General features: G+C 72.2%; 52 protein-coding genes and 1 riboswitch (2 of these 53 cut by a window edge). Of the genes, 8 read left to right on the top strand and 44 right to left on the bottom strand.

All coding sequences use genetic code 11. From position 1 onward, the window contains the following. The 3 genes in view from ACIBF7_RS12725 to ACIBF7_RS12735 are tightly spaced (each overlapping or abutting the next) and all read right to left on the bottom strand, a layout consistent with a single transcriptional unit that may run on beyond the window. A protein-coding gene (locus tag ACIBF7_RS12725) for an RluA family pseudouridine synthase (protein ID WP_148032661.1) crosses the window boundary here: on the bottom strand, positions 1–565 show its 5' portion. Its footprint begins 365 nt before the window's first position; the window shows 565 of its 930 coding nt (coding positions 1–565); its start codon is at positions 563–565; its stop codon lies beyond the left edge, outside the window. Beyond that, entirely contained in the window at positions 549–1,142 is a 594-nt protein-coding gene (locus tag ACIBF7_RS12730; RefSeq protein ID WP_378525093.1) for a signal peptidase II, read from the bottom strand. The genes ACIBF7_RS12725 and ACIBF7_RS12730 overlap by 17 nt, the downstream gene beginning before the upstream one ends. Continuing rightward, a complete protein-coding gene (locus ACIBF7_RS12735) occupies positions 1,106–1,507 on the bottom strand; it encodes a TraR/DksA C4-type zinc finger protein (RefSeq protein ID WP_148032663.1) in 402 nt (133 codons plus the stop codon). Before ACIBF7_RS12735 ends, ACIBF7_RS12730 begins: the two co-directional genes overlap by 37 nt. A 466-nt stretch (positions 1,508–1,973) precedes the next feature. On the opposite strand from ACIBF7_RS12735, the gene ileS reads away from it, so the two are divergent. After that, the gene (gene ileS / locus ACIBF7_RS12740; protein ID WP_397197137.1) at positions 1,974–5,123 is read left to right on the top strand and encodes an isoleucine--tRNA ligase; all 3,150 of its coding nucleotides are present in this window, start codon (positions 1,974–1,976) and stop codon (positions 5,121–5,123) included. Between the two features lie 50 nt (positions 5,124–5,173). On the opposite strand, the gene ACIBF7_RS12745 is transcribed toward ileS, so the two are convergent. Further along, positions 5,174–5,797 carry an MBL fold metallo-hydrolase gene (locus tag ACIBF7_RS12745; RefSeq protein ID WP_397197138.1) on the bottom strand — a complete coding sequence of 208 codons (624 nt, stop codon included), beginning with the start codon at positions 5,795–5,797 and terminating at the stop codon, positions 5,174–5,176. A gap of 38 nt (positions 5,798–5,835) precedes the next feature. Further along, positions 5,836–6,732, bottom strand: a complete 897-nt coding sequence (locus ACIBF7_RS12750; RefSeq protein WP_397197139.1) for a LysR family transcriptional regulator — start codon at positions 6,730–6,732, stop codon at positions 5,836–5,838. A gap of 199 nt (positions 6,733–6,931) precedes the next feature. Here ACIBF7_RS12750 and ACIBF7_RS12755 point away from each other — a divergent pair, with 199 nt between their 5' ends. Then, positions 6,932–7,993, top strand: a complete 1,062-nt coding sequence (locus ACIBF7_RS12755; protein ID WP_148034741.1) for an SDR family oxidoreductase — start codon at positions 6,932–6,934, stop codon at positions 7,991–7,993. A gap of 351 nt (positions 7,994–8,344) precedes the next feature. Here ACIBF7_RS12755 and ACIBF7_RS12760 read toward each other — a convergent pair whose 3' ends face one another. From ACIBF7_RS12760 to mraZ, 18 genes are all read right to left on the bottom strand, one after another. Continuing rightward, the gene (locus tag ACIBF7_RS12760; RefSeq protein WP_397197140.1) at positions 8,345–10,333 is read right to left on the bottom strand and encodes a hypothetical protein; all 1,989 of its coding nucleotides are present in this window, start codon (positions 10,331–10,333) and stop codon (positions 8,345–8,347) included. Between the two features lie 82 nt (positions 10,334–10,415). Beyond that, entirely contained in the window at positions 10,416–11,291 is an 876-nt protein-coding gene (locus tag ACIBF7_RS12765) for a DivIVA domain-containing protein (RefSeq protein ID WP_148032668.1), read from the bottom strand. Between the two features lie 104 nt (positions 11,292–11,395). Next, positions 11,396–11,686, bottom strand: a complete 291-nt coding sequence (locus ACIBF7_RS12770; protein ID WP_148032669.1) for a YggT family protein — start codon at positions 11,684–11,686, stop codon at positions 11,396–11,398. 81 nt (positions 11,687–11,767) lie between these two features. Next, positions 11,768–12,268, bottom strand: coding sequence for a cell division protein SepF (locus ACIBF7_RS12775; protein WP_148032670.1), 501 nt, complete (start codon positions 12,266–12,268; stop codon positions 11,768–11,770). 138 nt (positions 12,269–12,406) lie between these two features. After that, positions 12,407–13,099, bottom strand: a complete 693-nt coding sequence (locus tag ACIBF7_RS12780) for a YggS family pyridoxal phosphate-dependent enzyme (RefSeq protein WP_397197141.1) — start codon at positions 13,097–13,099, stop codon at positions 12,407–12,409. Between the two features lie 186 nt (positions 13,100–13,285). Next, positions 13,286–14,791 carry a cell division protein FtsZ gene (gene ftsZ / locus ACIBF7_RS12785; RefSeq protein WP_397197142.1) on the bottom strand — a complete coding sequence of 502 codons (1,506 nt, stop codon included), beginning with the start codon at positions 14,789–14,791 and terminating at the stop codon, positions 13,286–13,288. Positions 14,792–15,158: 367 nt separating this feature from the next. Continuing rightward, positions 15,159–15,821 (bottom strand): cell division protein FtsQ/DivIB, encoded by a 663-nt coding sequence (locus ACIBF7_RS12790; protein WP_148032673.1) that lies wholly within the window; start codon positions 15,819–15,821, stop codon positions 15,159–15,161. A 12-nt stretch (positions 15,822–15,833) separates the two neighbouring features. Further along, on the bottom strand, positions 15,834–17,243 hold the full coding sequence (murC, locus tag ACIBF7_RS12795) for a UDP-N-acetylmuramate--L-alanine ligase (RefSeq protein WP_148032674.1): 1,410 nt from the start codon (positions 17,241–17,243) through the stop codon (positions 15,834–15,836). Continuing rightward, entirely contained in the window at positions 17,240–18,316 is a 1,077-nt protein-coding gene (gene murG / locus ACIBF7_RS12800) for an undecaprenyldiphospho-muramoylpentapeptide beta-N-acetylglucosaminyltransferase (protein WP_148032675.1), read from the bottom strand. Before murG ends, murC begins: the two co-directional genes overlap by 4 nt. 12 nt (positions 18,317–18,328) lie before the next feature. Next, the gene (ftsW, locus tag ACIBF7_RS12805; protein ID WP_397197143.1) at positions 18,329–19,621 is read right to left on the bottom strand and encodes a putative lipid II flippase FtsW; all 1,293 of its coding nucleotides are present in this window, start codon (positions 19,619–19,621) and stop codon (positions 18,329–18,331) included. Continuing rightward, on the bottom strand, positions 19,618–20,982 hold the full coding sequence (murD, locus tag ACIBF7_RS12810) for a UDP-N-acetylmuramoyl-L-alanine--D-glutamate ligase (RefSeq protein WP_397197144.1): 1,365 nt from the start codon (positions 20,980–20,982) through the stop codon (positions 19,618–19,620). Before murD ends, ftsW begins: the two co-directional genes overlap by 4 nt. Beyond that, entirely contained in the window at positions 20,982–22,037 is a 1,056-nt protein-coding gene (gene mraY, locus ACIBF7_RS12815) for a phospho-N-acetylmuramoyl-pentapeptide-transferase (RefSeq protein WP_148032678.1), read from the bottom strand. Before mraY ends, murD begins: the two co-directional genes overlap by 1 nt. Then, positions 22,034–23,452 (bottom strand): UDP-N-acetylmuramoyl-tripeptide--D-alanyl-D-alanine ligase, encoded by a 1,419-nt coding sequence (gene murF, locus ACIBF7_RS12820; RefSeq protein ID WP_397197145.1) that lies wholly within the window; start codon positions 23,450–23,452, stop codon positions 22,034–22,036. Before murF ends, mraY begins: the two co-directional genes overlap by 4 nt. Continuing rightward, on the bottom strand, positions 23,449–24,981 hold the full coding sequence (locus tag ACIBF7_RS12825; protein ID WP_397197258.1) for a UDP-N-acetylmuramoyl-L-alanyl-D-glutamate--2,6-diaminopimelate ligase: 1,533 nt from the start codon (positions 24,979–24,981) through the stop codon (positions 23,449–23,451). Before ACIBF7_RS12825 ends, murF begins: the two co-directional genes overlap by 4 nt. Positions 24,982–25,018: 37 nt before the next feature. After that, positions 25,019–27,655 carry a penicillin-binding transpeptidase domain-containing protein gene (locus tag ACIBF7_RS12830; RefSeq protein ID WP_397197146.1) on the bottom strand — a complete coding sequence of 879 codons (2,637 nt, stop codon included), beginning with the start codon at positions 27,653–27,655 and terminating at the stop codon, positions 25,019–25,021. After that, a complete protein-coding gene (locus ACIBF7_RS12835; protein ID WP_364227163.1) occupies positions 27,652–28,368 on the bottom strand; it encodes a hypothetical protein in 717 nt (238 codons plus the stop codon). The genes ACIBF7_RS12830 and ACIBF7_RS12835 overlap by 4 nt, the downstream gene beginning before the upstream one ends. Continuing rightward, entirely contained in the window at positions 28,352–29,335 is a 984-nt protein-coding gene (rsmH, locus tag ACIBF7_RS12840) for a 16S rRNA (cytosine(1402)-N(4))-methyltransferase RsmH (protein ID WP_397197147.1), read from the bottom strand. The genes ACIBF7_RS12835 and rsmH overlap by 17 nt, the downstream gene beginning before the upstream one ends. A 218-nt stretch (positions 29,336–29,553) precedes the next feature. After that, positions 29,554–29,985, bottom strand: a complete 432-nt coding sequence (gene mraZ, locus ACIBF7_RS12845; RefSeq protein WP_148032682.1) for a division/cell wall cluster transcriptional repressor MraZ — start codon at positions 29,983–29,985, stop codon at positions 29,554–29,556. A 425-nt stretch (positions 29,986–30,410) separates the two neighbouring features. On the opposite strand from mraZ, the gene ACIBF7_RS12850 reads away from it, so the two are divergent. From ACIBF7_RS12850 to ACIBF7_RS12860, 3 genes are read left to right on the top strand one after another with little or no spacing between them, the layout of a single operon-like run. Next, on the top strand, positions 30,411–31,436 hold the full coding sequence (locus tag ACIBF7_RS12850; RefSeq protein ID WP_372452399.1) for an AAA family ATPase: 1,026 nt from the start codon (positions 30,411–30,413) through the stop codon (positions 31,434–31,436). Further along, positions 31,433–32,686 carry a DUF58 domain-containing protein gene (locus tag ACIBF7_RS12855; RefSeq protein WP_148032684.1) on the top strand — a complete coding sequence of 418 codons (1,254 nt, stop codon included), beginning with the start codon at positions 31,433–31,435 and terminating at the stop codon, positions 32,684–32,686. Before ACIBF7_RS12850 ends, ACIBF7_RS12855 begins: the two co-directional genes overlap by 4 nt. Then, the gene (locus ACIBF7_RS12860; RefSeq protein WP_148032685.1) at positions 32,683–35,121 is read left to right on the top strand and encodes a DUF3488 and transglutaminase-like domain-containing protein; all 2,439 of its coding nucleotides are present in this window, start codon (positions 32,683–32,685) and stop codon (positions 35,119–35,121) included. Before ACIBF7_RS12855 ends, ACIBF7_RS12860 begins: the two co-directional genes overlap by 4 nt. An 83-nt stretch (positions 35,122–35,204) precedes the next feature. On the opposite strand, the gene ACIBF7_RS12865 is transcribed toward ACIBF7_RS12860, so the two are convergent. The 10 genes from ACIBF7_RS12865 to ACIBF7_RS12910 all read right to left on the bottom strand — a co-directional run bounded on the left by ACIBF7_RS12865 (position 35,205) and on the right by ACIBF7_RS12910 (position 44,385). Then, positions 35,205–35,600: a DUF3040 domain-containing protein gene (locus tag ACIBF7_RS12865; protein WP_148032686.1), complete on the bottom strand. Its 396-nt coding sequence runs from the start codon at positions 35,598–35,600 to the stop codon at positions 35,205–35,207. A gap of 202 nt (positions 35,601–35,802) precedes the next feature. Beyond that, a complete protein-coding gene (gene dinB, locus ACIBF7_RS12870) occupies positions 35,803–37,044 on the bottom strand; it encodes a DNA polymerase IV (RefSeq protein WP_364227156.1) in 1,242 nt (413 codons plus the stop codon). Positions 37,045–37,071: 27 nt separating this feature from the next. Then, a complete protein-coding gene (locus ACIBF7_RS12875) occupies positions 37,072–37,797 on the bottom strand; it encodes a methyltransferase domain-containing protein (RefSeq protein ID WP_364227153.1) in 726 nt (241 codons plus the stop codon). A gap of 130 nt (positions 37,798–37,927) precedes the next feature. Next, complete coding sequence (locus ACIBF7_RS12880; RefSeq protein WP_397197148.1) at positions 37,928–38,266, bottom strand: MmcQ/YjbR family DNA-binding protein; 339 nt, start codon at positions 38,264–38,266, stop codon at positions 37,928–37,930. 40 nt (positions 38,267–38,306) lie between these two features. After that, on the bottom strand, positions 38,307–39,515 hold the full coding sequence (locus tag ACIBF7_RS12885) for an MFS transporter (RefSeq protein WP_397197149.1): 1,209 nt from the start codon (positions 39,513–39,515) through the stop codon (positions 38,307–38,309). Positions 39,516–39,757: 242 nt separating this feature from the next. After that, the gene (gene nusB, locus ACIBF7_RS12890; protein ID WP_271279769.1) at positions 39,758–40,168 is read right to left on the bottom strand and encodes a transcription antitermination factor NusB; all 411 of its coding nucleotides are present in this window, start codon (positions 40,166–40,168) and stop codon (positions 39,758–39,760) included. 1 nt (position 40,169) lies between these two features. Further along, entirely contained in the window at positions 40,170–40,730 is a 561-nt protein-coding gene (gene efp, locus ACIBF7_RS12895; protein ID WP_148032692.1) for an elongation factor P, read from the bottom strand. A 25-nt stretch (positions 40,731–40,755) separates the two neighbouring features. Then, positions 40,756–41,793 carry a M24 family metallopeptidase gene (locus ACIBF7_RS12900; RefSeq protein WP_397197150.1) on the bottom strand — a complete coding sequence of 346 codons (1,038 nt, stop codon included), beginning with the start codon at positions 41,791–41,793 and terminating at the stop codon, positions 40,756–40,758. A gap of 40 nt (positions 41,794–41,833) precedes the next feature. After that, positions 41,834–43,225 carry a serine/threonine-protein kinase gene (locus ACIBF7_RS12905; RefSeq protein ID WP_397197151.1) on the bottom strand — a complete coding sequence of 464 codons (1,392 nt, stop codon included), beginning with the start codon at positions 43,223–43,225 and terminating at the stop codon, positions 41,834–41,836. A gap of 119 nt (positions 43,226–43,344) precedes the next feature. Next, the gene (locus ACIBF7_RS12910) at positions 43,345–44,385 is read right to left on the bottom strand and encodes an LLM class F420-dependent oxidoreductase (RefSeq protein WP_148032695.1); all 1,041 of its coding nucleotides are present in this window, start codon (positions 44,383–44,385) and stop codon (positions 43,345–43,347) included. Between the two features lie 90 nt (positions 44,386–44,475). On the opposite strand from ACIBF7_RS12910, the gene ACIBF7_RS12915 reads away from it, so the two are divergent. Next, positions 44,476–45,363 carry an endonuclease/exonuclease/phosphatase family protein gene (locus ACIBF7_RS12915; RefSeq protein ID WP_148032696.1) on the top strand — a complete coding sequence of 296 codons (888 nt, stop codon included), beginning with the start codon at positions 44,476–44,478 and terminating at the stop codon, positions 45,361–45,363. Between the two features lie 21 nt (positions 45,364–45,384). On the opposite strand, the gene ACIBF7_RS12920 is transcribed toward ACIBF7_RS12915, so the two are convergent. From ACIBF7_RS12920 to ACIBF7_RS12970, 11 genes are all read right to left on the bottom strand, one after another. Next, positions 45,385–45,960 (bottom strand): NTP transferase domain-containing protein, encoded by a 576-nt coding sequence (locus tag ACIBF7_RS12920; RefSeq protein ID WP_397197152.1) that lies wholly within the window; start codon positions 45,958–45,960, stop codon positions 45,385–45,387. Positions 45,961–45,969: 9 nt separating this feature from the next. Next, positions 45,970–47,058 (bottom strand): XdhC/CoxI family protein, encoded by a 1,089-nt coding sequence (locus ACIBF7_RS12925; RefSeq protein ID WP_271275315.1) that lies wholly within the window; start codon positions 47,056–47,058, stop codon positions 45,970–45,972. After that, positions 47,051–48,121, bottom strand: a complete 1,071-nt coding sequence (locus ACIBF7_RS12930; RefSeq protein WP_397197153.1) for a VWA domain-containing protein — start codon at positions 48,119–48,121, stop codon at positions 47,051–47,053. The genes ACIBF7_RS12925 and ACIBF7_RS12930 overlap by 8 nt, the downstream gene beginning before the upstream one ends. Then, positions 48,114–48,980: a MoxR family ATPase gene (locus ACIBF7_RS12935; RefSeq protein ID WP_219543399.1), complete on the bottom strand. Its 867-nt coding sequence runs from the start codon at positions 48,978–48,980 to the stop codon at positions 48,114–48,116. The genes ACIBF7_RS12930 and ACIBF7_RS12935 overlap by 8 nt, the downstream gene beginning before the upstream one ends. Positions 48,981–49,075: 95 nt before the next feature. Next, positions 49,076–49,528: a PH domain-containing protein gene (locus tag ACIBF7_RS12940; RefSeq protein ID WP_148032700.1), complete on the bottom strand. Its 453-nt coding sequence runs from the start codon at positions 49,526–49,528 to the stop codon at positions 49,076–49,078. A gap of 20 nt (positions 49,529–49,548) precedes the next feature. Then, positions 49,549–50,019 carry a 6,7-dimethyl-8-ribityllumazine synthase gene (gene ribH / locus ACIBF7_RS12945; protein WP_219543398.1) on the bottom strand — a complete coding sequence of 157 codons (471 nt, stop codon included), beginning with the start codon at positions 50,017–50,019 and terminating at the stop codon, positions 49,549–49,551. Next, a complete protein-coding gene (locus ACIBF7_RS12950; RefSeq protein WP_364227133.1) occupies positions 50,016–51,257 on the bottom strand; it encodes a bifunctional 3,4-dihydroxy-2-butanone-4-phosphate synthase/GTP cyclohydrolase II in 1,242 nt (413 codons plus the stop codon). Before ACIBF7_RS12950 ends, ribH begins: the two co-directional genes overlap by 4 nt. Further along, complete coding sequence (gene pnuC, locus ACIBF7_RS12955; protein WP_148032703.1) at positions 51,254–51,898, bottom strand: nicotinamide riboside transporter PnuC; 645 nt, start codon at positions 51,896–51,898, stop codon at positions 51,254–51,256. Before pnuC ends, ACIBF7_RS12950 begins: the two co-directional genes overlap by 4 nt. Continuing rightward, complete coding sequence (locus ACIBF7_RS12960; protein ID WP_397197154.1) at positions 51,895–52,485, bottom strand: riboflavin synthase; 591 nt, start codon at positions 52,483–52,485, stop codon at positions 51,895–51,897. Before ACIBF7_RS12960 ends, pnuC begins: the two co-directional genes overlap by 4 nt. Further along, a complete protein-coding gene (ribD, locus tag ACIBF7_RS12965) occupies positions 52,486–53,580 on the bottom strand; it encodes a bifunctional diaminohydroxyphosphoribosylaminopyrimidine deaminase/5-amino-6-(5-phosphoribosylamino)uracil reductase RibD (RefSeq protein WP_261808672.1) in 1,095 nt (364 codons plus the stop codon). A 103-nt stretch (positions 53,581–53,683) separates the two neighbouring features. After that, positions 53,684–53,814, bottom strand: a riboswitch (FMN riboswitch). A gap of 66 nt (positions 53,815–53,880) precedes the next feature. Continuing rightward, positions 53,881–54,690, bottom strand: coding sequence for an oxygenase MpaB family protein (locus tag ACIBF7_RS12970; RefSeq protein ID WP_148032705.1), 810 nt, complete (start codon positions 54,688–54,690; stop codon positions 53,881–53,883). 270 nt (positions 54,691–54,960) lie between these two features. On the opposite strand from ACIBF7_RS12970, the gene ACIBF7_RS12975 reads away from it, so the two are divergent. Both ACIBF7_RS12975 and ACIBF7_RS12980 read left to right on the top strand, forming a co-directional pair. After that, positions 54,961–55,962, top strand: a complete 1,002-nt coding sequence (locus tag ACIBF7_RS12975) for an ABC transporter permease (RefSeq protein ID WP_148032706.1) — start codon at positions 54,961–54,963, stop codon at positions 55,960–55,962. A 9-nt stretch (positions 55,963–55,971) separates the two neighbouring features. Beyond that, positions 55,972–56,914: the 5' portion of an ABC transporter substrate-binding protein gene (locus ACIBF7_RS12980; protein ID WP_148032707.1), read on the top strand. It continues 839 nt past the right edge of the window; 943 of the gene's 1,782 nt are visible here — the first part of the coding sequence; the start codon lies at positions 55,972–55,974; its stop codon lies beyond the right edge, outside the window.

Consider the following 56,914-nt stretch of genomic DNA (forward strand, 5'->3'; position numbering starts at 1 on the left):
CGTCGACCGTGCCCCTGAACGGGTCGGGGTGGCCCTGAACCAGCGCGTGGTAGCGCTTGTCGACGGTGCGCTCCTTGAAGGCGCGCTTGAGGTGGGAGTAGGCGTGCTCGCTCTTGGCGACGGCCATCGCGCCCGTGGTGTTGGCGTCGAGCCGGTGCACGATGCCCTGCCGCTCGGCGGCGCCGCTGGTGGCGATCGTGTGGCCGGCGCCGAGCAGCCCGCCGATCACGGTGGGGCCGGTCCAGCCCACGGTCGGGTGGGCGGCCACCCCGATGGGCTTGTTGACCACGATGATGTCGTCGTCCTCGTAGACCACCCGCATGCCGGGCACCGGCTCGGCGACCGGCATCGGCGTGACGACCGGCGGCGGGAGCGTCACGTCCAGCCAGGATCCGCCGCGCACGCGGTCGGACTTGGCCGGTTGCCTGCCGTCGACCATCACCTCCCCGGCGGCGATCAGCTCGGCCGCGCGGGTGCGCGAGAATCCGAACAGCCGGGAGAGCGCGGCGTCGAGCCGCTCTCCCTCCAGCCCGTCGGGCACGGGCAGGCTACGCTGCTCGGCCACTCTTGCCCTCCCTCGTTCCGTCGATCTGGTAGCCGCGCCAGGCCAGGATCACCGCCAGGATGCCGCCGCACACGATGGCCGAGTCGGCCACGTTGAACACCGGGAAGTAGTCGATGACCGGGAAGTTGCCCGGCAGCACCTCGACGAAGTCGACCACGTGCCCCTGCAGCTGGGTCGGCCGGCCGAAGCCGGACGGGTAGCGCAGCAGCCGGTCGGTGAGGTTGCCGAGCGCCCCGCCGAGCAGCAGCCCCAGCGTGATCGCCCACGGCATGCTCACCAGCTTGCGCGCGGTGCGGATGATGGCGGCGACCACACCGGCGGCGATCAGGGTGAAGACGAACGTCATCCCGGTGCCGATGCTGAAGGCGGCTCCGGAATTGAAGATCACCCTGAACTGGAGGACGCCGGGGATCACCACCAGCGGCGGCTCCCCCTCCAGCGCCTCCAGCACCACGGTCTTGGTGACGAGGTCGGCCACGTAGATGACGGCCGCGAGTGAGGTGAGGACGGCGAGGACCCGGCCCCGCCGTCCGCCCGCCGCTACCGGCGTTCCTCCCTCTGCTTGCACGTCACGCACAGCGTCGCCCTCGGGAACGCCTGAAGGCGTTCCTTGCCGATCGGCTTGTGGCACGATTCGCACACTCCATAGGTCCCTGCGTCGATCCTGGCGATCGCACGTTCGTTCTGCGCGACCAGGTCGCGTGCATTCAGGGTAAGGGCGATCTCGCGTTCCCGCTCATACGTCTTGGCGCCGGCGTCCGCCGTATCGTCGCCGGCGCCCTGGGTGACGTCTCCGGACGCGATCTCGCTCTCGTGGCGCAGGATGTCCGCGTTCAGCTCGTCTATCTCGGTTCGCAGGCTGCCGCGTACCTCGGCCAGCTCCTCGTCCGACCACATCGACGGGGTCGCGGTCTGCGTGACTGCCGCCATGGTTGCCTCCATGCTGTTGGGCGATGCCGATCTCGGGCTGGTCAAGGCCGTGATTGGTGCGGGCAGCCTAGGTTCCTCATAACGGAACGGCAAACGACCCGCCGGACGGATTACCCCTCCCGTACTATCCCGCCTCGCCCTTCTAACTCCTGCCCAGGCGACTCCATTCCCACAAATTTGTCACTTCCAGGACTTCTCCCCCTTGCCTGGTGCGCAGCCTCGAAACCCGGAAGCTTCAGTCTCCGCTCTGCGTTATGGTGTGAACCTGCAAGGCGTTGATGGGGCCCTCTCGCGAGGGGCATCACCCCGGAGCCGCCGGAAGAACGGCTCGATCGAGCTCACTAGACCCGGCAGCAGCCAGAAAGAAGAGGGTCTCACCGAGCGTGAGGCCAAGAAGGGTGGTACCGCGGGGCCCGTCGGCCTCGTCCCTTCACGCAACCTGTCTGCAGATCAGAGACGCGTGGAGGTCCCGCCCGACATGTCTTCGCCACCGTTCCGCTCCCTTCCCGCGCAGGTCGACCTGCCCGCGCTTGAGCGTGAGGTCCTGGACCGCTGGCGCGATGGGAAGATCTTCGAGCGCTCCGTCCAGCAGAACGAGGGCAACCCCGCGTGGGTGTTCTACGAGGGCCCGCCCACCGCCAACGGCCTGCCCGGTGTCCACCACGTCGAGGCCCGCGTCTTCAAGGACATCTTCCCCCGCTACAAGTCGATGCGCGGCTTCAGCGTGCCGCGCAAGGCCGGCTGGGACTGCCACGGCCTGCCGGTCGAGGTCGGCGTGGAGAAGGAGCTCGGCCTCTCCGGCAAGCGTGACATCGAGTCCTACGGCATCGCCGAGTTCAACGCCCGCTGCCGCGAGTCCGTGCTGCGGCACGTCGACGCGTTCGAGCAGCTCACCGAGCGGATGGGCTACTGGATCGACCTGTCGACCGCCTACCGGACGATGGACCCCGCCTACGTCGAGGCCGTCTGGTGGTCGCTGAAGGTCATCTTCGACAAGGGGCTGCTGTTCCGCGACTTCCGGATCACGCCCTACTGCCCGCGCTGCGGCACCGGCCTGTCCGACCACGAGCTGGGCCAGCCGGGCGGCTACGAGACCGTGACCAGCCCGTCGGTGTTCGTGCGGATGCCGGTCACTTCCGGGCCGCTGGCCGAGCTGGGCGCCAAGCTGCTCATCTGGACGACCACGCCGTGGACGCTGGTGTCCAACACGGCGGTGGCGGTCCACCCCGACGTGACCTACGTCGCCGCCCGCACCGGCGACGGCGAGGTGCTGGTGGTGGCCGAGCCGCTGCTGGCCGCGGTGCTGGGCGACGACGTCACCGAGGTGGCCCGCTTCACCGGCCGCGAGCTGGAGCGCACCCCGTACGAGCGCCCGTTCGAGCTGGTCGACATCCCCGGCGCCCACTACGTGGTGCTCGGCGACTATGTGACCGTCGAGGACGGCACCGGCCTGGTCCACCAGGCGCCCGCGTTCGGCGCCGACGACCTGGCGGTGACCAAGAAGTACGCGATGCCGGTGGTCAACCCGATCGGCCCCGACGGTCGCTTCCTGGACGACGTGCCCATGGTGGGCGGGGTGTTCTTCAAGGACGCCGACGAGCGGCTCACCGACGACCTGCGCGAGCGCGGGCTGCTGTTCCGCGGCGGCCACTTCGACCACAGCTACCCCCACTGCTGGCGCTGCCACACGCCGCTGCTCTACTACGCGCTGCCGTCGTGGTACATCCGCACCACCGCGGTCAAGGACCAGATGCTGGAGGAGAACTCCAAGACCAACTGGTTCCCCGACACGATCAAGTGGGGCCGCTACGGCGAGTGGCTGCGCAACAACGTCGACTGGTCGCTGTCGCGCTCCCGTTACTGGGGCACGCCGCTGCCGCTCTGGGTCTGCTCGGCCGACGAGTCCCACGTGACCTGCGTCGGCTCGCTGGCGGAGCTGGGCGAGCTGGCGGGCCGGAACCTCTCGTCGCTCGACCCGCACCGGCCGTTCGTCGACGACGTGACCTTCCCCTGCCCGTCCTGCTCGGCCGAGGCGCGCCGGGTGCCCGACGTGATCGACGCCTGGTACGACTCGGGCTCGATGCCGTTCGCCCAGTGGGGCGAGGCGGGCAAGCCCGAGGGCGTCTACCCGGCGCAGTTCATCTGCGAGGCGACCGACCAGACGCGCGGGTGGTTCTACTCGCTGATGGCCGTGGGCACGCTCGTGTTCGGGCAGTCCTCGTACGAGAACGTGCTCTGCCTCGGGCTCATCCTGGCCGAGGACGGCCGCAAGATGAGCAAGCACCTGGGCAACGTGCTGGAGCCGATGCCGCTGATGGACCAGCACGGCGCCGACGCGCTGCGCTGGTTCATGGCCTGTGCGGGCTCGCCGTGGTCGGCCCGCCGGGTGGGGCACGGCGCGCTGGAGGAGATCGTCCGCAAGGTCCTGCTGACCTACTGGAACACCGCCTCCTTCTTCACGCTCTACGCCAACGCCGAGGAGTGGTCGCCGGCCGATCTGGCCTCGGCGCCGCCCGCGGCCGAGCGGCCGCTGCTCGACCGGTGGGCGCTGGCCGAGCTGCACCGCACGGTCGCCGAGGTGACGGCCGCACTCGACGTGTACGACACGCAGCGGGCCGGGCGCAGGCTGGCCGACTTCCTGGACGACCTGTCCAACTGGTACGTGCGCCGCTCGCGCCGCCGGTTCTGGCAGGGGTCGCGGGAGGCCTTCGCCACCCTGTACGAGTGCCTGGAGACGGTGACCCGGCTGATGTCGCCGCTCACGCCGTTCGTCACCGACTACCTGTGGGACGTCCTGCGCGCCGAGGACCAGCCGTCCTCGGTCCACCTGACCTCCTGGCCGGCGGTGCGCGAGGAGCTGCTGAACCCGGCGCTTTCGGAGCAGATGGCGCTGGTGCGGCGGCTGGTGGAGCTGGGCCGCTCGGCCCGCGCCTCCTCCGGCGTGAAGACCCGCCAGCCGCTGCGCCGCGCCCTGGTGGGGGCGCACGGCTGGCCGGCGCTGCCGGGTGAGCTGCGCGGCCTGGTCGCGGACGAGCTGAACGTCCAGGCGCTGGAGGACATGTCGGGCTTCAGCGCCGACCTGGTCTCCTACACGGTCAAGCCGAACTTCCGGGCGCTGGGCAAGCGGTTCGGGTCGCGGACCAAGCTGGTGGCCGCCGCGGTCGGCGCCGCCGACGCCGCGTCGGTGGCGCGCACGCTCCGCTCCGGCGCGACCGTGACGCTGGCGGCGGGCGAGCTGGGCGAGGTGACGCTCGGCCCGGACGAGGTGATCGTCACCGAGCAGCCGCGCTCCGGGTGGGCGGTGGAGACCGGCGCGTTCGACACCGGCACCGGCGAGACGGTGGCGCTCGACCTGGAGCTGACCGACGAGCTGCGCCGGGCCGGGCTGCTGCGCGAGGTGATCCGCCTGGTGCAGGAGGCCCGCAAGGCGACGGGCCTGTCGATCACCGACCGGATCTCCCTCTGGTGGCGCTCGTCCGACCCCGACCTGGCCGAGGCGCTGCGCGCGGGCGCCCAGGTCGTCGCCGACGAGGTGCTGGCCACGTCGGTGACGGAAGGCGACGAGCCGGGCCTTCCGGAACACACCGACGCCGATCTCGGCCTCACCTTCCGGCTCCGCCGCGCCTGACGGTGCAGGACCCAGTCCGGCGGGGAAGGTGTCCTTCCCCGCCGGGCGCGTCAAACCTCGGCGGAGCCGCCGACGGGCAGCCGCCGGAACTCGGCGGCGGCCCGCTCACCCTCGCCGGCGAGCACGCCGTCGAGGACCTTGAGCCCCCACTCGTTGAGCAGCCCGTCGTGGATCGCGTACGCGCGCCGCGGCCGTACCGCCCGCAGGTAGCGGATCAGGTCGGGCACCGTCATCCACGGCGCCTGGCCCGGCACCAGCAGCGTCGGCACCTCCACGACGGTCAGCGCGTCGCCCGGGTGCAACACCTCCCCGTCCACCAGGAACCCCACGTTGTCGACCGGCGGCATGTCGGGATGGCTGACGTGGTGCTTCTCCCCCAGGACCGCCACCCGGAACCCGGCCACGTCCAGCACGTCGCCGTCCTTGACCACCCGCACCCGGTCCCCGAGCTCCGTCAGGTGCCGCGCCACCCCGGGACAGGTGTACACGGGCAGGTCGGGACGCTCACGCAGCCGCTCGGGGGCGAAATGGTCGAAGTGCTCGTGCGTGATCAGCACCGCCTCGGCGCCCTCCAGCGCCTCGGGCTCGGGCGTCATCACCCCCGGGTCGATGACCAGGGCCCGGGAGCCCTTCTCCAGCCGTACGCAGGCGTGACCGTACTTGGTGATCCTCATCGACCCATCCTGCCGCCCTTTCACCCTGGTCGCGTCCGCTACCAGGGGCGGGCCAGCCGCTCGCGCGTGGTGTCGAGCAGCAGATCGAGAAAGGCGGCGCAGAGGGCGTCGGGAGCGGCGCGGGTGTAGGCGGTGAGCTCGCGGGTCACCCGGGGCACCGGCTTGAGCGTGTGGCCGTCGTAGCCGGCCGGCACCACATTGGCGGGGATCAGCGCGGGCCCGAGCCCCGCGGCGGCCAGGATCGGCGCGGACGCCGTCTGCTCGGCCCTGACGGCGATCTTCGGCTGGAAACCCGCCGCGGCGCAGGCGCGGTCGAGGATGTCGGCGAGGCCGTTGCCGGGCGCGTAGTGGACCCAGCGCCGCTCCCGCAACTCCTCCAGGCGGGCCTCGGCCGCCTGCCGGCCGGCCAGCGGGTCGTCCCGCGAGACGGCGATGACGAACTCCTCCTCGCCGAGGGTGTGCACCGGCCCGGCCCAGCCGTGCGGGCGGGGGCCGATGGCCAGGTCGGCCTGCCCGCCGGCCATCGCCTGGGCGAGCTCGTCGGAGTGCCGGTGCTCGAACAGCCGCACATCGACGCCCGGATGGCGGCGGCTCCAGACCCGCAGCGCGGCGGGCAGGACGCCCAGGCTGACCGAGTAGACGGCCGCCAGCCGCAGCTCACCCGCGCTGAGCCCGGCGGCCCGGCGCACCGCGGACACCGCACCGGCCGCGTCGGCCAGCGCGGCCCGCGCGTGGGGCAGCATGGCCCGCCCGGCCGGGGTGAGGGTGACGCCGCGCGGCGACCTTTCGAGCAGCGCGGCCCCGATCGCCCGCTCCAGCGCCTGCACCTGGTGGGACAGGGCGGGCTGCGTGACGTGCAGGAGCTCGGCGGCGCGCGTGAAGGACCCTTCGTCCACGACCGTGACCAGGTATTCGAGCTGCCGCAAGCTGATCATGCACAGAACTTATCAGGACGATAGAAACTATGAGTTGGCCCTATAGAGGACACTCGCCCCAGACTTGTACCGGACAGGCGGAATGGGCCCATGACGGCACCGACGCGGCGGCCGGCTCACACCCAGCGCGAGCACGGCCTGGGGCCGCTGCTCCGAAAGGCCGCCAAGGGCGGCGACACCATCATGAAGAGGAGAAAAGATGAACAGCGTCCAGCGGAAGGTCGCCCTCGTCGTCGGCGCCCAAGGGGTGATCGGCCGCAACCTGGTCGAGCATCTCGACGCCCTCGGCGACTGGGAGGTGATCGGGCTCTCGCGTCGCGGTGGCGAGACCACCGGCCGGGTCCGCCAGGTCTCCGTCGACCTGCTCGACCGGGACGACACCGCCAAGAAGCTCAGCGGGCTCACCGAGGTGACCCACGTCTTCTACGCCGCCTACCAGGACCGCCCGACGTGGGCCGAACTCGTGCCGCCCAACCTGGCGATGCTGGTCAACGTGGTCGACGCGATCGAGCCGGTGGCGCCCGGTCTGACCCATGTCAGCCTCATGCAGGGCTACAAGGTGTACGGGGCGCACCTGGGTCCCTTCAAGACCCCGGCCCGCGAGTCCGACCCGGGCCACATGCCGCCGGAGTTCAACGTCGACCAGCAGGCGTTCCTGGAGAGGCGGCAGCGAGGGGCGGGCTGGACGTGGAGCGCGCTCCGCCCGTCGGTCGTGTGCGGATTCGCCCTGGGCAACCCGATGAACCTGGCCATGGTGATCGCCGTCTACGCGGCCGTCTCCAAGGAACTCGGCCTGCCCCTGCGCTTCCCCGGTCGCCCGGGCGCCTACGACAAGCTGCTGGAGATGACCGACGCCGGCCTGCTGGCCAAGGCCACCGTCTGGGCGGCGACGGACCCGCGCTGCGCCAACCAGGCGTTCAACATCAACAACGGCGACCTCTTCCGCTGGAACGAGATGTGGCCGAAGATCGCCCGCTTCTTCGACCTTGAGGTGGCCGATCCGCTGCCCATGTCACTCCAGGTGGTCATGGCGGACAAGGAGCCGCTCTGGCGTGAGATGACCGGGAAGTACGGGCTCGAACCGCACTCCTACGAGGAGGTGTCGTCGTGGGCGTTCGGCGACGCCGTCTTCTCCTGGGACTACGACGTGATCGCCGACGGCTCCAAGGCCCGCCGCTTCGGCTTCCACGAGTTCGTCGACACGGAGAAGATGTTCCTCGACATCCTCACCGACCTCCGCACCCGCAAGATCATCCCCTGACCCGACAGGTCCCGCAAGATCACCCCCGAGCCAACCTGTCCCACAGGATCACCCCCCAGCCGAGGTCCCACAGGATCACCCCCCAGCCGACCAGTCCCACAGGATCACCCCTGAGCCAGTCGGTTCCAGATCACCCCCGACCGGTCCCGCAGGATCACCCCGGAGCCAACCTGTCCCGCAGATCACCCCCAGCCGACCGGTCCCGCAGGATCGGCTCTGCCAGTTCAAGGCCCGCACAGCGCCGCGCCGTCCGGACTCCCCCGACACGGGCACTGCGCGGACAACGCCCCGGCTCACTCCGGGGCACCCCGCCGGAGCGGTCCGGACCGTTGTCGCGGGGATGACCTACGGTCAGCTGACGGTCTCGTGAGCGTGCTGGCAGACGGAGCAGGGGGTCAGACCCGCGGCCTCCGCCTGGTTGCGGGTCATGGTCTCCACACCCGAGTCACCCGCCCCCTTGATCAGCGGGCAGGCGGTGCTGTGGTAGCGGCGGGTGCCGACGATGACCTTGACCATGCCGGACCCCTTGGCCCCACTGTCACCGTTCGCCGCCTCGGCAGGCTCTTGGTCGCGCGCATCGTCGGCGTCCGAACTGTCACCAGGCGCGGTCCTGCCGTTCTCCGCCTTGTCTTCGGACGGACGGGTGTCACGAGAAGCGGCGCCCTTGGGCAACGGTCCCTGAGCCTTGGCGGACTCGGCCGACGACGGCGGCCGCTGCGCCCCAGCCGGGGACGCGGGCTCGAACAGGGAACGCGTCCTGACAGTCTTCTCCGTCGCGGAAGCCGACTCCCCCTCGGAGGAACCCGCTACGGACGAGTCGCCTCCGCCCTTCTCACGTGACACGCCCTTCTCACCCTCATCGTCGCGAGACGCGCCCCGATCACCCTTGGCGGAACCACCCACAGCCGAGGCACCAGGCTTCTTCTCCCGAGACTCGGCCCGATCATCCCGGCCGGCACCTGTCACAGACGAGGCACCGCTCCCTGACTTAGGAGACGCAGCCCGATCACCCTTCACAGCGTTACCGCTCCCGGACTTCTCCTCACGGGACGTGGCCTGGTCCCCTCTCGCCGACGGGGTGCCGCCTGTGGCGGGATCCCCCGTACCGGAGGGCCTCCCCTGTGCGGGCCGGTCACCCGAGCCCTCACGGGAACCCGACGCGGGCGCGGGAGGCACCGGCGTGCCGGCGGCGGTCACGCGGGGTTGCGGGCGGGTGTCAGGCCCGGAGTCCGGCTCGTCCGCCCGTGCGGAAGCCGCGTACGGACGCTTGCCCTGCTCCTGAGACGGCTGGCCCGCGCCCTGGGCACCACGACCGGGCCCTTGCGGCGAGGAGCCGGATCCCGACGCCGGACGACCCGGCTCGTACGGGGACCGGGAACCGCGCCCGGGCTCCGGGTCGTCGCGCTCCGGACGGTCCTGCCTGGACGAGCGGCTCTCCGCAGACGGACCAAAAGGACGACCCTCGGACGAGCGGCTCTCCGCAGACGGACCAGAAGGACGACCCTCGGACGAGCGGCTCTCCGCAGACGGACCGGAAGGACGACCTCCGGACGGGCGGCCGCGCTGCTGGACGGGGCGGGTCTGCTCGGCGGTGGGGGCGCCGGGACGGGAACCCTCGGGCTCCGGCGCGGCGGCTGCGGACGGTTCGCCCTTGCCCGCGGGCGGCGGCGCGTCCTCGGTGGTGCGGCCGAACCAGCCCGCTTCGGCGGGCGAGGCGGCGGACTCCTGAGCGGGGGTGGCGGGCTCCGGCGGAAGCACCGGCGGCCGGAGGTCACGGGTCGGCTCGGAGGGGTCTGCGAGGCTCTCAGCGGGGACCGCGGGCGCCGAGTCGTCGGCGGGGGGCAGTTGCCGCCCGCCGAGCGCGGCGTCGGGCAGGCAGGCGGTGCAGGGCGTGAAGCCCTCTTCGCGAGCCTCCTCGTAGGTGAGCTCCTCGTGATCCCGCCCGGTCAGCTGGCGGCAGCCTCGGACGTGGTATCGCTTGCGCCCGGGGATCACCAGCACGATCGCGTCGGGGGAGATCCCCCCGGCCGCGGGCCGGTGCGGCGTGGGGACGCCGGGCGCGGGCGACGGCACGGTCGCCGTCCGCGGGTAGGGCTGCGGACGGGACGGCGGCGCGCCCATGGGGCCGGTCTGGGCGTACGGCGGGACGCCGGGAGGCACGAGCCCTGCCGGCGGAGGAGGGGTGGCCGGCATCGCGGCCTGCCCACCACCGGGAAACAGCTCGTGACGCCGCAGCAGCGCTCCGATCACGAGGAACAGCGCGGACAGCACGCTGACCACGATGGACCACATGATCAGGAACGGCTTTGCCAGTACGAAGCCCGCGATCAGCAGAATCACTGCCGCGAGCACCAAACCAGCACTGATAAGGATCACTAGGGGCTCTTTCGAGTGACGGGTCCTTGGTGTGACCCGCTACACCTTACCGGCGCTCGTTGTGGGGACCGTCGCTGCCGGGGAAGGCACCCTGCGGGGCCTCGCCGCCGAACGGGTTGGGGTTGCCGGGCAGAGGCTGCTGACCGCCCTGGGGCACGGCGTGCGACATGGCCGGCGCGCCGGAGGGACCGCCCGACATGACCGGGAACCCGCCGCTGCCCTCCGCTGAGACGTTCAGCTCGGCGAGCTGGTTCTCCAGGTAGAGCTTGAGGCGGCTGCGGTACTCACGCTCGAAGCTGCGCAGCTCCTCGACCTTGCGCTCGAGCTCGTCGCGGGTCTGGACGAGGGAGCCCATCGCCTGGCGGTGCCGCTCCTGGGCGTCGCGCTCGAGCGTCTCGGCGCGGGCGCGGGCGTCGCCGATGACCTGCTCGGCCTGGCGGCGGGCCTTGGTGAGGATCTCGTCGGCCTCGCGGCGGGCGCGGGTCACGGTCTCGTCCGCCTCCCGGCGGGCGTCGGCGATCGCCTGGTCGGCCGTCTGCTGGGCGAGAGCGAGCACGCGGGCGGCGGTGTCCATGTTGTCTTCGGCGGGCGGCATGTTCATGCCCACCGGGACCGGCTGCGGCTGCTGATGCTGCGGCGGCTCCGGCGCGCGCATGGGCTCCGGCTGGGGCGGCGCCATCATCTCAGGCTTGGGCTGCTCCTGCACGGGCGCGGAGGCCATGGGCATGTTCATGCCACCAGGCACTTTGCCACGCATGCACTCGGAAAGCTTGGCACGCAGCTCTTCGTTCTCTTGGATCAAGCGGTCAAGCTCAGCCTCGACTTCGTCGAGGAAGGCGTCGACCTCTTCCTCGTCGTAGCCCGGTCGGAGCCGGGTGGTACTGAACTGCTTGTTCCGCACATCAGCGGGCGTAAGCGGCATTTTGGTCTCCTTGGCGCGCTTGGAGTCTGTCCGGAGGGACGGTCACCCGAATCACTTCAGCGCGGACACGAGTTGGATCATGACCGGGTGCCCTGCAGACCTCGTCACGGACCGAACGATCCTACGACGTTGATCAAGATCAACACGACGATGAAGAGGACTGTGAAGCTTAGGTCAAAGGCCACCGTACCCAACCGCAGTGGGGGAATGAAACGGCGGAGGAACTTGAGAGGCGGGTCGGTCGCGGTGTACGTGACCTCCGCCAGCACGAGCACGACCCCGGTGGGCCGCCACGAGCGGGCGAACGCCTGCACCGTCTCGAAGATCATCCTGCCGATGAGAAGCACCAGGTAGAGAGACAGGACTACGACCAAGATCTGGCTGACTATCCCCACGGTCCGGCCGCGCCTCCACTTCTGATGTACTCCCCCGGTCTCGGCGAGACCCGGTTGAGTCCGATTGACATACAGAGCACTCTAACTCTGGTTGAAGAACCCGCGTTCCGCGATTCGAGCCTTGTCCTCGGCGGTCACCTCGACATTGGCAGGGGACAACAGGAACACCTTGTTGGTAACACGTTCAATGCTTCCATGTAGGCCAAAGACCAGACCTGCCGCGAAATCGACGAGCCGTTTTGCGTCGCTGTCGACCATCTCAGTCAGGTTCATGATGACGGGGGTGCCGTCACGGAAGTGCTCGCCGATGGTTCGGGCTTCATTGTACGTGCGGGGATGCAGGGTGGTGATCCGGGCCAGGTCGGTGGTACGGCGCTCAAGGACAGTGGTGGCCGGCCTGGGGGCGGGAACGGACGGATCGGTGTCCTCCTCCCGGTCCTGGACCGTGACAGGCCGGTCCTCGCCCGCGCGCTGGACGTCGTCCTCGTACGGGTAGTCGTCGGGGTAGGTCTCGTACCTCTCGTAGCGGTCGTCCTCCACGAGACCGAGGTAGACCGCCATCTTGCGCATCGCGCCGGCCATCGCTAAGTCGTCCTCCTGCTCATGGTCGCACTCGCTCGGGCCTGTCGCCGGGTCCGAGGCGGTAGCCGTACCCCCTTGGAGCTCACCGCTGATCGACCTCTACCGGATCATGGGCCTGAAGACCCACTTGAGGGGACATTACCTGACGAAGAGCTTCCGACGGCCGAGCAACGCCGTACCGACCCGCACGTGTGTCGCGCCGTGGGAGATGGCCTCCGTCAGATCGTCGCTCATCCCCGCGGAAATCATCGTGGCACGTGGGTGCCTCTCCTGTACGGCCACCGCGACATCACGCAGCCTCGCGAACGCCTTGGCCGGATCCTCGCCCAGCGGCGCCACCGCCATGACCCCGCCGAGCCGCAGACCGGGAGCGCCGGCGATCAGGTCGGCCAGCGCCGGCACGTCGGCCAGGACGGCGCCGCCGCGCCCCGGGTCGTCGTCGAGCGCCACCTGCACCAGGCAGCAGACCTCCCTGCCCCGCTTGACGGCCTCCCCGCTGATCGCCCTCGCCAGCCGGGGCCGGTCCACCGAGTGGATCACGTCGGCGTACCCCACCACCGAGCGGACCTTGTTCGTCTGCAACTGACCGACGAAGTGCCAGGTCAGCGGCAGGTCGGCGCACTCGCGCGCCTTCGGCGCGGCCTCCTGGTCGCGGTTCTCGCCCACGTCGCGCAGGCCCAGCCCGGCCAGGATCCGCACGTCGTCGGCCGGGTACGTCTTGGTCACGGCGATCAGCGTCACCTCGTCCCGGTCCCGCCCCGCCGCCCGGCACGCCTCGGCGATCCGCTCGTCCACCTCGGCCACGCGCGAGGCGATCTCTTCCTTCCGCACGCCTCTCCTTCCTGTCAGCCCATTCTCCCCCGCACACCACGCACCCGCCTGAGGGGAGGACCCCCGGGACGCCCCGGCGCCCCGCCTTCCACCGGCAGCCCCGCGAACGGGGCCTGACATGGCGGCGCCGCTCCCGTACCGCGTCACGGGTGCGGAAGCGGAGGGAGCGGCGGCCGGGTGGAACGGTTACTTGAGGAAGTCGGGGACGTCGAGTTCCTCCTCCTGCTCCTCGAAGACCACCGGACGACGTTTGCCGGGCTCCGACATGCGGGAGGTGATGGGCGTGGGCGGATTGGCAGGCTCCGGAGCGGGGCGCGGGATCGACACCGGGCCGGAAGGCCCGTCAGCCGGCGTCTCGTCGGCGGAGGAGGCCGGGGCGGGGTCCTGGACGCTCTCCGCCGGACGCACCGGCTCGGGGCGGAGCTCCGGGCGCGGCTCGGGGCGCGGTTCCGTACGGGGCTCCTGGCGGAAGTCCGTGCGGGGCTCCGGCCTGAAGTCGGAGCGCGGCTCGGGACGGGGCTCGGGACGCGGCTCCTGGCGGAAGTCGGAGCGCGGCTCCTGGCGGAAGTCCGTACGGGGCTCCGGCCTGAAGTCGGAGCGCGCCTCAGGGCGCGCGGGCTCCGGCTTGGGCGGCGTCGGCGCGCTGGAGCGCAGCCCGGACGGCGGCACGCTGGAGGCGGCGCCGGTGCCGCTCGCGGCGGTGGCGGGGCGGGTCTGCGGGCGCGGCGCCTGCTTGTCGTTCTGCGGCACGTCGTCGAACCCGGCGGCGATCACGGTGACCCGAACCTCGTCGCCCAGCGCGTCGTCGATGACCGTGCCGAAGATGATGTTGGCGTCGGGCGCGGCCGCCATGGACACGAGCTGCGCCGCCTCGTTGATCTCGAACAGGCCGAGGTCGGAGCCGCCCGCGATCGACAGCAGCACGCCGTGGGCGCCGTCGATGCTGGCCTCCAGCAGCGGGCTGGAGACGGCCATCTCGGCGGCGGCCACCGAGCGGTCGTCGCCGCGCGCGTGGCCGATGCCCATGAGCGCCGAGCCGGCGCCGGACATGACGGACTTCACGTCGGCGAAGTCGAGGTTGATCAGACCGGGCGTGGTGATCAGGTCGGTGATGCCCTGCACACCGGAGAGCAGCACCTGGTCGGCGGCCTTGAACGCGTCGAGGACGCTGACCTGCCGGTCGGAGATCGACAGCAGCCGGTCGTTGGGGATCACGATGAGGGTGTCGACCTCGTCGCGCAGCGTCTCGATGCCGGCCTCGGCCTGCATGGCCCGGCGGCGGCCCTCGAAGCTGAACGGCCGGGTGACCACGCCTATGGTCAGGGCGCCCAGGGAGCGCGCGATGTTGGCCACGACGGGGGCGCCGCCCGTGCCGGTGCCGCCGCCCTCACCCGCCGTGACGAAGACCATGTCGGCCCCCTTGAGGACCTCCTCGATCTCCTCGCGGTGGTCTTCGGCCGCCTTGCGCCCCACGTCGGGGTTGGCCCCCGCGCCGAGGCCGCGCGTGAGCTCGCGGCCCACGTCCAGTTTGACGTCGGCGTCACTCATCAGCAGCGCCTGGGCGTCGGTGTTTATCGCGATGAACTCGACGCCCTTGAGTCCCTCTTCGATCATCCGGTTGACGGCGTTGACTCCGCCGCCGCCGATGCCGACGACCTTGATGACCGCGAGGTAGTTCTGCGGTGCTGCCACGACGAGGGGCCTTTCCGCTCGTTGACTTGCCATTTCGGTGCGGATTGTCTCCGCGTCTTGTCAGTTCGGGTAACTCTCAACCTCAAGTTGAGATTTAGATTTATGTCAACCTGAGGATTGATACGGACAGTAGGAGTTACGCTCCGGGCGGGTCAACTAACCGCGCCGCAAGCACGTCCGGCGTGTCGCGGGCTGTCCGTTTCGCTCTGACGTCTTGCCTGGTCGGGTACTCCCTGCCGCTCTACCCGATCTACAGGCTCTCACGTCGCGCCTGCTGCCCGGCACAGGCTCGGCGACACGCCTGGCGGGAAGTCGCCGTGTTTCCCGGGTACGCGCGATGCTTCGCGGCGTCTTATCCGGAATTGGATCACTTGAGGGTCACCACGTCCGGAGAGCTCACGTCGTACACCTCGGCCTTGCGCTTCAACAGGCTCCGCAGGATGCGCGCCTTGGCCTCGGGCCGGTCGGTGCCGCCCCAGACGACGGTGCGCCCGTCGGACAGGCCCAGGGTGACGTCCTCCCCCGTCGTGGCGCTGACCTGGCGAACCCGCCCCGAGATGCTCGCCGGCAGGCCGCGCACCACGTCCAGCGCCGCCATGGTGGCGGGGTCGCCGACGGCCGGACTGGCCACCTTCAGCACCGGCAGCATGGGCGGCGCCACGTCGCGCAACTCGATGACCGCCCCGGTCTTGTCGATGACGGCGATCTTGTCTCCGGCCGGGATCTGCGCGACCGGCTCCCGCTCGACCACCTCGATGCGGAGCGTGGCGGGCCAGACGCGGTCGACCTTCGCGGAGGCGACCTGACGGATGCCGCGGACCCGGTCCTCGACCTGCGCCAGATCGACGGTGGCGAGCGGGTGCAGATCGGGCACCGCCGCGGCTTTCCTCACCACATCGGGCGCTAGTGTGACATTTCCCACGATCTCCACCGTCCGGACTCCGAGCACCGGCGAGAAGAACACCAGCCACGCCGCCGTGCCCACCACACCGGCGGTGAGCAGCACCAGGAAGACCTTGCGAGCGGTCACCGCGCCCCCGGCTCAGCGCGACAGGGCCGCGACGATCCGCGGCCCCAGCTCGGTGACGTCTCCGGCGCCCATGGTGAGCACGAGGTCGCCCGGCCTGGCGCGGCCCGCGACGAAGTCGGCCACCGCCGACCGGTCCGGCACGTACGCCACCCGCTCGGCGGGCAGCGGGACCAGACCGGCCACCAGGGCCCCGGACACGCCCGGCTCGGGATCCTCGCGGGCGCCGTACACGTCCAGCACGATCGCCTCGTCGGCCAGCCCGAGCGCGGTGCCGAACTCGTCGGCGAAGAACCGGGTGCGCGAGTAGAGGTGCGGCTGGAAGATCGCGATGACCCGGCCGTCGCCGGAGTAGGAGGCGACCACGTCGCGCGCCGCTCTGAGGTCGGCGGCCAGCTCGGTCGGGTGATGGGCGTAGCTGTCGAACACCACGACCCCGCCGGCCTCGCCCTTGGCCTCGAAGCGCCGCTTGGCCCCGGTGAAGGCCGCCAGCCCGTCTCTGATCTCCTCGAACGGCAGGCCCAGCTCGTCGGCCACGGCGATCACCGCGGTGGCGTTGAGCGCGTTGTGCGCCCCGGGGACGGCCAGCCGCACCTCGCCCTTGCTCGCGCCCGGCCCCTCGACGGTGAAGACGGTGCCGAACCCGTCGGGCCTGACCCCGGAGATCCGGTAGTCGGCGGCGGTCCCGTACGTCACCACGCGCTTGCCGCGGCGGCGGGCCACCTCGGCCACCTCGGCCGCGCCCGGGTCGTCGGCGCAGACCACGAGGAGCTCGCCGACCCGGTCGACGAACCGCGCGAAGCTGTCGTGGACGGCGCGCGGGTCGCCGTAGTTGTCGAGATGGTCGGCCTCCACGTTGGTGACCACGGCGATCTCCGGGGCCAGCATGAGGAACGAGCCGTCGCTCTCGTCGGCCTCGGCCACGAACACCTGGCCCGAGCCCTCGTCGGCGCCCAGGCCCGTCGTGACGAGCTGGCCGCCCACGCAGTAGGACGGGTCGGCGCCGCACTTCTGCAGGGCGACGGTGAGCATCGAGGTGGTGGTGGTCTTGCCGTGGGTGCCGGCGATCGCCACGCCGGTGCGGCCGGACATGACGGCGGCGAGCGCGGCGGCCCGCGGGATGACCCGCAGCCGCTGCTTGAGCGCCTCGCCCAGCTCGGGGTTGGAGTCGCGGATGGCGGTGGACACGACCACCGTGTCGACGTCCTTGATGTGCGAGGCGGCGTGGCCGATGTGCACGGTGGCGCCCAGCTCGCGCAGCTCGGTGACCAGCTCGCCGCTGCGGGCGTCGCTCCCGGACACGCGCACGCCGCGCTTGAGAAGGATGCGCGCGATGCCGGACATGCCCGCACCGCCGATGCCGATGAAGTGGACCCTGCCCAGTTCTTCCGCGGCGACGGGATCGACCAGCTTGACGAGACTCATCGGACTATCTCCAACACTTTCCTGGCGAGCGTGACGTCCGCGTCCTTCATGCCCAGCGCCGAGGCCGCCTCTGACATGACGGCGACCCGTTCGGGGTCGTGGAGAAGGGGCAGCACGTGATCAATGATCCAATCAGATGACAGTTCGGCGTCGTCCACCAACATGCCGCCCGCGCCCGCCGTGACGCGCTCGGCGTTCATCCGCTGCTCGCCGTTGCCGTGCGGCAGCGGCACGTACGCGGCGGGCAGGCCGACGGCGGTGAGCTCGGCGCAGGTGAGCGCGCCGCTGCGGCACAGCGCCACGTCGGCGGCCGCGTAGGCGAGGTCCATCCGGTCGAGGTACGGCAGCAGGACGTACTGAGGGTCGCCGGGCGGCGGCTCGTGCTCGACGGTGTTCTTGGCGCCGACCACGTGCAGCACCTGCACCCCCGCGGCGCGCAGGGCGGGCGCGGCCGCCAGCGCGGCGTCGTTGATCGACCTGGCGCCCTGGGAGCCGCCGAACACCAGCAGCGTCGGCCGGTCGGTCTGCAGCCCGAACCAGGAGCGGGCCCTGTCGCCCATGGACAGCCGGTCGAGCTCGACGATCTGGCGGCGCAGCGGGGTGCCGATGTATTCGGCCTTGGCGATCGAGGCGTCGGGGAAGCCGGTGAAGACGTGGTCGGTGAGCTTGGCGCCGAGGCGGTTGGCCAGGCCGGGCTTCGGGTTGGCCTCGTGGACCACGATCGGCAGGCCGCGCCGCTTGGCGGCGAGGTAGGCGGGGGTGGCGACGTAGCCGCCGAAACCGACCAGGATGTCGGCCCGCGTCCGGTCGAGGACGGCGGCGACCGCGTTGACCGCCCCGGCGAGGCGGCCGGGGACGGTCAGCAGCTGCGGCGTGAGCGCCCTGGGCAGCGGCACGGCGGGCACCAGCTCCAGCTCGTAGCCCCTGGCCGGGACGAGACGGGTCTCCAGCCCGCGCTCGGTGCCCACGCAGGTGACGCCGATGCTCGCGTCGAGGCGGCGCAGCGCGTCGGCCAGGGCGAGCGCCGGCTCGATGTGCCCGGCCGTCCCGCCACCGGCGAGGACCACCCTCATGTCGGTCACTCCCTAACGTCTTCCTCGGCCTCTGGTCATACCCCCCAGGCCAAGCCAGCTTAGGGCCCGCACGGCCGGTCCGGGGCCACGCGCGGCCAGAGCCTCACGCGCCCCCGGCTCCCGTTTGGCGAACGACAGCAGCATGCCCAGGGCCGCCAGCGTGGGCAGCAGCGCGGACCCGCCGTAGGAGACCAGCGGCAGCGGGATCCCGGTGATCGGCAGGACCCCGAGCACCGCTCCCATGTTGACGATGGCCTGCCCGACAACCCAGGCCACGACCGCGACGGAGACCAGCCGGACGAACGCGTCGTTGACCCGGGAGGCCACCCGCAGTCCCGCGTACCCGAGCAGGCCGAACAGCGCGACCACCAGCAGCGTGCCCATCAGCCCGAGCTCCTCGCCGAGGATGGCGAAGATGAAGTCGCTCTCGCCGTGCGGCAGCCAGTCCCACTTCTGCCTGCTGCTGCCGAGGCCGAGCCCGAACCAGCCGCCCGAGCCCATCGCGATCTGCCCCTGCACGGCCTGGTAGCCGGCGCCCTGCGCGTCGGCCCACGGGTCGAGGAAGGCGCCGACGCGGGCCAGCCGGTAGGGCTCCACGGTGATCATGATGACGGCGGCCAGCACGGCGAGCGAGAGGATCCCGCCGAACAGCTTGACCGGCGCCCCCACCACCCACAGCAGCGCCAGGAAGATCAGGAACAGCACGAGCGTGGTGCCGAGGTCGCTGCCGAGCATGACCAGGATGGCCAGGATGGCGGTGCCGGGCAGCAGCGGGATGAGCATCTGCCGCCACTCGATGCGGCCCTTGCGCACCCGCCGCGCCAGCAGGTCGGCCCCCCACAGCGCCAGCCCGAGCTTGGCCGGCTCGGACGGCTGGACGGTGAACGGGCCGAAGTAGATCCACCGCTGCGCGCCCAGCTCGGACGAGCCGATGAACAGCACCAGGACCAGCGCGATGATCGACAACGCCATCAGCGGATAGCCCATCCACCGGAAGAACCGGTAGGGCAACTGCGTGAAGAACCACATGATGGGCAGCCCGACGGCCGCCGACAGCGACTGCTTGATGAACCAGTAGAACGGGTTGCCGGTCTCCTGCATCGCCTCGATGCTGGAGGCGGAGAGCACCATCATCAGCCCGAGCGAGAGCAGCAGCAGGCTGCACCCGAGGATCAGGTAGTAGGTCGCCAGCGGCTTGTCGAGCAGCTCCTTGAGCGTGCCGAGCCGCTCGCGGGCCCAGGTCGAGGGCTGCTGCGTGGCGGCGGGGCGGGCGGGCTCGGCGCGTTCGCCGGTGGCCGTGCTCACGTGCCCGCCTCCAAGGCGCGTACGGCTCGCGCGAAGGCCTCCCCTCGGGCCGGGTAGCCGGGGAACATGTCCAGCGAGGCGCCCGCCGGGGCGAGCAGCACGGTGTCCCCGGGGGAGGCGAGGCGGGAGGCTTCGGTCACGACACGGTCCATCACACCAGTGTCCTGACCTTCGATGTCCACGACGGGGACATTCGGCGCGTGTCGCGCGAGAGCTTCGGCGATCCTGGCCCGGTCGGCGCCGAGCAGGACGGCCCCGCGCAGCCGCGGCGCGGCCTGGCTGACCAGATCGGCCACGTCGGCGCCCTTGAGCTGCCCGCCGGCCACCCACACGATCGACGGGTAGGACGCCAGCGCGGCCGCGGCGGCGTGCGGGTTGGTGGCCTTGGAGTCGTCCACGTAGTCGACCCCGGCGACCCTGGCGACGTGCGCCAGCCGGTGCGGGTCGGGCGTGAAGTCCCGCAGGCCCTGCCGCACCGCTTCCGCCGGCACGCCGAACGCGCGGGCCAGCGCGGCGGCGGCCAGGGCGTTGGCGACGTTGTGGGGCGCGAGCGGGCGCACGTCGGCGAGCGTGGCGAGCTCCTCGGCCGCCTCCGCGGGGTCGCCGACGAAGGCCCGGTCGACCAGCAGGTCCTCGACCAGGCCGACCTGGCCGGGTCTGGGGACGCGCAGCGTGAACCCGACCGCGCCGGGGTACGGCCCGGCCAGCCTGGCGGACTCCGGGTCGTCGGCGTTGTAGATCACGGTGCCGGCCCGTTCGAAGACGCGCCCCTTGGCGGCCGCGTAGGCGTCCATCGAGCCGTGCCAGTCGAGGTGGTCGGGCGCCACGTTGAGCACGGCCGCGGCGTGCGGGGCGAGCGTGGCCGACCAGTGGAGCTGGAAGCTGGACAACTCGACCGCGAGCACGTCGTACGGCTCGCGCACGGCTTCGACGACGGGCACGCCCACGTTGCCGACGGCGGCGGCCTTGTGACCGGCGGCGGTCAGCATGGCGGTGAGCATGCGCACGGCGGTGGTCTTGCCGTTGGTGCCGGTGAGCGCCAGCCAGGGGGCGGGCTCGGCGGGCCGCAGCCGCCAGGCGAGCTCCACCTCGCCGATCACCTCGACGCCCGCCGACAGGGCGGCGGCGATCAGCGGGTGGTGCGGCGCCCAGCCGGTGGTGACCAGCCGGGTGGTGCCCTCGGGCAGCGACAGCGGGCCGAGCCGGACCTCCACGCCGCGGCCGGACAGCTCCGCCGCCGCGGCCAGCTGCCGCTCTCCCCCGCCGGACTCCACGACCACCACGCGCTCGCCCCGCCCGGCGAGGGCCCTGGCGACGGCGGTGCCGGACACGCCCAGCCCGGCGACGCAGGTGAGACTCATCAGCGGGGCATCCATTCGACGTAGAACAGGCCGAGCCCGAGCGCCGCGCACAGGCCGGCGATCAGCCAGAAGCGGACCACGATCGTGGTCTCGGCCCAGCCCTTGAGCTCGAAGTGGTGCTGCAGCGGCGCCATCCGGAACACCCGTTTGCCGGTCATCTTGAAGAAGCCGACCTGGATGATCACCGACAGCGTGATGACCACGCAGAGCCCGGCGAGGAGGATGAGCAGCAGCTGGGTGCGGGTGGCGATGGCCAGGCCGGCCAGCACGCCGCCGAGGGCCAGCGAGCCGGTGTCGCCCATGAAGATCTTGGCGGGCGGGGCGTTCCACCACAGGAAGCCGACGAGCGCGCCGAGCACCGAGGCGGCGACCACGGCCAGGTCGAGCGGGTCGCGCACCCAGTAGCAGTTGGGGCCGAGCTGGTCGATGCAGTTGTTGCGGAGCTGCCAGTTGCCGATGAGCACGTACGCGCCGAGCACCACGCCGGTGGCGCCGCTGGCCAGGCCGTCGAGGCCGTCGGTGAGGTTCACCGCGTTGGAGAACCCGACGATCATGATGAGCACCCAGATGGTGAACCCCACGATGCCGATCGACGGCCCGAAGTCGCGCAGGAAGGAGAGCCGGGTGTCGGCGGGGGTGATCTGGTAGATGTTCGGCTGCTGGGTGACCAGCACGGCGAAGATCGCGCCCACGATGAGCTGACCGAACGCCTTGGCGCCGCTGCGCAGGCCGAGGCTGCGCTGCTTGTAGATCTTGATGAAGTCGTCGAGGAAGCCGACGGCGCCGAGCCCGGTCATCAGGAACAGCACGAGCAGGCCGGAGGCGGTGACCGGCTCCAGCGTGGCCAGGTGGGAGGCGCCGTAGGCGAGCAGCGAGCCGAGCACGATGACGGTGCCGCCCATGGTGGGGGTGCCGCGCTTGCCGTGGTGGCCGGACGGTCCTTCCTCGCGGATCTCCTGGCCGTAGCCGCGCCTGGAGAACACCCGGATGGCCAGGGGGGTGCCGAGCATCGACAGGACGAGCCCGACGGCGCCGGCGATGATGATGTTGGTCACCGGCCTGCACCTCCCAGCAGGAGCTCGGCGGTGCGCTCCAGGCCCATGGCGCGCGGGCCCTTGACGAGCACGACGTCGCCGGGGCGCAGCCACGGGCCGAGCTCGGCGGCGGCGGCCTGGGCGTCGGGCACGTGCACGATGCGGGGCAGCGGGGTGCCCGGGGGCCCGCCCCGCTGCGCCTGCTCGGCGCCCGCGTGGGCGCCTTGGAGCACCGGGCCCGCGTCGGGGCCCGCCACGATGAGCCCGGTCAGGCCGCCCGCGCCGGCCAGGCGGCCGACCTCGGTGTTCAGCGCCTCGCTGTCTTCGCCCAGCTCGCGCAGGGCGGCGATGACCGCGAACCGCCGCCGGTCGCGCCCGAGCACGGCGAGCGTCTCGAACGCGGCCCGCATCGAGTCGGGGTTGGCGTTGTAGGCGTCGTTGACGATCGTCACGCCGTCGGGGCGGTCGGTGACCTCCATCCGCCACCGGCTGCGCGGCTCGGCCGCCGACAGCTCCTCGGCGATGGCGGCGACGGGCAGGCCCAGCTCGTAGCCCGCGGCGGCGGCGGCCAGCGCGTTGTCGACCGCGTGTGCTCCGTACAGCCTGAGCCTGACGGGGGCGGCGCCGGAGGGGGTGCGGAGCGTGAACGAGGCACGCCCGCGCTCGTCGGCGGTGACGTCGTCGGCGCGGATGGCCGCGTGCTCGCCGCGCCCGAACAGGGTGACGCGCGCGTCGGTGCGCGTGGCCATGGCGTGGACCAGCGGGTCGTCGGCGTTGAGCACCGCGACGCCGGTGCGCGGCAGCGCCTCGACCAGCTCGCCCTTGGCCTTGGCGATGGCCTCCTTGCCGCCGAACTCGCCGATGTGGGCGGTGCCGACGTTGAGGACCACGCCGATCGTGGGCGGGGCGATGCGGGCCAGGTCGGCGATGTTGCCGATGTGGCGGGCGCTCAGCTCCAGCACCAGGTAGCGGGTGTCGAGGCCGGCCTTGAGTACGGTGAGCGGGTGGCCGATCTCGTTGTTGTGGTTTCCGGCCGGGGCGATCGTCGGGCCGATCCTGGCGGTCAGCCGCGCGAGGAGGTCCTTGGTGGTGGTCTTGCCCGCCGAGCCGGTCACCCCGATCACGGTCGCGTTCGGCAGCGACGCGGCCTGCGTGGTCGCCAGCTCGGCCAGCGCGGCCGTGGTGTCGGGCACGATGACGGCGGGCGCCTCGACCGGGCGGCCGGCCAGCACCGCGACGGCGCCGGCCCGCACGGCCTGCGCCGCGTAGTCGTGCCCGTCGACGCGGGCGCCTCTGAACGCGACGAAGAGGGATCCCGGCTCGACGGCCCGCGAGTCGATCACGACGGGGCCGCGCACCACGGCGCGGGGGTCGGCCATGCCCGACAGCGCGCCCGAGGTTATCTCGGCGATCCTGGCCAGAGGCAACGGGATCATTCGTACTTCCTGCTTTCCTTGCGTGCGTCGATCGCTGCGGCGACCACCTCCCTGTCGTCGAAGGGGATCACCTCGCCTGAAACGTACTGGCCCTGCTCGTGGCCCTTGCCTGCCACGACTATGACGTCACCGCGCGTGGCGCGGTTCACCGCGAGGTCGATGGCGGCCGCGCGGTCGGGCTCAATGATCACATGAGCGCGCTCCTCGCGGGGCACGCTCAGCGCCCCTTCCATCATCTCGGCCAGGATGGCCAGCGGATCCTCGGAGCGGGGGTTGTCGCTGGTGAGAACCGCCACATCGGCCAGCCGCGCGGCGGCCTCGCCCATGAGCGGCCGTTTGCCCCTGTCGCGGTCGCCGCCGCAGCCGAGCACGACGGTGAGCCGGCCGGCGGTGACCTCGCGGAGCGAGCGGAGCACCGACTCCACGGCGCCGGGTTTGTGCGAGTAGTCGACGACGGCCTGGAACTCGTCGCCGGAGCCGGTGACCCGCTCCATCCGGCCGGGCACCCCCGTGAGGGTGCCGACGCCGTGGACCGCGGTCTGCAGCGGCACGCCGGCCTCGACCAGGGTGACGACGGCGCCGAGGGCGTTGGCGACGTTGAACGGGCCGGGCAGCGCGATCTGCGCGTCGGCCTCGACGCCGCCGGGGCCGACGATCCTGAAGGCGCTGCCGTCGGCGCCCAGCCGGGCGTCGAGCGCCCGCCACTCGGCGCCTGGGTCGCCCTGGGCTGAGAACGTGGTCATCGGCACCTTGGCCAGGCGCAGCAGCTCGCGGCCGTAGGGGTCGTCGACGTTGGTCACGCCGATCCGGCTCAGCTCGGGCTGGAAGAGCTTGGCCTTGGTGGCGAAGTAGTCGTCGAGGTCCTTGTGGAAGTCGAGGTGGTCCTGCGACAGGTTGGTGAACAGCGCCACGTCGTAGAAGACGCCGTCGACGCGGTTGAGCGCGAGCGCGTGGCTGGAGACCTCCATGGCGGCCGCGGTGACGCCCTGCTCGCGCATGAGCGCGAACAGGCCGTGCAGATCCGACGCCTCCGGGGTGGTGAGCCCGGCCTCGAAGCACAGGTCGCCGGCGTGGATCTCGACGCCGCCCACCAGGCCGGTGCGCAGGCCCGCCGCGCGCAGCCCCGCCTCCAGCAGGAACGTGGTGGTGGACTTGCCGCTGGTGCCGGTGACGCCGAGGACCGTGATGTCGCGGGCCGGGTGACCGTAGACCCAGGCGGCGACCTGGCCGAGCAGGGCGCGCGGATCGGGCACGACGAGCACCGGCAGGCCGGTGGCGACGGCCGCGTCGCGGCCCGCGGCGTCGGTCAGGACGGCCACGGCGCCGCGCGCCATCGCCTCGGCGGAGAAGTCGGCGCCGTGCGCGCGCGCACCGCGCAGCGCGACGTAGAGGTCTCCGCGCCGCGCCTGGCGGGAGTCGTGGGTGACGCCGGTGAGCGCGGCGTGCGGCGACCGCGCGGTGCCGGTCTCGGCATCGAGCATGGTCGCCAGCGCGGTCAGCGGGCGCGGCGGGCTGTCGGTGGGACGCATGGACGGGGGACGCACGGCGGCAGCGTACCCTCCCCTCTCACTGCTCCGCGCCCGCGCGCGCCGGAGACGCGGCAGAGCCTGTAGGCGGGATCTTCCTGCTCTTGAGAGCGAACGTCATCACATCCTTGAACACCGGGGCCGCGATCTGACCGCCGTAGTGGCCGTTCTTCGGGTTCTGCAGCACCGACAGCACCACCAGGCGGGGCGCGTCGGCGGGCGTGAAACCGGCGAACGAGGCGGTGTAGCCGTCGTAGCGGCCGAGGTCGGCATCGTAGCGGTTCGCGGTGCCGGTTTTGCCCGCCACCCGATATCCCGGGATGGCGGCCAGCTCGCCGGTGCCCTGCGCGCCGACCGCGTCCTCGAGCATGGCGGTGATCTCCTTGGCGGTGGCCGTGCTGATGACCCTGGTCTTCTTTCCGGGCTTGGCCGGCGTGAACGTGCCGTCGGGGGCGGTGGTGCCGGCGACGATCCTGGGCTCGACCTTCACGCCGCCGTTGGCGATCGTCTGGTAGACGCTGGCCATCTGCAGCGCGGTCACCGACACGCCCTGTCCGTAGGCGATCGTGCAGCTCTGGCTGCCCGACCACTTGTCGTGGTGCGGCAGCAGGCCGGCCCCGGCGCCCGGCATGTCGCCGCCGGGTTTGGTGCCGAACCCGAACGCCTTGAGCATGTCGTACAGGCCCTCGCTGCCGACCCTGCGCGCCGCCATGACCGTGGCGACGTTGCTGGACTGCGCCATGGCCTGGGCGAAGGTCATGTCCTCCGGCGGGTGGGCGTGGGCGTCACGCAGCACCCGGTCGTAGCACTGGATGTTGTCCTTGACGTGGAAGACCGTGTCGGAGTCGACCACGCCGGCCTCCAGCGCGGCCGCGGCGGTGATCACCTTGTTGGTGCTGCCGGGCTCGAACACGTCGGCGGCGGCCCGGTTGAGGTAGTGAGACTCGGGGGCCTCGCGCCAGTTGGCCAGGTCGAGCTCGGGGGCGTTGGCCATGGCGATGACGTCGGCGGTGCGCACGTCCATGACGATGACGGTGCCGCTGCTCGCGCCGGCGGATTCGACCTGCTCGCCGATCGCCTTCTGGGCGGCCCACTGGATGTCGCGGTCGATCGTCAGGCGCACGTCGCGGCCGTCGACGGGGGGTGTGCGCTGGCTGCCGGTCATCGGGATGCGCTGCAGGTCGCGGCCGGTCTCGATCTGCAGCTCGCCGTCGGTCCCGGCCAGCGCGGTGTTCTTCACCTGCTCGATGCCGGTCAGGCCGTCCTTGTCGTCGCCGACGAAGCCGATCAGGCTGCCCGCCAGGTCGCCGCCCGGGTAGACGCGGCGGAAGGTGCTGGTCGCGTTGAGCGACGGCACCGGCTCCTTGAGCAGCCGGTCGGCCACGGGCGGGGCGACGCCCCTGGCCAGCAGCTGGTAGCGGGTGTCGGTCCTGGCCAGCTTGGCGGCCATCTCCTCCACGGGCCTGCCGAGGGTGCGGGCGAGCAGCGAGGCCACGCCCTGCCTGACCTCGGCGGGGATCTTGGACGGGTCGATGGAGATGTCGCGCGCCTCGACCGTGAGCGCCAGGTTGTGCCCGTTGACGTCGGTGATGGAGCCGCGCTTGGCCGGGATCTTCTCGACGTGCAGGCGCTGCTTGGTGGCCGCGGCCTCGTAGACCTTGGAGTCGAGGCCCTGCATCTGGATGAGGCGGCCGGCGAAGATCGACAGGATGAAGGTCATGGCGATGAGGCCGATGCTGATGCGCCGCTTCGGGCTGCCGAGGCGGAGCACGAGCGGTGGCTTCGGCGGCGGGGGCGGCTTGCGGCCTCCGCCGCCCGCGCGCGGCCGCGCCCCGTCCTGGGGGTCGCGCCGCGCGCCTTCGCCGGCGCGGACGCGGGTGCCCCCACGGCCGCCCGCGTCCGTGCCGGCACGTGTCGCCGCGCGTGGCCCCTCTCCGGGGCGCGCGCGTCCGGCGTCCTCGTCCCGGGGACGCCGGACGGGGTTGTCGGCCTGGGTGCGGCGCGCCGAGCCGTCGTCTCGGCCGCGCGCGTCGCCGTCGCCGCGTGATCGGTCGTGCGGGGGGCGCCGGGCGGTGTCGGAGGGCCTGCGGCGGAACGCGTCGTCCGGCCGCGCCTCCGTGTCGCGCTGCCCGGCCCGGCCGCGCGAGGGGCCGGCGTCGCGCCGGTGGTCGCTCTCGTCGCGGCGGAACCGCTCTCCCCGGGCGGACCCCCCGCGCGCGCCTCCGGGAGACGCCTCGCCATCGCGCTGCCCGGCCCGGCCGCGCGACCGTTCCTCCGCGTGCGGGCCACCCGCTGGGAGGTCGTCCTCCCCCCGGCGGGAACCGCCCCGCTGGGAGGTACGGCCGCGTGACCGTTCGTCGGCGTGCGGGCCTCCAGCGGGGAGGTCGTCATCGCCGCGGCGTGGTCTCCCCTGCCCGGGGCGGGGCCGGCGTGGGCCGCCGGGAGCGGGGTCGTCGTCGGGGACGTCGTCGTCGGCCGGGGAACCGCCCCGGGAGCGGGGAGTGTCGCCGAAGGGGAGGTGGAAGGGGTCGTCCGGGGACGCGGCACGGCCCGTGCCGGGGCGCCCCGCCCGTCCGGGACCGCCCGGCGTACGACGAGCGGCGCCGGGCCCTCCCTGAGAGCCGGCGCCGCCCCCGCCGCGACCGGGGCCCTGCCCCCTGCCGCCGGAGTCTCTCACCGTGCCGGGCCCGCCTGACTGGAGGCGGAGCCGTCGTAGTTGTTGACCGAGTCCCAGTCGCGGCGCATGTCGAGGTCCTCGGCCCGCTCGGCGACCCTGCCGGGGAGCTTCTCCTCCTCGATCTTGCGCTGGAGGTCCTCGTTCTGCTGGCGGGCGGTGGAGATCTCGTCGACCAGGTTGGAGGCGGTCATCGAGTCCTGCGCCAGGACGGTGTTGAGGAGCAGCAGGGTGACCAGGCCACCGCACAGCAGCCCGACGACGAGCAGCACGAACGGGGCGCGCTGGCGCCGCGCGGGCCGCCCGGCGGCGGGGCGCCGCGGGCGCGCCTGCTCGGGCCGAGCGGCCTCGGGACGCGGCTTGCGCACGCCGGGACGCGCCCTGCGCGGCTCGGTGACGGTGCGCGACCCGCGCACGCCGGTCCCGGCCGCGCGCTCGTCGGTCTCCACGCGGGTGGCGCGGTCGCGCACGCCGGCCGCGCCGCGGCTCGCGCGCGCGCCCGTCTCGCCGCGCGAGGGCGCCGGGCGGGCCGCGCGGGGCGCCGGCTCGTCGTCGGCGCGCGGGCGGCGCCTGGCCGCGTCGGGCCGCGGCTGCGGGACGGGCTTGGCCGGGTGCGGCGGCTCGGGCCTGCGCTGGCCGGTCTTGGCCCCAGTCGTGGGCACAGCGCCGCGGACGGGCGCGCCCCGCCTGGTCTCCTGCTCAGTCCTGGTCGTCAACACGGATCCTCTCTGCGGCCCTGAGCCGGGCCGAAGCCGCCCGCGGGTTGCGGGCCAGCTCTTCTTCGCTCGGGAGCTCGGCTCCCCTCGTCAGGGTGCGGAACCGCGGCTGGTGGGCCGGCAGCGGGACGGGCAGCCCCGGCGGGCTGGTGTCCCTGGTCCGCGCGGTGAGGACCTGCTTGGTGAGCCGGTCCTCCAGCGAGTGGTAGGAGAGCACGACGACCCTCCCGCCCAGTGCCAGCGCGTCGAGCGCGGCGGGCAGCGCCACCTCCAGGGCGGCGAGCTCCGCGTTGACCTCGATGCGCAGCGCCTGGAAAGTCCTTTTGGCGGGGTTTCCCCCGGTGCGCCGGGTAGCGGCGGGGATCGCGTCCCTCACGAGGTCCGCGAGCCGCTTCGTCGACGTGATGGGGTCCTTGGCGCGTTCCTTGACGATGAGGTGCGCGACCCGTGCCGCGAACCGCTCCTCGCCGTAGTCGCGCAGGATCCGGATCAGCTCGGCCGCGGAGTAGGTGTTGACCACCGTCTCCGCCGTGAGCTCCTGCTCGGTGTCCATCCGCATGTCCAGCGGGGCGTCATAGGAGTAGGCGAACCCGCGCGCCGCCTCGTCGAGCTGCGGCGAGGAGACGCCGAGGTCGAACAGCGCCCCGTCGATGGTGGTGCGCCCCGCCCCGGCCAGCACGGCGTCCAGCTCGTCGGACGAGGCGTGGACCAGCGTCGTGCGCCCGGCGTACGGCGCGAGCCTGCGCGTGGCGTACTCGATCGCGAAAGGGTCGCGGTCGATGCCGATCACGTGGAGTGAGGGGTGTGCGGCGAGCAGGGCCTCGGTGTGGCCGCCGAGCCCCAGATTGGCGTCGACGACGACGGGGGCGGGGCCGGAGACGGACGCGGTGATCGCGGGCTCCAGCAGCTCCAGAACGCGTTCGAGCATGACCGGAACGTGACCGGTCGTGTCGGCGTCGTCGTGCATCTCCACCCCCCCTTTCGCGTCCTGGCTCGCGGATGACGCGGCCGGTCGATGTGTCGGTTGTCCTGGGTCCCCACCCCGGCGCCGCCCGGCCAGGTCCCCATCCGCACCCTCTTCGTGGACGCCTGCCATCTGACACCGGGGAAGGTGCATCAGCTGGCCGGCAGTGGTTGCGGGTGGAGACCTCGCCGAACGACATCTCCGACGGCTCGACCGTTTGTTTACAAGATCCCTGGCAACACCTCCTCGGAGAGGTCGGCGAACGCCTGTTCCTGCTCGTTGAGATAGGTGTCCCAGGCCTGTGCGTCCCAGATCTCCAGACGGGTGTTGGCCCCGATGACGACGCAGTCACGCTCCAGGCCGGCGTACTGGCGCAGGCCCTGCGGAATGGTGACGCGCCCCTGTTTGTCTGGCTTCTCGTCGGACGCACTGGCGAAGAAGACGCGGCTGTAGTCACGCACCGCTTTGGCGGTAACCGGGGCGGTCCTGAGAGCCTCGGTGATGCGCTGGAACTCCTCCACAGGAAAGACGTAGAGGCATCGCTCCTGGCCTTTGGTGATCACAAGACCCTCCGCCAGCTCCTCACGGTACTTAGCCGGCAGGAACAGCCGTCCCTTGTCGTCCAGACGCGGGTGATGGGTGCCGAGGAACATCGGCGCCACCTCCCGTGCCTCGTGAAGCGCTCGGCGCTGGTGCACCGCGCTCTCCACTGCGCACCACCATACTCCACTTCTCCCCACCGTCAACTGATTCGAACCTTGTCCGCCGCTCAACTGGGAGGCGTTGTCGCAGGTCATAGCGGGTGGTGCGGAGTGGGGCCGGGGAAGCGCCCGCGGACCGGCGGCGGGCGTGTCGGGGCGCGCGAAAGCCGGGCCAATAAGGAGGCCCTGTGACGGGCGGGGCGGAGGTGGGGGAAAGTGGCGCGGCGCGCGGCCCAGTGTGTTACGGCATTCGCACCGCTATGCGACAAGAACGCGAACAGGAGCAGGCTTCTCTGGAATATCCACAAAAGTCGCCCAAGAACGCACAGAGTCGTAGGGTCGTACAGATAATGGAAAACAATGGCATGCCTCCCGCAATGCGCAGCCTCGCGCGAGGTGGCCGTCGCACTTCGCATGGAGGCCTGGTGGCAGTAACCCATGACGTCCCTCACCAGCTCGGGGAGCTGGTCACCACCGCTCACCGCATCCGCGAGGCCATCGAATCGGTGATCGAGGGAAAGGGCGACGCCGTCCGCCTCACACTGACCGTGTTGCTCGCCGAGGGCCATCTGCTGATCGAGGACGTTCCCGGGGTCGGCAAGACGATGCTGGCCAAGGCGCTGGCGCGGTCGATCGACTGCCCGGTGCGCCGCGTGCAGTTCACCCCCGACCTGCTGCCCAGTGACATCACCGGAGTGAGCGCCTACAACCAGCAGACGCGCGAGTTCGAGTTCAAGCCGGGGCCGGTGTTCGCCAACATCGTGGTGGGCGACGAGATCAACCGCGCCTCCCCCAAGACCCAGTCGGCGTTGCTGGAGTGCATGGAGGAGCGGCAGGTCACCGTCGACGGGCACACCTATCAGCTGGACGCGCCGTTCATGGTGATCGCGACGCAGAACCCGATCGAGATGGAAGGCACCTACCCGCTGCCCGAGGCGCAGCGCGACCGGTTCACGGCCAGGGTGGCGATGGGCTACCCGGAGCCGACGGCCGAGCTGGAGATGCTGGACGTGCACGGCGGCACCTCGCCGCTGGACAAGCTGGAGCCGGTGGCCACCACGTCGGAGGTGCGCGCGCTGATCGAGGCGGTGCGCGGCGTGTACGTGTCGCAGCCGGTCAAGAAGTACGCCATCGACCTGGCGGTGGCCACCCGCCACTCGCCCGACCTGCGTCTGGGCGCCTCTCCCCGGTCCACGCTGCAACTGGTGCGGGCGGCGCGGGCGCACGCGGCGCTGTCGGGCCGCGACTACGTCATCCCCGACGACCTGCAGGACCTCGCCGTCCCCGTGCTGGCGCACCGGCTGCTGCCCAGCGTGGAGGCGCAGGGGCAGCGACGGCTGCCCGAGCAGGTGGTGATGGAGCTCGTCAGGCGCGTCCCGGTGCCGGAGACCCGGGCGTCGTGAGAGCGGGACTGCGAGCGCTCACCTCCAGGGGACGGTCCTTCCTGGCGTCGGGCGTCGCGGCGCTGCTGATGGCGTTCCTGCTCGGCGAGAACGACCTGTTCAGGATCGGGGTGCTGGTGGCGGCGCTGCCGCTGCTGGCCGCGATGGTGGTGGCGCGCACCCGCTACCGGCTGAGCTGCGCCAGGCGGCTGGACCCGGCCAGGGCCGAGGCGGGCGGCGAGGCCACGGTGACGCTGCGGCTGGAGAACGTGACCAGGCTGCCCACCGGCCTGCTGCTGATCGAGGACACGGTCCCGTACGCGCTGGGCGTGCGGCCGAGGTTCGTGCTGGACCGGGTGGAGGCGCGGGGCATCCGGGAGATCGACTACAAGGTGCGCTCGGATCTGCGCGGCCGGTACCCCATCGGGCCGCTGTCGGTGCGCATCGCGGACCCGTTCGGGCTGGTGGAGCTGACCCGTGCGTTCACGATCACCGACACGCTCGTGGTGACGCCGCAGGTGGTGGCGCTGCCGCACGTGCGGCTGTCGGGCGAGTGGACGGGCGGCGGCGACAGCCGCACCAGGAGCGTGGCGGCGGCCGGCGACGACGACGTGGCCCCGCGCGAGTACCGGCAGGGCGACGACCTGCGCCGGGTGCACTGGCGCTCGACGGCCCGGCGCGGCGAGCTGATGGTACGGCGCGAGGAGCAGCAGTGGCAGAGCCGCGGCGCCCTCCTGCTCGACACCCGTAAGTACGCGCACCGCGGCGAGGGCCCGCGCTCGTCGTTCGAGGTGGCGGTCTCGGCCGCGGCCTCGATCGGCGTCCACCTCGCCCGTGAGGGGCTGGGCCTGCGGCTGGTGACCGACCAGGGACCCGAGCACCTGACCGACACCGGGCTGAGCTGGTCGCTGCTGGACACGCTCGCGATGGTGCGCGGCTCGTCGGCGCGCTCGCTGGAGATGGGCGTCTCCGCGCTGCGCGCGGGCGGCGGCGACGGGCTGATCGTGGCCGTGCTCGGCTCGCTCGACCCGGAGGAGGCCAGAGACCTGGCCAGGCTGAGACACAGCGGCATCACCGGCGTGGCGGTGCTGCTGGACGTGGAGACGTGGAACGGCCGCGAGGCCGACGAGGACTACCAGGCGGTGCAGACCGTGCTGGCCGGATACGGATGGCGGATCGTCCGGCTGCCCGCCGGGGTGTCGATCGCGTCGGTGTGGCAGGACGCGGGCAGCCGCGGCCGGTTCGCCGTGAGCGGAGGTACGGCTTCATGAGGCTCTCGATCGCCGCCGCGGTGGCGACGTTCACGGCCGCGATCCTGCTCTATCCGCTGTTCGAGGGCGGGGCCTGGTTCTGGGGCTCGCTCGGCGCGGTCCTCTCGGTCATGCTGGCGAGCCTGGTCAGCGGGCGGCTGTCGCTGCCGTCGTGGGCGGCGCCGCTGCTCGGCGTGGGCGTGCTGTTCGTCTATCTGACCGTGTCGTTCGCGGCGGAGGAGGCCTGGGCGCTGTTCGTGCCGACCGAGGACTCCGTGGTGGAGGTGGCGCGCCTGCTGGCCACCGGCTGGGCCGACATCCAGCGGTACGCGGCGCCGGTCCCGGCCAACGAGGCCATCACGCTGCTGACCACGGGCGGCGTGGGCCTGATCGCGATCGTCGTCGACCTGTTCGCGACCAGGCTGCGCAAGGCGGCGCTGGCCGGGCTGCCGCTGCTGGCGCTGGCCACGGTGCCGGCCACGATCCTGTCCGACCCGATCAGCTGGCCGGCGTTCATCGTGGCCGCGTTCGGGTTCACCGGCCTGCTCCTCGCGGACGGCCGCGAGCGGGTCGGCCAGTGGGGCCGGGCGGTGCTGGTGCGCCGGACCCGCACGACGGCGGCGGAGCTGCGGCCGGACAGGCGGGGCCCCGGCGCCTCCGCCGACACGAGCGGGCTGCGTCTGTCGGGCAAGCGCATCGGGTTCGCCGCCATCGCGCTGGCCGTGCTGGTGCCGGCGATGCTGCCGGCCATGGAGCCGGTCTCGTTCTTCACCTTCGGCGTGGGGGGCGGCGGGCCCGGCCGGGGCAACTCGATCAGCATCCCGAACCCGATCGCGAACCTGAAGGGCCAGCTGGAGCTGCCGGAGCAGCGGACCGTGCTGACCTATTCCAACTCCGACAACCAGCCCCGGTACCTGCGCATCTACTCCCTCGACACCTTCGACGGCGATCAGTTCGGCATGACGCAGCCGGAGGGCGCGCCGGAGAACAGGACGGACAACGGCCCGCTCCCGCCGCCGCCGGGCCTGGGCGGGGGCGTGAAGCTGAAGAACGTCACGTCCACGATCACCATCAGTGACGAGATCGCCAAGCTGTCGTTCCTGCCGCTGCCGTACCCGCCGCGGGAGATCCGCGTCGAGGGCGACTGGCGGGCCGACGTCAGAACGCTGATGGTCTTCTCCACCCGCGACGAGGCGGCGGGCCTGGAGTACCAGGTCGCGACCAGCGACCCGGAGCCCACGGCCGAGGTGCTGGAGTCGGCGCCGTCGTCCCGGCAGAGCATCGACGAGCGCTACCTGGAACTCCCCGACGACCTGCCGGAGGAGATCAGGGAGCTCGCGCGGGAGCAGGCGGGCGACGCCAAGACCGCCTACCAGGCGGCCGTGCGGCTGCAGAGGTTCTTCACCGACACCGGCGGCTTCGCCTACAGCCTGCGCACCCAGGGGCACGGCAACTCGGCGCTGGCCGACTTCCTGCTGCACAGCCGGGCCGGCTACTGCGAGCAGTTCGCCGCCTCGATGGCGATCCTGGCCAGGGTCGTCGGCATCCCGTCGCGGGTGGCGATCGGCTACACGGGCGGCACGCAACTCGCCGGCCAGTGGACGGTGGCCACGAACGACTCCCACTCGTGGCCGGAGCTGTACTTCGAGGGCGTGGGCTGGCTGCCGTTCGAGCCGACGCCCTCGGGCACGCTGGGTCAGGGCAGCGCCCGGGTGCCGGAGTACACCCAGCCGCGGCCCGAGGCCACGGCCGACCCCTCCTCCCCGACGCCGGACCGGACCTCCAGCGGCAGCGCGGAGGAGGAGCTGGGCCCGCAGAACCGGGGCAACGTGCGCGAGCTGGACCGGGAGGCGCTGCTGGCCAACGGCGGGCTGCCGCCGGAGGAGTCGACGCCGCTCGCCGCGCAGATCGGCATCGGCGCCGCGGTGCTGCTGCTGGTGCTGCTGATCCCGGCCGCGGCCAGGCTGATCACCAGGAGCAGGCGGGTCCGGGCGCTGGGCTGGAAGGTGTCGGAGCCGTCGGACGAGACGACGGCCAGGGTCGTGGCGGGCCGCCATCCGGCGGTGGCGGCGGCCTGGGCGGAGCTGGACGACGCGCTCTACGACTACGGGATGGCCCGCGAGCCCAGCGAGACACCGCGCCAGCTGGCGCGGCGGCTGACCGAGCAGTACGAGTTCGGGGCCGAACCGGCGGCGGCCGTCACGGCGATCGCCTCGGCGGTGGAGCGGGTGCTCTACTCGCGGGAGCCCGGCGAGATCCCGCCGATGGGCGGGGACCTGCGCCGGGTGCGCAAGGCCTTGGCGGCGACGGTTTCACGTGCCAGGAGGGTGCGGGCGGTGCTGCTGCCGCCGTCGACGGTGCGGCGGCTGCGGCTCGTCGGCGAGCGGCTGCTGGACGGCTTCGACCGCCTGGAGAACATCAGGCTGCGGAGGACTGCGACGCAGAAGGGGACGTGAGAATCTGACCGAAGGTGCGGTCGTCTCCCGGGAGGGGGACGACCGCACCTTCGTCTAGGGGACGCCTTGTCGGGGGATGCGTGTCAGCGCTCGTCGTGACGACGACGCCAGCGTTCCTCCATGCGCTCCATGAAGGTGCCCCGGTTGCCCCGGCGGACCTGCTTGCCCTGCGGTGGAGCCCCCTGAGCCGAGGAGTCACCACCGAACCCATTCATTCGTTTCCAGCTGGACAGGCCCCACAGACACGCAGCGAGCATGACCACGAAACCGCCGACGCCGAGCGGGATCAAGTTGATCACCACGCCGACCATCAACAGGACGACGCCAAGGACAAAGCCGATCGTGGCTTTGACCAGGCGCCGCTTGTAATGGCTGCGTGGGTCACTGATCCTTACGGTGTTGGCCCACTTCGGGTCCTCGGCGTAGAGGGCCTGCTCGATCTGGTCGAGCAAGCGCTGCTCGTGCTCAGAGAGCGGCACGGCGCCTCCCAAGGACGGCCCCAGGACGGGGAAGACGGCAACGGACGACACGGGGTGTCCGGACCTCGCGGTCGGTTATCCCCAGAATACGAGGCTGTAGACGTAGGCGAAAGCAAACGTCCAAGGCAGACCAAACCGGAGGTGACGTCATGGCTTCATTCTGGGCCATCTTGGTCTCCTCCCCCGAAGTCGTGACATCGCCTCACGCCTCCATTTCATCAAGTTTGCCCCGAACTAGCGAAGCCGGGAGCACGGCATCGGGACCGAATCTCCGGATCGCCCGGTCCATCGCCTGCTCGGCCTCACGCCAGCCGGTCTCGCGCTCACCGAGAGTGAGCTGACGGGAGGCGGAATCGGCGGGCCGGAGGTTCTCCATCCTGACGCCGACCAGGCGCAGGCGCACCCGTTCGAGCCCGGCGGCGTGGTAGAGCTCGCAGGCTGTGGCGAAAATCTCCTGCGCGACATCGGTGGGCTCCGGAAGGGTCCGGGACCGGGTGATGGTGGAGAAGTCAGCGCGGCGCAGCTTCACACTTACAGTCCTGCCCACATGACCGCCCTTACGCATCCTCGCGGCGACCCGTTCGGACAGGCGGAGCAGCTCGCGCTTGATGATCTCGGGATCGTCGACGTCGGCGGCGAACGTCTCCTCGTTGCCGATGCTCTTGTCGGGGACGTGCGGGCTCACCTGCCGCTCGTCGCGGCCCCACGCCAGCGCCGCCAGGTGGCCGCCCGCGGACGGGCCCAGCTCGCGCTGGAGCGTGGCGACGGGCACCCGGGCCAGGTCGCCGACGGTGCGGATGCCGAGACGCACGAGGGCCTGCTCGGTGCGCTCGCCGACGCCCCACAGGGCGGAGACGGGCAGCGGGTGGAGGAACGCCACCACCTCCTCCTGCGGCACCACGAGCAGGCCGTCGGGCTTGCACTGCTTGGAGGCGAGCTTGGCGACGAACTTGCTGCCGGCCACGCCCACCGAGCACGTGATGCCGAAGCGCTCCAGCACCTCCGCCCTGATCGCGGCGGCGATCGCGGCGGGCGGCCCCAGCCGGCGCAGGGCGCCGCCGACGTCGAGGAACGCCTCGTCGGACGCGATGGGCTCGACCATCGGGGTGATCGAATGGAAGATCTCCATGACGCCTCTGGAGACCTCGGAGTATTTTCCGTGGCCGGGCGGGATGACCGTCGCCTGAGGGCAGAGCCGGCGGGCCCGGCTCATCGGCATGGCGGAGTGGACACCGAACGCCCTGGCCTCGTAGGTGGCGCTGAGCACGACGCCGCGCCCGGCGGGCGAGCCCACGATCACCGGTCGGCCGCGCAGCTCGGGCCGCTCCAGCAGCTCGACGCTGGCGAAGAAAGCGTCCATGTCGACGTGGAGGATCGGGCAGCCGGTGTCGTCGGCCCCGGTCCGCGGAGCGGGGCCGATGCCCGTGATCTGCTTGCGTGCCACGCCGCCGATTCTATCCGAACAGGCGTTCTAGGCCGATGGCCTGCGGCCGACGACGTGCAGCTGGGTCGCGATGTCGCGCAGCACCGGATGGGCCGAGGCGGCCTTCTCCAGGGCCACCAGCGCCTCCGCCGCGCCCGGCTCCCCGTCGACGAGCCGGCTGGGCACCAGGTCGGCGAAGACCCGCACGCCGTGGACCGGCCCGGCCCCGAGCCCGGCCGCCGACAGCAGGCCGGTGAGGGTCTCTCCGGTGAAGCGGCGGGGCGTGGGGTCGCGGTCGCCCCAGCTGCCGAGCGGGTCGGCGAGCGCGGCCCTGGACTCGTCGAACTGCCCGGCCAGCGCGCGGTGGATGGCGGCGGCCACCGGGTTGGCGGCCAGCACGCTGACCGCACCGCGGGGACGCAGCAGCCCGGCCATCTCGGTCAGGGCGCCGACGGGATCCTCCACGTACTCCAGCACGCTGTGGCAGAGCACCAGGTCGGCGCAGCCGGGGCTGAGCAGCTCGCCCAGGTCGGCGGTGTCGCCCTGGAGGCCGCGCACCTCCACGCCCGCCTCCTTGGCCCGGCGTTCGAGCGCGGCCAGCGAGTCGGGGCTGGGATCGACCACGGTCACGGTGTGGCCCAGCGCCGCGAGCGGCACGGCGAACCCTCCGGTGCCGCCGCCCGCGTCGACGATGTCGAGCGCGTCGCGCCCGGTGGCGCCGGCCAGCTCCGCCAGCACCTCGCGCAGCGCGTCCCAGACGACGGCGGTCCGCACCGCCGGGGTCCTCGTGACGCCTTCAGCTCGCAACGTCGGCTCGCCTCCCTCTTCTCGTGGGTCCGCCCCAGCCTACGCCGTACGGGTGCCGCCCGCTCCCCTGCGATCTGGACCGCTCCCGTACGGGTCGTCAGGCGTCGAAGGCGGCCACCAGCCGCTTGGGGGCGCGCAGCCGCCACGCGTCGGTGAGCAGTTCGCCCAGCTCCTCCTCGTCCACCTCCGGCAGCCGGACCAGCACGGCGGCGTACGCGTCGAAGTGCGGCGTGGTGAAGAACGCCCCGGGCCGGGCGGCGGTGAGCTCCAGCTTCTCCTCCTCACTGGGCACCGGCACCGCGAGCACGTCCGGTTCCTCCCGCATCCTGGCGAACCACTTGCCGCGGACGTAGAACGCGGGCGTGCCGTACATGGTCTTCTCGCCGGTCTCGGGCAGCGCGAGCGCCAGCCTGCGCACGTCGTCTTCGGTGGCCATGTCCCGATCCTCGCCCCGCCCGTCCCGCCGGGGCAACCGGTCACGGCGGGTCCCGGAATCGCGGCATGCCCCTGACCAGGAGCAGCGCCGGCGGCACGAGGAGGATGACGGCCGCCGCCGACGCGAGCACCGCCGCCGGCCCGGCGAGGGCGGCCAGCGGCCCGGTCAGCGCCTGCCCGAACGGCATCAGGCCGAAGCCGCACAGCCAGGCGAACGAGCTGATCCGCCCGATCAGGTGCTCGGGGATCTCTCGCTGCAGGGCGACCTCCCAGTGGATCGCGTACGTCTCCACCCCCGCCCCGGCGATCGCGAACGCCAGGAAGATCGCGGCCGGCGAGGGAGCGAGGACCAGCGAGAGAGGCGCCGCGGCGTAGAGGGCGATCGCGGTCAGCGCCACGGCCCCGGGGGCGCGCGGCCGCCACGCCATCGTGATCAGGCCGCCTGCCAGGCCGCCGGCCCCGTAGCAGGTGAGCGCCAGGCCGTACACGGCGGGCGAGCCGAACGCGGCGGTGGTCACGACCGGCAGCAGGACCTGCGTCGGCGCGATGACGAACATGAGGTTGACCGCGGAGAAGATCAGAATGGCGCGCACCCACGGGAGCCGCCGCGCCTCGGCGACGCCGGCGCGGACGTCCTGGACGAACGAGGCCCTGCGGGCGGGCTCCCGCCGGGGTTCCCCGGCCCGCCAGAGGGTCAGGACCGCGACGGCGAAGGTCATCGCGGTGATCCCGTACGCGGCCCCGGCGCCGGACAGGGTGATCACCCCGGCGCCCGCCGCTGGCCCGGCCATGACGCCGGTACGGATCGCGACGCTGACCAGCGACCTGCCGGAGACGCGCTCGTGGTCGCCGAGCACGCCCTGCAGCAGAGCGTTGAAGGCGGGCCGGACGAACGCCTCGGCCAGCCCCGACAGCAGCACGGCCCCGGCCGCCGCCCAGATCGGGAACGTGCCGGTCACGGCGAGAGCCGCCGCGAGGAGGGCCTGGAGTCCGTAGGCGGCCATCAGGACCCGCTGCCGCGGCAGCCGGTCGGCCCACACGCCGCCGACCGGCAGGAACACCACGAGCGTGACCCCGCGCGCGGCGAGGACCAGGCCGAGCGCGACCGCGTCACCACCCGCCTGGAGGACGGAGACGGTGATCGCGACGGCGAACATCTGCTCGCCCGCGACCGCGGCCACCTGGCCGGGCAGCAGCAGGCGGAACCGGGGGTTGCCGAGCGCGGCTGGACGGAACACCCGATCAGCCACGTGGCTCTGGCACGGGAGGCACGCCGCCCATGCTGGCACCGGCGGGGCCCGCGCGGGGCCGGGCGGGTTACGCCCAGCGCGTGACCGGCGCGGCGGCCGGCTCACGCCCAGCGCGAGCACGGCGCTAACACGGCGCGGACGCCGCGGTGCGGGTTACGCCCGGTGTGAAAGATGGATGTGGCGGCGGGCCGGCCGTGCGGAGGAGCCGGTCAGGGGGACGCCGTGACCGGCCCGTACGGGAGCTAGAGCGTCAGGCTTGGCTTGAGCTGCTTGAAACGCGCCAGCAGCCCGTTGACGAACTGGGGGGACTCGTCCGTGGACAGCTCGCCTGCCAGGTGGACCCACTCGCTGATGACCACGCCCTCGGGGACGTCGGGCATCCACAGCAGCTCGTAGGTGCCGCCGCGCAGGAGGTTGCGGTCGACGGCGGGCATGCGTTCGAGGGTCCAGCCCTCGGAGTAGGTGGTGATCAGCTCGTCGATGCGGGCGAGATGGCGGGTGACCCCCTCGACGAGGGTGGAGGTGTACTCGTTGACCGGGGGCTCCTGGCGCTCGACCCGCTCGGCCAGGATCTTCAGCGGATCCTCACTGCGGAGTTCGGCCTCGAAGAGGATGTCGAGCGCACGCCGGCGTGCTTTGCCCCGTGCCGACACCTCAGGCCCGGCCGAGGTATTCGCCGGTGCGGGTGTCGACCTTGACCCGCTCGCCGGTGGTGATGAAGAGCGGCACCTTGATCTCGGCGTCGGTCTCCAGCGTGGCGGGCTTGGTGCCGCCGGTGGAGCGGTCGCCCTGCAGGCCGGGCTCGGTGCTGGCGATGGTGAGCTCGACCGCGGCGGGCAGGTCGACGTAGAGCGCGGAGCCCTCGTGGAAGGCCACGGTGGCCAGGGTGTTCTCCAGCATGTAGTTGGCGGCGTCGCCGACGGTGGAGGAGGGCACGTTGACCATGTCGTAGGTCTCGGTGTCCATGAACACGAAGTCGTCGCCGTCGCGGTAGGAGTATTGCATCTCGCGCTTGTCGACGTTGGCCACCTCGACCTTGACGCCGGCGTTGAAGGTCTTGTCGAGGACCTTGCCGGAGAGCACGTTCTTGAGCTTGGTGCGCACGAACGCGCCGCCCTTGCCCGGCTTGACGTGCTGGAACTCGACAACGGACCACAGCTCGCCACCGTCGAGCTTCAGCACCATGCCGTTCTTGAGGTCGTTGGTTGTCGCCACTCGTTCTCTCCCGCGTGTGGCCGCTCTAAAGGACGAGCAGCTCCTTGGTCGTCTTGGTGAAAAGTTCCGGCTCGCCCTGTCGTGTGACGAGGGTGTCCTCGATGCGAACACCGCCCCGGCCCGGGAGGTAGATCCCCGGCTCCACGGTGATCGGAACTCGATCCTCAAGTCTACCGGTACGTGCGGGGCCCAGGAACGGCTCCTCATGGATCTCGAGCCCGACGCCGTGGCCGAGGCCGTGCCGGAAATGGTCGCCGTGGCCGGCGGCGGCGATGAGGGAGCGGGCGGCGGCGTCGACCTCCTTGGCGGTGGCGCCGGGGGTGACGGCGTGCCGGCCGGCCCGCTGGGCCTCGGCGACCAGGTCGTAGACCTCGCTCTGCCAGTCGGCGGTCGGGCCCAGGCAGACGGTGCGGGTCATGTCGGCGTGGTAGCCCTGGTAGGCGGCGCCGAAGTCGATGGTGACCAGCTCGCCGGAGCGCAGCTCGCGGTCGGTGGGGGCGTGGTGCGGGATGGCGCCGTTCGGGCCCGCGGCGACGATGGTGTCGAAGGCGGGCTTGGCGGCGCCGAGCTCGATCATGCGGGCTTCGAGGAGCCGGGCCACGTCGCGCTCGGTGACGCCGGGGCGGATGGTGTGCAGCACGTCGGCGAAGGCCTGGTCGGTGATGGCGCAGGCGGTACGGAGGAGCTCCAGCTCGTCGTCGTCCTTGACCGCGCGCAGCCCTTCGACGAGGGGCCCGAGCGGCACGAGCCCGGGCCCGAGCCGCTCGTAGGTGGCCACGCTCATGTGGGCGGCCTCGATGCCGACGCCGGGGGCGGCGAGCTCCCCGGCCACGTCGGCGGCCTCGACCGCCTGCACGTCGAGGCCGTGCGTCTTCTCGATGTAGCGGTTGTCCGTCACCAGCAGCGCCGAGCCGTCGGCCTTGATCAGAGCGGCGGCGTTGGAACTGACGAGCCCCGTGAGATAGCGGACGTTGACGGTCGAGGTGACCAGCATGGCGTCGACCTCGTGGGCGGGCAGCAGGGCCGCGAGCCGAGCTCGCCGCTGTGCGTAGTTGACGGTCACGCGCTTAATGTACGCGGATCTCCGGTTGGTCCACTATCCGCTAGATCTGCCAGTCGTTGAGCCAGTCGGACAGCGGGCCGGCCGGGGCGATCTCGCCCTTGTCCCTGGCCTTGCGCAGATCGCGGATGACGTGGGAGACCTCCCTGACGCCGGCCCGCTCGTCGCCCTCGGCGAACTTCCGGCCGGCCTTCCTGAGCTTGTCCTGGGCCTTATCGGCCACCTTCGGGTGCATCCCGTTCACGGCCATCTGGCTGGTGACCGCCTCGTCGAACCTCCTCACCCAGGTCTCCCAGCCGCCCGGCGGGACCGACTGGCCGACGGTGCCCTTGGGGACGGGCAGGGCGTCGGTGCCGCGGAGCTCGGTGGGCTCCGGCTCGGCCGTGAAAGTGGGCGTGGGCGTCGGGGTCGGCGTGGGGGTCGGTGAGGGCGGCACCTCGCCGGTGGCCTGCGTGGTGGGGGCGGCCTCGGGCGGGTCCTCGTCGCCGCTCGCCAGGAAGATCATGACTACGGTGACCGCCACGATGGCCGCGAGGGCCACGCCGGCCTGGACGAACAGGCGGCGGTTCTCGCGGCCGGACGGCGGGGGCGGCGCCAGCTCGGACGCGTCGTAGATCGCGGTGTCCCCGGCCCGCGCGGCCGGGGTCGCGGCGGGGGCGGGCGGCGCGGGCGCGGCGGCCCGTGGCCTGGCGATGGCGGCAAGCGCGCGGCGCACCGCCTCGCCGCTGGCGGGCCGCTTGGCGGGCTCGGGGTCGAGCATGGCGAGCAGTAACCGGTCCAGCTCGGCGGGCACGCCCTGGCGCAGGGTACTGGGCGGCGCGATCGCGCCCTCCCTGGCGGGCGCCTGGCCGGTGAGCAGCTCGTAGCAGACCGCGCCGAGCCCGTACAGGTCGGCCGACGCCTGCCCGTCGCCTCCGGCGAGCCGCTCGGGCGCCTGGTAGCGGGGGTCGCCGCCGGACCGGCCCGTCAGGCCGAACCCGACGACCTTGAGCACGCCGCTGCCGGCCATCCGGAAGCTGTCGGGCCCGACCTTGCCGTGCACCAGGCCCGCGCGGTGCGCCGCGTCCAGGCCGGCCGCGGCCTGCCCGGCCAGGTCGCACACCTCCACCACCTTGAGCGGCCCGCGCCCGGCGAGCTCCTCGCCGAGGCTCGGCCCGGTGAGGAACTCCGTCACCAGGAACGGGGACCCTTCGTGCTCCCCCACGTCCAGCACCATGGCGACGTTGGGATGGATCACCCGGGCCACGGCCTGGGCGTGCTGGCGCAGCACCTCCCTGGTGGCCGCCCCCACCGCCTTGGCTCCCAGCATCTTCACGGCCACGGTCCAGTCGGCGCGGGTGTCGTACCCCCGCCACACCTCGCCCATCGAACCGCTGCCGATGCGCTCATCAAGCCGGTACCGCCCGGCGACCAGGGACGGCGTCGCGTCGGACATATCTCCGCCAATGCTCAAACTTCAGTTTTCGACCAACCTTAGGCCCCAACGGAAACGCCCGCCTCCTCCAGCAGGGGGAAGGCGGGCGTTTCGACGGGTGCGTACCGGTGCGGCGGTGATCAGGAGGCGATGTCCTTGATGGTCTCGATCAGGCGGACGCGCTCCTCGTGGGTGCGGCCGAGCGGGGTGACGTTCAGCGTGGTGACGCCGGACTCCTTCATCGCCCGCATCCGGTCGCGGACGTAGGCCTCGTCGCCGATCAGCGACATCTTCTCCAGCAGCTCGCGCGGCACCAGCGCCGCCGCCTCGTCCTTCTTGCCGTCGAGGTAGAGCTCCTGGATCTGCTCGGCCTCCTTCTCGTAGCCGTAGCGCCTGGCCAGGTTGTTGTAGAAGTTCTTGCCCTTGGCGCCCATGCCGCCGATGTAGAGGGCGGCCATCGGCCGGCCGAGGTCCAGCAGGCCGTCGGCGTCGTCGCCGATGTAGAGGGACGCCTGGGCGACCACGTCCAGCTCGCCCAGCTCGGGGTCGCGTTTGGCCTTGCCGGCGGCCAGGGCGGCGCCCCACACGTCGGCGGCCTTCTCCGGCACGTAGAAGATCGGCTCCCAGCCTTCGGCCAGCTCGGCGGCCAGCTCGACGTTCTTGGGGCCGATGGCGGCGAGCACGATCGGGATGCGGGAACGTACCGGGTGGTTGATGATCTTGAGGGGCTTGCCCAGGCCGGTGCCCTGGTCGGGCGGCAGCGGCAGGGTGTAGTGGCGGCCGTCGTACTGCAGGCGCTCGCGCCGCCACACCTTGCGGCAGATCTCGATGACCTCGCGGGTGCGGCCGATCGGGGCGGTGTAGGGCACGCCGTGGAAGCCCTCGATGACCTGCGGGCCGGAGGAGCCGAGGCCGAGGGTGAAGCGGCCGTCGGAGATGTAGTCGAGGCCCGCGGCCGTCATGGCCATCAGGGCGGGCGTGCGCGAGTAGATCGGCAGGATGCCGGAGGCGATCTGCAGCCGCTCGGTGACGGCCGCGATGTATCCCATCTGGCTGACCGCGTCGAAGCTGTAGGCCTCCGCGACGAAGACGATGTCGAGCCCGGCCTTCTCGTAGTCGGCGAGCTCTCCCACCGTCTCCTTGAATCCCCCGGAGTAGCCCAGTGTCATTCCGATCCGCATGCCCGCTCCCACCACAGAATGATGTTCCGTTCCGATGCCGTCAGGTTAGCGTGTCCGCGCTGGAGCCAGCGAGGGGCTACCTTGGTCAGAGTGCTGAAGCGCGTCGTCGTCGTCGTGTCCGCCGTCCTCGCCGTGGTCCTGGCCGGACACCGCTACGTGCCGGCCCTGGGCGGTTTCACGACGGTCATGGAGAGCCTGCTGCCGTGGCTGGGCCTGGCCGTGCCGGTCCTGCTGCTGGGCGCGGCCCTGGCCCGCTCCACCGCGGCCGTCGGCGCCGTGCTGGCGCCGGCGGCCGTGTGGGGCGTCATGTTCGGTCCCGCGCTGCTGCGCACCCCGCCCGGCGGGCCGAGCGACCTGGCGGTCGGCACGGTGAACGTGGGCGTGCGCAACGACGCCTCGGGCGAGGCCGTACGCGCCGTCGCCGAGGACCTCGACCTGCTGGCGGCGCAGGAGCTCACCCCGGGCGGCCCGGCGGCCAAGCAGCTCAACCGGATGTTCGAGCACCGTTACGCGGTGAGCACCGTCGGCCTGTGGAGCCGCTACCCGATCAGCCGCGAGCGCCCGCTGGACGTCGGCATGGGCTGGGTGCGCGCCCTGCGTGCGACCGTGCGGACCCCCAAGGGCGACGTGACCGTGTACGTGATGCACCTCGCCTCGGCGCGGCCGGGCGAGACCACCTCCAGGGACGCCTCGCTGGCGCAGGCGCGCAAGCTGATCGACCGCGACGGCAGCAAGCGGATCCTGCTGCTGGGCGACCTCAACACGGCCACCACCGACCGGGGCATGCGCGGGCTGACGCCGCCGCTGACCGACGCGCAGGAGGTCGCGGGCGACGGGTTCGGGTTCACCTGGCCGGCCGGGTTCCCCGTGACGCGGCCGGACCACATCCTGTTCCGCGGGATGACCGCCACGCGGGCCGAGGTGGCCCCGGCCACCGGCAGCGACCACCGGGCCGCCGTCGCCTCGTTCCGTCTCTGACGACGACGGGACCGCGGCCGCTCACTCAGGTTCCAGCAGCCGAGGCTCCAGCCTGGCCAGATCGCCGGGGGTGTCGATGTCGGCGGGGTCGCCGGCGCACGGCACCTCGGTCACCAGCTCCGGATGGGCGGCCAGGAACGGGCGGGCGCCCACGTCGCCGCGGGCCAGGGCGGCGACCTCGGCGAAGTGGCGGCGCTCGATCAGCACCGGGTTCCTGCGCCGGCCGCCGTACGTGGCGACGGCCACCCCTGCGCCGGAGGCGATCAGCGCGCGCACCGCCTCGGCCCGCACCAGCGGCTGGTCCACCAGCGCGATCACCACGGCCCGCGACTCGGCGGGCAGCGCCGCCAGCCCGGCCCGCAGGGAGGACCCCATGCCGGACCGCCAGTCCGGGTTGCGCACGGCCACCGCCCCCCGCACCTGCACGGTCGCCGCCCCGAGCACCACCACGACCGGGTGGCAGCCGCCCTCCTCCAGCAGCCGCACCCCCCGGTCGACCAGCCGCTCCCCGGCCAGCTCCAGCAGCGCCTTCGGCCTGCCCAGCCGGGAGCCCTCGCCGGCCGCGAGCAGCAGCCCCGCCGCCCCGCTCCCCTTCATGGCCGTCCCCTACCCGTCGTGGTGGATGCGGCCCCGGGTGGTCGACAGCGGCCGGCCGGACCCGCCCCAGCGGAGCTGGATCAGCTCGGCGGCGATGGACACGGCCGTCTCCTCCGGAGTGCGCGCCCCCAGGTCCAGCCCGATGGGCGAGCGCAGCCGGGCCAGCTCCTCCTCGGTCAGCCCGGCCTCGCGCAGCCGGTCCATCCGGTCCTCGTGGGTGCGCCGCGAACCCATGGCGCCCACGTACCCGGCGGGGGTGCGCAGCGCCACCTCCAGCAGCGGCACGTCGAACTTGGGATCGTGGGTGAGCACGCAGATCACGGTGCGCTCGTCCACCGAGACGGAGGCCAGATAGTCGTGCGGCCACTTGACCACGACCTCGTCGGCGTCGGGGAAGCGCTTGGGGGTGGCGAAGACGGGCCGGGCGTCGCACACGGTGACGTGGTAGCCGAGGAACTTGCCGACCCGGGCGACGGCCGCGGCGAAGTCGATCGCGCCGAACACCAGCATGCGCGGCGGCGGCGCGAACGAGTGCACGAACACGGCCAGGTCGTCCAGCCGCCGCTCGCCCTCGCCGCCGTAGTGGCGGATGCCGGTCAGCCCCTGGGCGAGCATGCCGCGGGCGTCGTCGTCCACCGCGTCGTCGAGGCGGCCGGGGCCGAGCGAGCCGGAGGAGCGGCCGGGCCAGATGATCCGGCGGGCGCCGACCTCGCCGGGGCCGGAGAGGACGGTGGCGACGGCGACCGGCTCGTGCTCCTCGATCGAGGCGGCCACGTCGCCCAGTTCGGGGAAGGTGTCGCGGGAGATCGGCTCGACGAAGATGTCGATGATGCCGCCGCAGGTGAGCCCGACGGCGAACGCGTCGTCGTCGCTGACCCCGTACCTCTGCAGCACCGGGCGGCGGGTCTCGGTGGCGAGCTCGAACACGGCGCCCTCGACGCATCCGCCGGACACGCTGCCGACCACCTCGTCGCCGCGCACGGCCATGGCGGCGCCCGGTGGCCTGGGCGCGCTGTTGAACGTGCCGACCACCGTCGCGAGCCCGAACTCGAGCCCCGACCTCCACCAGCGCATGATCTCCGGGAGCACGTCACGCATGGGCGAGCCTTTCGGTGAGTTCCTCGTAGGCGGCCAGGCTGTGCCCGGCCACCAGGGCGTCGAGGTAGGGCAGGGCGGCCCGCATACCGCCGGTGAGCGGCTGGTAGTCCTCGTACCCCTTGTGTGGGTTGACCCAGATCACCCGGTGCGCCTGCCGGGCCAGCCGGGCCATCTGGGCGCGCAGCAGTTCGGGGTCGCCCCGTTCCCAGCCATCGGAGGCGATGACCACGGTCGCGCCGCGCGCGCTGTGCCGGGACAGGAACTCCTGCAGCTCCTCCCCCAGCCGGGTGCCGCCGCTCCAGTCGGGGATGGCCCGCGACACCGCGTCGAGCGCGGTGCCGGGGTCGCGGTGGCGCAGCTCGGCGGTGACGGCGGTGAGCCGGGTGCCGACCGAGAACACGCGGGTGGCCCGCGGCTCGCTGCGCACCAGGGCGTGCGCGAACCGCAGCAGCGTCTCGGCGTACGGCGACATGGAGCCGCTCACGTCGACGAAGAGCACGACGCGGCGCGGCCTGGTGGTGTGCCGCCGGCGCCGCAGCCTGGCCACCTCGCCCTTCCTGAGGGCGTCGCGGATGGTGCGGCGCTGGTCGAGCACGCCCCGGTGGGCGCTCTCGTACCGGCGCGAGCGGCGTGTGGCCCGCCTGGCCCTGAGCATGGTCAGCATCCGGTGCACCTCGGCGCGCTCGGCCTCGGTGAGCCTGGCGACGTCCCGGTGGCGCAGGACCTCGGTGCTGCTGGCGGTGGCGGGCGCGGCCTCGCCCTCGCGCCCGCCCTCCGCGCTCTCGCCCGCCGCTGTGTAGCGGGTGACGGAGGTGACGGCGGCCGGGGCGGTGGTGGCCTTGGCGCCGCCGAAGTACGCGTGGAAGCAGCGGTCGTAGCGGGGCAGGTCGTCGGGGCCGGCGCAGAGCGTGAGGCGGCCCGCCCAGTAGACGTCGCCGGGGACGGCGACGTCCAGCTGCTCCAGCGCGCGCAGGAAGCCCTGGGTGCGCTCGTGGTCGGCCGCGACCCCGGCCGCCCTGAGGGTACGGGCGAACCCGGTCATCGTGGCGGCCAAATCAGTCATGGCGGAGCAGCCCGTTGCCCAGGACGCGTTCGACGTCCTCCCGGTACTTGAGCGCGGCGCCCAGCGTGGCGGCCGCCCGGCCAGGGTCGAGCTCGTCGGCGCCGAGCGTCAGCAGCGCCTCGGTCCAGTCGAGGGTCTCGGCGATGCCCGGCGGCTTGACCAGGTCGGCCCCGCGCAGCCGCTCGGCGGCCCCGGCGACCTGCCGGGCCAGTGTCTCGGTGCAGGCGGGCAGGCGGCGCAGCAGGATCGCCACCTCCCGCTCGAAGCTCGGATGCTCCAGCCAGTGGTAGAGGCAGCGGCGCTTGAGCGCGTCGTGCACCTCCCGCGTCCGGTTGGAGGTCACCACCACGACCGGCGGCGACTCGGCCCTGATCGTGCCGAGCTCCGGGACGGAGATGGTGAAGTCGGAGAGCACCTCCAGCAGGAACGCCTCGAACTCGTCGTCGGCCCGGTCGATCTCGTCGACCAGCAGCACGCTCGGCTGCGTCTCCAGCGCCTTGAGCAGCGGCCGCGCGATGAGGAAGCGCCGCTCGTAGATCTCCCCTTCGAGCCGCCGCACGTCGGTCACGCCGGCGACCTCGGCCGCCTTCAGGTGCAGCAGCTGCCGGGCGAAGTCCCAGTCGTACAGGGCCTGCGCGGCGTCCAGCCCTTCGTAGCACTGCAGCCGGATCAGCGGCGCCCCGAGCAGTCCGGCCAGGGTCTTGGCCAGCTCGGTCTTCCCGACGCCCGCCTCCCCTTCCAGGAACAGCGGCCGCCGCATCCGCAGCGCCAGGAACGCGGCCGTGGCCAGACCTTCGTCGGCCAGATACGCATGCCGGTCGAGCAGCTCGATGAGCTTTTCCGGCGACTCGATGTCCATCGCCCTCATTGTCCGCCGACGCACGCTTTCAGGCTACGGGTCACACCGTTTTCCTGATAATCGACGCCCTCTATGACGTGAAGTGAGGTCTCACGTCAGTCTTCGCGGGCCTCGCCGCGGTCGTGGATGAGGGCGGTGAGCTCGGCGATGGCGCGGCGGGCCGCGGGCTTCTCCGAGCCCTGGATGCCCATCGCGCCGATCGTCCGCCCGTCGGAGAAGTCGACCCGGGGCCACGGGTCGCCCTGCACGAAGGTCACGTCGAGGACCTCGGGCCAGGTGTAGCGGTGGGTGCGGGCCGCGTTGACCAGGGTGACGCCCTCGTCGTCGGCCTCCACCCGCACCCGGCCGAGCAGGTGGAGCACGAACGCCACCGCGCAGCCGAACGCGACGATCGCGATGCGGTCGGCCAGCTGGAACGGCGGGGCGATGAGGATCGCCATCACCACCGCGCCGAGCACGATCAGGGTGGCGAAGGTGTAGGCGACGATCCTCCCCCGGCGCGGGCGCCAGACGACGGGCAGCGGGGGAGGTGGCACGAGCTCAGGCACGGTCGAGAATGTACCGCAGGTCAGCCGAGGGTCCGCAGGAGGAGTGCGGTCTCCAGCGCGGCGATCGCGGACTCGTAGCCTTTGTCCTCCTTGCTGTCCGGCAGCCCCGATCGGTCCAGCGCCTGGCCGAGGTTCTCGCAGGTGAGCACGCCGTTGCCGACCGGGGTGCGCTCGTCGAGCGAGACCCTGGTCAGCCCGGCCGTGACCGAGTCGCACACGTAGTCGAAGTGGGCCGTCTCGCCGCGGATGACCGCGCCCAGCGCCACCACCGCGTCGCAGCGGCGGGCCAGCGCCTGGGCGACCACCGGGAGTTCGAGCGAGCCGGGCACCCGCACCACGGTGGCGGTGGCGCCGGCGTCCTCGCAGGCCCGCACCGCCCGGTCCACCAGCCGGTCGGTGATGTCGGCGTGCCAGCTGGCGGCCACCACCCCGACGGTCAGCCCGGACGCGTCGGGCGCCGTGGTGATCGCGGGACGTCCTTCGCCGCTCATGAGGCCTCCTGGGTGCCGTCGATGTCCGTGTGTTCGATGGAATGGCCCAGCCGGTCGCGCTTGGCCTGCAGGTAGCGGGCGTTGTACGGGTTCACCGCGACCGGCATCGGCTCGCGGCCGAGCACCTTGATGCCGTAGCCGTCCATGCCCGTGACCTTGACCGGGTTGTTGGTGAGCAGCCGCACCCCCTTGACCCCCAGGTCGGCGAGGATCTGGGCGGCGTTGGAGAACTCGCGGGCGTCGATCGGCAGACCCAGCTCGACGTTGGCGTCGACGGTGTCGACCCCGGCGTCCTGGAGGCTGTAGGCGCGCAGCTTGGCCAGCAGCCCGATGCCGCGGCCCTCGTGGCCGCGCAGGTAGACGACCACGCCGCGGCCCTCGGCCGCGATGGCCGCCATGGCGTGGTCGAGCTGCACCCCGCAGTCGCAGCGCAGCGAGCCGAACACGTCGCCGGTCAGGCACTCGGAGTGGGCGCGGACCAGGACGTTCTCGCCGTCGCCGAGGTCGCCGAAGACCAGCGCGACGTGCTCGCCGCCGTCGATGGAGCTGGAGTAGCCGTACGCCCGCCACATCCCGTACGCGTTGGGCAGGTTGGTCTCGGCGACCCGGGTGACCATGCTCTCGGTGCGCCGCCGGTAGTCGGCGAGCTGCTCGATGGAGATGAGCGCGAGGTCGTGCTCGTCGGCGAAGACGCGCAGCTCGGGCAGCCTGGCCATGGTGCCGTCGTCGTTGACCACCTCGGCCAGCACGCCCGCGGGGCTGAGCCCGGCGAGCCTGGCCAGGTCGACGGCCGCCTCGGTGTGGCCGCGCCTGACCAGCACGCCGCCCTCGTGGTAGCGCAGCGGGAAGACGTGGCCGGGACGTACCAGCTCGTACGGCTCGGTCGCGGAGTCGGCGAGCGCCCGGATCGTCCTGGCCCGGTCGGCGGCCGAGATGCCGGTCGTGACGCCGTCGCGGGCGTCCACGCTGATCGTGTACGCGGTGCGCAGCCGCTCGCGGTTCTGGTGGACCATGAGCGGCAGGCCGAGCCGGTCGAGCTCGCGGCCCTCCATCGGCACGCAGATGACGCCGCTGGTGTGCCTGATGGTGAAGGTGAGCAGCTCGGGCGTGGCCCTGGCCGCGGCGAAGATGATGTCGCCCTCGTTCTCGCGGTTCTCGTCGTCGACGACCACGACGGGCCGGCCCGCCCTGATGTCCTCGATCGCCCGCTCGACCGGGTCGAGGATGCCCCCGGTCATGACGCCACCGCCACGGCCGGTGCGGAGGCGCGGTACTCGCGCAGCCACTTGACGAACCCGACCAGCACCATCACGAAGAAGATCGCGTACACCGCGCCCGAGACGTACAGCCCGGAGTTGAACGCGACCGGCACGCCGACGAGGTCGACGGCCACCCAGACGATCCAGAAGTCGACCAGCGCCCGGCCCTGCGCCCAGGTCGCGACCGCGCCACCGACGAAGATGTAGGCGTCCGCGGCCACCACGGCCAGCGGGGCGTCCGGGTACCACGACAGGTTGAACGTCTTGAACAGCGCCGCCACCACGATCGTGCCGAGCACGGCCGCGGTGATCAGCACGAGCCGCTCGCGCCCGGTCGCGGGCCGCACGGCCAGCTCGTGCTGCTGGGTGCCCTGGCGCCACTTCCACCAGCCGTAGATCGCCAGCAGGCCGAACAGGGCCTGCTTGAGCGCGTTGCCGGTGACGTGCGCGCTGATGGAGGCGGCGAAGAGGAGGACGGCGCCGGTGAACTGCACCGGCCAGGTCCAGATGGACTTGCGCATGGCGAACACCACGGTCGCCAGCGCGCAGATGTTGCCGATCAGGTCGGTCCACCTCACGGGCAGGCCGAAGATGTCGATCGATGCGTCCGCCCAGCTCATCGGGCGCCCACCAGCCTCTCCACGTACTTCGCGATCACGTCGACCTCGAGGTTCACCAGGTCGCCCACCTGGCGCTCGCCCAGGGTGGTCAGCTTGAGCGTGGTCGGGATGAGGCTCACGCCGAAGCTTCCGTCGTCAACAGTCGTCACCGTCAGGCTGATTCCGTCGACGGCGATCGAGCCCTTCTCCGCGACGTACCTGCTCAGGGACGCGGGCAGGCCGAAGCGCAGGTCGTCCCAGTTGTCGCCGGGCTCCCTGGACAGCAGTTCGGCGGTGCCGTCGACGTGGCCCTGCACGATGTGGCCGCCGAGCCGCTGGTCGGCCCGGACCGCGCGCTCCAGGTTGACCGCCCCGCCCTCCGACAGGGCGCCGAGCGAGCTGCGGTCGAGCGACTCCTTCATCACGTCCACGGTGAAGACGTCGCCGCGCACGTCCACGACCGTGAGGCAGACGCCGTTGACGGCGATCGAGTCGCCGTGGCGGGCGTCGGAGGTGACCACGGGGCCGCGTACGGACATCCTGGCGCCGCCGCCGGCCGCCTCGACGGCGACGACCTCGCCCTTCTCCTCGATGATTCCGGTGAACATTCACTTCTCCCTGCGGGGGTGCGGGGGCGCGGGGCGTGCGACGAGGCGCACGTCCGGCCCGATGGGGGAAACCTCGTCGAAGATCAGGCGGTGCGCCTCGCCGATGGTGCGCACTCCGGCCTCGCCCAGCGCGGCGGCGCCGGCGCCGAGGAGGGCGGGCGCGACGTAGGCGACGACCCGGTCGACCAGCCCGCGGGCCAGGAACGCCCCGGCCAGCGTGGGGCCGCCCTCCAGGAACACGCTGACCACCTCGCGGGCGGCGAGCTCCTTGAGCAGGGCGTGCAGGTCGAGGCCGCGGCCGTCGCGGGGCACGCGCAGCAGGTCGGCGCCGAGGGTCGTGACGGTGTCGGCGGCCACGGCGACGAGCGTGGGGGCCGCGCCGTCGAGCACCCGCGCGGTGGCCGGTGTCCTGGCGTCCGGGTCGACGACCACGCGCAGCGGGCGGCCCTCGGCCAGGGCCGGCCTGGCGGTGAGCCGGGAGTCGTCGGCCAGCACGGTGCCGATGCCGGCCACGATCGCGTCGCTGCGGGCGCGCAGCCGGTGCACGTCGGCCCTGGCCTCGGGAGAGGTGATCCACTGGCTGGTGCCGTCGGCGGCGGCCGAGCGGCCGTCGAGGGTGGCGGCGAACTTCCACGTCACGTGCGGGCGGCCGAGCCTGGCCCAGGTCAGCCACTCGGCGTTGACCCGCTCCGCCTCCTCGGCCAGCACCCCGGCCGTCACGGCGACTCCGGCCGCGCGCAGCCGCCCGGCGCCGCCGGCGGCCTTCGGGTTGGGGTCGGCGACCGCGTGCACGACGCGGGCCACGCCCGCCTCCAGCAGCGCGCCGCTGCACGGGCCCGTCCGGCCGGTGTGGTCGCAGGGTTCGAGGGTGACGTACGCGGTGCCGCCCCTGGCCCGCTCCCCCGCCTCGCGCAGGGCGGCGACCTCGGCGTGCGGCCCTCCCGCGTACGCGTGGAACCCCTCACCCGCGACCCGGCCGGCGGCGTCGAGCACGACGCAGCCCACGACGGGGTTGGGGCTGGTGTGACCGTGACCGCGGGCGGCCAGCTCGACGGCGCGCGCCATGTGGACCGCGTCCTGCGGGGATCCCGCCACCGGGGGCCTCCTACTCGCCAGTAGCTCCAAGCCGTGGCGGGCCCCGGGGGGTCGAACACGGTACGCGAACGCACCGTGGGGCACCCGGCGCAATGCCGGGCACCCGCGTGCTGCCTCCCATCCGGACTTTCACCGTCGGTCCCGGAATTTCACCGGGTCAACCGGCCGATGGCATCGGCCGGGTCGCGGACTGTCACCGCCGGTTCGGACTTTCACCGACCCCGGAGCACGCTAGCTCTGTCCATCCCAGTGTGCCATGTCCGAATTCATGCGCGCGACCGGGGCCTCCCCGTGATCGGCTCAGGCGGCCATGAGCTTGCGGGCGCGGCGGGCGTCGGGGCTGTAGCGGACGTTCGCGGGCACCAGGCCGATGCCGGCGTGCAGGGCCCGCAGCGTGGCGGTCGCCCACAGGTCGCCGACCGGCGTGGCGGGCAGCCCGTACATCCGCCTGGCCCAGCGCGGCAGCGTGGCGAAGGCGAGCACGGTCAGGGCCGGCACCACCGGCCGCAGCGTGGCGAGCAGGCCGGGCAGCGGCGTGTGCAGGGACGCCAGGAGCGGGTTCGCGGCCTCGGGGACGAGCCGCAGCCCCGGGCGGGCGGCCTCGATGTAGGCGCGCAGCCCGCCGACCGAGCCGGGCACGCTCAGCGGGTCCAGGCCGACGACCTCGGCGGCGCGCCGCCACTCGGCGACGAACGCGTCGGCGTCGGCGTCGCTGAGCCGCACGCCCGCCCGGCGGGCCACCGTCAGGTAGGAGTCGACCTCGCCGACGTGCACCCAGCGCAGCGACGCGGGCTCGTCGAGCCGGAACCGCTCGCCGGTGTCGGGGTCACAGCCTGTGAGCGTGGCGTGGATCTTGCGTACGCGGCGGCCGGCCTGCTCGACTTCGGCTCGTGTCCCGTACGTGCGCACGCGGACGAATTCTGTGGTCCGGACGAAACGCGACCACGCCTCGTCGGGATTCATGAAGGCGGAGTTCTGTATGACGCCGCGCATCGCGCGCGGGTGAAGGCTCTGCATGAGAAGCGCGCGGAACCCGCCGACCAGCAGAATCGGCTCACCCATCACCCGCCACGTCACGGACTCCGGCCCGAACAGCCCGTGGTCTTCCATGAGTAAGGGCCTACCCGCCAGGGCCGGGGGCTATGTCACAGGACTGTCGTGGTTGTGCCGCGATTCCGTGATTACTGAGCGTATAAACGGTTCTGATTCTTGCATCCGGTGATATGGCAGGTCAATGACTTTGCGAATACGACAAAGTCTATTTTTTACAACAAACTTACGAAAAACCGTGGAGGCATTGTCACAGAGTGAGATGACCTGAGAACGTCGCCTGTGGCCCGGAATTTCCGGATTTCGTACGTGCTGAGGGACCCCGACCACATGACGACACCGACGTCCACCGCGATCACCACCGACGCGACGTCCGTGACCGAAACCCAGGACACCGCCGGCCGGTCACCCGGCCGGCTGATGTGGACGCGCTTCCGCCGCGACCGCGTCGGCGTCACCTCCGCGGTGATCGTCATCTTCTTCTTCCTGGTGGCGATCTTCGCGCCCGTGATCTCATGGCTGTACGGCAAGGACCCGTACACCCTGTACGGGCAGGACATCCCAGGACTGCTGAACGACTACGGCTACCCGATCCTGCCCAACGGCGGCATCAGCTCCGAGTACTGGTTCGGGCTGGAGCCGAGCCTCGGCCGGGACGTGTTCATGCAGCTGGTGTACGGCATCAGGACGTCGCTCGGCATCGCCCTGGCCGCGACCCTGATCATCACCGCGCTCGGCATCGTGATCGGCATCGTGGCCGGCTACATCGGCGGCAGGACCGACTACTTCATCGGCCGGATCATCGACCTGACCCTGTCCTTCCCGTCGACGATCTTCATCATCGCGTTCACCCCGGTGGTGGAGAGCCTGCTGGTGCCGCCGGACGAGGAGACGCCGATCTGGCTGCGCGCCGTCTCGCTCACGATCATGCTCAGCGCCTTCGGCTGGGCGGGGCTGGCCCGGCTGCTGCGCGGGTACGTGCTGTCGCTGCGCGAGCGCGAGTTCGTCGAAGCCGCCAAGGTCACCGGCGCCTCGCCGGCCCGGATCGTGTTCAAGGAGCTGCTGCCCAACCTGTGGACGCCGATCCTCATCCAGTCGACGCTGCTGCTGCCCGCCATGGTGACGGCCGAGGCGGGGCTGTCGTTCCTCGGCGTCGGGATGGGTGAGCTGGTGCCCGACTGGGGGCGCATGTTCCTGCGGGCGACCCAGGTCTACCAGAACGACATCACGTACCTCATCTTCCCCGGCGTCGCGTTGTTGATCTTCGTGATCGCCTTCAACCTGCTCGGCGATTCCGTGCGTGACGCCTTCGACCCCAAGATCAAGCGCTAGAGGAGAGAGATGAACCACCGTACGAGGTCGGTGCTCGCGGTGCTCGCCGCGGCGTCGCTGACCCTGGTCGGCGCCTGCGCGCCGGGAAACCAGGGCGCGCCGTCGGCCGCCCCCAGCTCCGGAGAGTCGGCGCCGCCGCAGGCGGAGTACAAGCCGGCCGTGATCACCCTGGGCACGGCCGAGGACTCGAAGGGCCCGGCCATCGAGCCTGAGGGCGTGGTCAAGGGCGGCACGGTCACCATGATCGACCGCGACGACTTCAGCCACCTGGACCCGGCGCAGATCTACGTCAACACCGAGTCCAACTTCGGCCTGCTCATCCACCGCGGCCTGACCGGGTACAAGCGGGTCGCCAAGGGCGAGTACAAGCTCGTCGGCGACCTCGCCACGGACGCGGGCCAGGTGTCCGACGGCGGCAAGACCTGGACCTTCACCCTCAAGGACGGGGTGAAGTGGCAGGACGGCTCGGCGATCACGTCCGAGGACGTCAAGTGGACGATCGAGCGGATGTTCGCGCCGTTCGTCACCTTCGGTCCCTCCTACATCCAGCAGTGGCTGACCGAGGAGGACTACCGGAAGGCCTACGAGGGCCCGTACGACGGCAAGCGGCTCGACACCATCGAGACCCCGGACGACAAGACGATCGTCTTCAAGTTCAAGACGCCGCACGCCGACGCCAACTACGCCTTCGCCATGGGCGGCTACGCCATCGTGCCCAAGGCCAAGGACACCAAGGAGAAGTACGACAAGGAGCCCGTCGCCTCCGGCCCGTACATCATCAAGTCGCACACCGTCGACAAGTCGATGGAGCTGGAGCGCAACCCGCACTGGGACGCCGCCACCGACCCGATCCGCGGCGCCTACCCGGACACCTGGAAGCTGGAGTTCGGCCAGGAGGCCCTGCAGATCACCGACCGCTTCATCGCGGACAACGGCCCTGACCAGCAGGCGT

Source organism: Nonomuraea sp. NPDC050478, from assembly GCF_044458265.1.
Lineage (GTDB): Bacteria > Actinomycetota > Actinomycetes > Streptosporangiales > Streptosporangiaceae > Nonomuraea > Nonomuraea ferruginea.

What these genes read in the sequence shown, in the direction of transcription:
- ACIBF7_RS12860 (WP_148032685.1), top strand. Translation starts at nt 32,683, where the DNA reads ATGAGGCTCTCGATCGCCGCCGCGGTGGCGACGTTCACGGCCGCGATC.
- murF (WP_397197145.1), bottom strand. Translation starts at nt 23,452, where the DNA reads ATGATCCCGTTGCCTCTGGCCAGGATCGCCGAGATAACCTCGGGCGCG.
- ACIBF7_RS12905 (WP_397197151.1), bottom strand. Translation starts at nt 43,225, where the DNA reads ATGTCCGACGCGACGCCGTCCCTGGTCGCCGGGCGGTACCGGCTTGAT.
- ACIBF7_RS12735 (WP_148032663.1), bottom strand. Translation starts at nt 1,507, where the DNA reads ATGGAGGCAACCATGGCGGCAGTCACGCAGACCGCGACCCCGTCGATG.
- ACIBF7_RS12920 (WP_397197152.1), bottom strand. Translation starts at nt 45,960, where the DNA reads ATGAAGGGGAGCGGGGCGGCGGGGCTGCTGCTCGCGGCCGGCGAGGGC.
- ACIBF7_RS12970 (WP_148032705.1), bottom strand. Translation starts at nt 54,690, where the DNA reads ATGGAAGACCACGGGCTGTTCGGGCCGGAGTCCGTGACGTGGCGGGTG.
- ACIBF7_RS12745 (WP_397197138.1), bottom strand. Translation starts at nt 5,797, where the DNA reads ATGAGGATCACCAAGTACGGTCACGCCTGCGTACGGCTGGAGAAGGGC.
- ACIBF7_RS12925 (WP_271275315.1), bottom strand. Translation starts at nt 47,058, where the DNA reads ATGCGTGACGTGCTCCCGGAGATCATGCGCTGGTGGAGGTCGGGGCTC.
- ACIBF7_RS12975 (WP_148032706.1), top strand. Translation starts at nt 54,961, where the DNA reads ATGACGACACCGACGTCCACCGCGATCACCACCGACGCGACGTCCGTG.
- pnuC (WP_148032703.1), bottom strand. Translation starts at nt 51,898, where the DNA reads ATGAGCTGGGCGGACGCATCGATCGACATCTTCGGCCTGCCCGTGAGG.
- ACIBF7_RS12825 (WP_397197258.1), bottom strand. Translation starts at nt 24,981, where the DNA reads ATGCGTCCCACCGACAGCCCGCCGCGCCCGCTGACCGCGCTGGCGACC.
- ACIBF7_RS12950 (WP_364227133.1), bottom strand. Translation starts at nt 51,257, where the DNA reads ATGACCGGGGGCATCCTCGACCCGGTCGAGCGGGCGATCGAGGACATC.
- ACIBF7_RS12935 (WP_219543399.1), bottom strand. Translation starts at nt 48,980, where the DNA reads ATGGACATCGAGTCGCCGGAAAAGCTCATCGAGCTGCTCGACCGGCAT.
- ACIBF7_RS12755 (WP_148034741.1), top strand. Translation starts at nt 6,932, where the DNA reads ATGAACAGCGTCCAGCGGAAGGTCGCCCTCGTCGTCGGCGCCCAAGGG.
- mraZ (WP_148032682.1), bottom strand. Translation starts at nt 29,985, where the DNA reads ATGTTCCTCGGCACCCATCACCCGCGTCTGGACGACAAGGGACGGCTG.
- rsmH (WP_397197147.1), bottom strand. Translation starts at nt 29,335, where the DNA reads ATGCACGACGACGCCGACACGACCGGTCACGTTCCGGTCATGCTCGAA.
- ACIBF7_RS12880 (WP_397197148.1), bottom strand. Translation starts at nt 38,266, where the DNA reads ATGGCCACCGAAGACGACGTGCGCAGGCTGGCGCTCGCGCTGCCCGAG.
- ileS (WP_397197137.1), top strand. Translation starts at nt 1,974, where the DNA reads ATGTCTTCGCCACCGTTCCGCTCCCTTCCCGCGCAGGTCGACCTGCCC.
- ACIBF7_RS12750 (WP_397197139.1), bottom strand. Translation starts at nt 6,732, where the DNA reads ATGATCAGCTTGCGGCAGCTCGAATACCTGGTCACGGTCGTGGACGAA.
- ACIBF7_RS12910 (WP_148032695.1), bottom strand. Translation starts at nt 44,385, where the DNA reads ATGCGGATCGGAATGACACTGGGCTACTCCGGGGGATTCAAGGAGACG.
- ribH (WP_219543398.1), bottom strand. Translation starts at nt 50,019, where the DNA reads ATGAGCGGCGAAGGACGTCCCGCGATCACCACGGCGCCCGACGCGTCC.
- murG (WP_148032675.1), bottom strand. Translation starts at nt 18,316, where the DNA reads ATGAGGGTGGTCCTCGCCGGTGGCGGGACGGCCGGGCACATCGAGCCG.
- murC (WP_148032674.1), bottom strand. Translation starts at nt 17,243, where the DNA reads ATGAGTCTCGTCAAGCTGGTCGATCCCGTCGCCGCGGAAGAACTGGGC.
- ACIBF7_RS12775 (WP_148032670.1), bottom strand. Translation starts at nt 12,268, where the DNA reads ATGGCCGGCGCGATGCGCAAGATGGCGGTCTACCTCGGTCTCGTGGAG.
- murD (WP_397197144.1), bottom strand. Translation starts at nt 20,982, where the DNA reads ATGAGTCTCACCTGCGTCGCCGGGCTGGGCGTGTCCGGCACCGCCGTC.
- ACIBF7_RS12850 (WP_372452399.1), top strand. Translation starts at nt 30,411, where the DNA reads ATGCGCAGCCTCGCGCGAGGTGGCCGTCGCACTTCGCATGGAGGCCTG.
- ACIBF7_RS12765 (WP_148032668.1), bottom strand. Translation starts at nt 11,291, where the DNA reads ATGCCGCTTACGCCCGCTGATGTGCGGAACAAGCAGTTCAGTACCACC.
- ACIBF7_RS12930 (WP_397197153.1), bottom strand. Translation starts at nt 48,121, where the DNA reads ATGACTGATTTGGCCGCCACGATGACCGGGTTCGCCCGTACCCTCAGG.
- ACIBF7_RS12960 (WP_397197154.1), bottom strand. Translation starts at nt 52,485, where the DNA reads ATGTTCACCGGAATCATCGAGGAGAAGGGCGAGGTCGTCGCCGTCGAG.